Annotated in this window: 51 protein-coding genes (2 of these 51 cut by a window edge); 31 read left to right on the top strand and 20 right to left on the bottom strand. The window is 71.6% G+C overall.

Annotated features, from left to right (window positions below; genetic code table 11):
* The 7 genes from BT341_RS16970 to BT341_RS17000 form a co-directional block, all read left to right on the top strand.
* A protein-coding gene (locus BT341_RS16970; protein WP_072477238.1) for an acyl-CoA carboxylase subunit epsilon crosses the window boundary here: on the top strand, nt 1–65 show its 3' portion. The gene continues 130 nt to the left of window position 1, outside the view; the window shows 65 of its 195 coding nt (coding positions 131–195); its start codon lies off the left edge, out of view; the stop codon is at nt 63–65.
* 569 nt (nt 66–634) lie between these two features.
* Nucleotides 635–769, top strand: coding sequence for a hypothetical protein (locus tag BT341_RS47295; RefSeq protein WP_281255986.1), 135 nt, complete (start codon nt 635–637; stop codon nt 767–769).
* A 127-nt stretch (nt 770–896) separates the two neighbouring features.
* A complete protein-coding gene (locus BT341_RS16980; protein ID WP_425426369.1) occupies nt 897–1,247 on the top strand; it encodes a DUF6235 family protein in 351 nt (116 codons plus the stop codon).
* A 251-nt stretch (nt 1,248–1,498) separates the two neighbouring features.
* Entirely contained in the window at nt 1,499–1,975 is a 477-nt protein-coding gene (locus tag BT341_RS16985) for a DUF6423 family protein (protein WP_072481998.1), read from the top strand.
* A gap of 16 nt (nt 1,976–1,991) precedes the next feature.
* The gene (locus BT341_RS16990) at nt 1,992–3,311 is read left to right on the top strand and encodes an FAD/NAD(P)-binding protein (protein ID WP_072477239.1); all 1,320 of its coding nucleotides are present in this window, start codon (nt 1,992–1,994) and stop codon (nt 3,309–3,311) included.
* The gene (locus tag BT341_RS16995; protein WP_072481999.1) at nt 3,304–3,744 is read left to right on the top strand and encodes a DUF6187 family protein; all 441 of its coding nucleotides are present in this window, start codon (nt 3,304–3,306) and stop codon (nt 3,742–3,744) included. Before BT341_RS16990 ends, BT341_RS16995 begins: the two co-directional genes overlap by 8 nt.
* Entirely contained in the window at nt 3,716–4,255 is a 540-nt protein-coding gene (locus BT341_RS17000) for a carboxymuconolactone decarboxylase family protein (protein WP_072477240.1), read from the top strand. The genes BT341_RS16995 and BT341_RS17000 overlap by 29 nt, the downstream gene beginning before the upstream one ends.
* A 16-nt stretch (nt 4,256–4,271) precedes the next feature.
* On the opposite strand, the gene BT341_RS17005 is transcribed toward BT341_RS17000, so the two are convergent.
* From BT341_RS17005 to BT341_RS17020, 4 genes are all read right to left on the bottom strand, one after another.
* Entirely contained in the window at nt 4,272–4,877 is a 606-nt protein-coding gene (locus BT341_RS17005; protein WP_072477241.1) for a response regulator transcription factor, read from the bottom strand.
* Between the two features lie 300 nt (nt 4,878–5,177).
* Nucleotides 5,178–5,612 carry an SgcJ/EcaC family oxidoreductase gene (locus tag BT341_RS17010; protein ID WP_084742882.1) on the bottom strand — a complete coding sequence of 145 codons (435 nt, stop codon included), beginning with the start codon at nt 5,610–5,612 and terminating at the stop codon, nt 5,178–5,180.
* 10 nt (nt 5,613–5,622) lie between these two features.
* Complete coding sequence (locus BT341_RS17015; protein WP_072477242.1) at nt 5,623–6,792, bottom strand: acyl-CoA dehydrogenase family protein; 1,170 nt, start codon at nt 6,790–6,792, stop codon at nt 5,623–5,625.
* Between the two features lie 77 nt (nt 6,793–6,869).
* Complete coding sequence (locus BT341_RS17020; RefSeq protein WP_072477243.1) at nt 6,870–8,270, bottom strand: cation:proton antiporter domain-containing protein; 1,401 nt, start codon at nt 8,268–8,270, stop codon at nt 6,870–6,872.
* Between the two features lie 218 nt (nt 8,271–8,488).
* Here BT341_RS17020 and BT341_RS17025 point away from each other — a divergent pair, with 218 nt between their 5' ends.
* The 4 genes from BT341_RS17025 (at nt 8,489) to BT341_RS17040 (ending at nt 12,910) form a co-directional block, all read left to right on the top strand.
* Nucleotides 8,489–9,883: an NAD(P)/FAD-dependent oxidoreductase gene (locus BT341_RS17025; RefSeq protein ID WP_072477244.1), complete on the top strand. Its 1,395-nt coding sequence runs from the start codon at nt 8,489–8,491 to the stop codon at nt 9,881–9,883.
* 135 nt (nt 9,884–10,018) lie between these two features.
* A complete protein-coding gene (locus tag BT341_RS17030) occupies nt 10,019–11,416 on the top strand; it encodes an FAD-binding oxidoreductase (RefSeq protein WP_072477245.1) in 1,398 nt (465 codons plus the stop codon).
* 80 nt (nt 11,417–11,496) lie between these two features.
* A complete protein-coding gene (locus BT341_RS17035) occupies nt 11,497–12,159 on the top strand; it encodes a glutamate racemase (protein WP_072477246.1) in 663 nt (220 codons plus the stop codon).
* 244 nt (nt 12,160–12,403) lie between these two features.
* The gene (locus tag BT341_RS17040) at nt 12,404–12,910 is read left to right on the top strand and encodes a DDE-type integrase/transposase/recombinase (protein ID WP_218177735.1); all 507 of its coding nucleotides are present in this window, start codon (nt 12,404–12,406) and stop codon (nt 12,908–12,910) included.
* Between the two features lie 2 nt (nt 12,911–12,912).
* Here the strand turns inward: BT341_RS17040 and aroF are convergent, their stop codons facing one another.
* Together aroF and BT341_RS17050 are read right to left on the bottom strand one after the other, a co-directional pair.
* Nucleotides 12,913–13,959, bottom strand: a complete 1,047-nt coding sequence (aroF, locus tag BT341_RS17045; protein WP_072477248.1) for a 3-deoxy-7-phosphoheptulonate synthase — start codon at nt 13,957–13,959, stop codon at nt 12,913–12,915.
* 52 nt (nt 13,960–14,011) lie between these two features.
* Entirely contained in the window at nt 14,012–15,283 is a 1,272-nt protein-coding gene (locus BT341_RS17050; RefSeq protein ID WP_425426370.1) for an aminotransferase-like domain-containing protein, read from the bottom strand.
* Nucleotides 15,284–15,479: 196 nt separating this feature from the next.
* Here BT341_RS17050 and hppD point away from each other — a divergent pair, with 196 nt between their 5' ends.
* The 7 genes from hppD (at nt 15,480) to BT341_RS17085 (ending at nt 27,111) form a co-directional block, all read left to right on the top strand.
* Entirely contained in the window at nt 15,480–16,547 is a 1,068-nt protein-coding gene (hppD, locus tag BT341_RS17055; protein WP_245804999.1) for a 4-hydroxyphenylpyruvate dioxygenase, read from the top strand.
* Nucleotides 16,548–16,577: 30 nt separating this feature from the next.
* A complete protein-coding gene (locus BT341_RS17060; RefSeq protein WP_218177736.1) occupies nt 16,578–17,897 on the top strand; it encodes an MFS transporter in 1,320 nt (439 codons plus the stop codon).
* Nucleotides 17,894–19,276 carry a condensation domain-containing protein gene (locus BT341_RS17065; protein ID WP_072477249.1) on the top strand — a complete coding sequence of 461 codons (1,383 nt, stop codon included), beginning with the start codon at nt 17,894–17,896 and terminating at the stop codon, nt 19,274–19,276. Before BT341_RS17060 ends, BT341_RS17065 begins: the two co-directional genes overlap by 4 nt.
* A 121-nt stretch (nt 19,277–19,397) precedes the next feature.
* Nucleotides 19,398–19,607 carry an MbtH family protein gene (locus tag BT341_RS17070; RefSeq protein WP_072477250.1) on the top strand — a complete coding sequence of 70 codons (210 nt, stop codon included), beginning with the start codon at nt 19,398–19,400 and terminating at the stop codon, nt 19,605–19,607.
* Between the two features lie 65 nt (nt 19,608–19,672).
* Nucleotides 19,673–24,592 carry a non-ribosomal peptide synthetase gene (locus tag BT341_RS17075; protein ID WP_177328824.1) on the top strand — a complete coding sequence of 1,640 codons (4,920 nt, stop codon included), beginning with the start codon at nt 19,673–19,675 and terminating at the stop codon, nt 24,590–24,592.
* 29 nt (nt 24,593–24,621) lie between these two features.
* On the top strand, nt 24,622–25,674 hold the full coding sequence (locus BT341_RS17080) for an LLM class flavin-dependent oxidoreductase (RefSeq protein ID WP_072477252.1): 1,053 nt from the start codon (nt 24,622–24,624) through the stop codon (nt 25,672–25,674).
* Between the two features lie 3 nt (nt 25,675–25,677).
* Nucleotides 25,678–27,111: an FAD-dependent oxidoreductase gene (locus BT341_RS17085; protein ID WP_072477253.1), complete on the top strand. Its 1,434-nt coding sequence runs from the start codon at nt 25,678–25,680 to the stop codon at nt 27,109–27,111.
* 66 nt (nt 27,112–27,177) lie between these two features.
* Here BT341_RS17085 and BT341_RS17090 read toward each other — a convergent pair whose 3' ends face one another.
* Nucleotides 27,178–28,248, bottom strand: coding sequence for a DUF2855 family protein (locus BT341_RS17090; RefSeq protein WP_072477254.1), 1,071 nt, complete (start codon nt 28,246–28,248; stop codon nt 27,178–27,180).
* Between the two features lie 175 nt (nt 28,249–28,423).
* On the opposite strand from BT341_RS17090, the gene BT341_RS17095 reads away from it, so the two are divergent.
* A complete protein-coding gene (locus tag BT341_RS17095; protein ID WP_143168575.1) occupies nt 28,424–29,206 on the top strand; it encodes an alpha/beta fold hydrolase in 783 nt (260 codons plus the stop codon).
* A gap of 114 nt (nt 29,207–29,320) precedes the next feature.
* Here BT341_RS17095 and BT341_RS17100 read toward each other — a convergent pair whose 3' ends face one another.
* On the bottom strand, nt 29,321–29,878 hold the full coding sequence (locus tag BT341_RS17100; RefSeq protein WP_072482004.1) for a dihydrofolate reductase family protein: 558 nt from the start codon (nt 29,876–29,878) through the stop codon (nt 29,321–29,323).
* A 512-nt stretch (nt 29,879–30,390) separates the two neighbouring features.
* Here BT341_RS17100 and BT341_RS45325 point away from each other — a divergent pair.
* Nucleotides 30,391–30,606, top strand: coding sequence for a hypothetical protein (locus tag BT341_RS45325; RefSeq protein ID WP_072477256.1), 216 nt, complete (start codon nt 30,391–30,393; stop codon nt 30,604–30,606).
* Nucleotides 30,603–31,760 (top strand): acyltransferase family protein, encoded by a 1,158-nt coding sequence (locus BT341_RS17110; protein WP_072477257.1) that lies wholly within the window; start codon nt 30,603–30,605, stop codon nt 31,758–31,760. Before BT341_RS45325 ends, BT341_RS17110 begins: the two co-directional genes overlap by 4 nt.
* Nucleotides 31,761–31,833: 73 nt before the next feature.
* On the opposite strand, the gene BT341_RS17115 is transcribed toward BT341_RS17110, so the two are convergent.
* The 3 genes from BT341_RS17115 to BT341_RS17125 form a co-directional block, all read right to left on the bottom strand.
* Nucleotides 31,834–32,517: a DUF2306 domain-containing protein gene (locus BT341_RS17115; RefSeq protein WP_072477258.1), complete on the bottom strand. Its 684-nt coding sequence runs from the start codon at nt 32,515–32,517 to the stop codon at nt 31,834–31,836.
* 229 nt (nt 32,518–32,746) lie between these two features.
* Nucleotides 32,747–34,252: an alpha/beta hydrolase gene (locus BT341_RS17120; protein ID WP_072477259.1), complete on the bottom strand. Its 1,506-nt coding sequence runs from the start codon at nt 34,250–34,252 to the stop codon at nt 32,747–32,749.
* A gap of 103 nt (nt 34,253–34,355) precedes the next feature.
* A complete protein-coding gene (locus BT341_RS17125) occupies nt 34,356–35,207 on the bottom strand; it encodes a TylF/MycF/NovP-related O-methyltransferase (protein ID WP_084742885.1) in 852 nt (283 codons plus the stop codon).
* A 152-nt stretch (nt 35,208–35,359) separates the two neighbouring features.
* Between BT341_RS17125 and BT341_RS17130 the strand changes: the two genes are divergently transcribed.
* Both BT341_RS17130 and BT341_RS17135 read left to right on the top strand, forming a co-directional pair.
* A complete protein-coding gene (locus BT341_RS17130) occupies nt 35,360–37,210 on the top strand; it encodes an HAD-IIIC family phosphatase (RefSeq protein WP_072477260.1) in 1,851 nt (616 codons plus the stop codon).
* Nucleotides 37,207–37,446 carry an acyl carrier protein gene (locus BT341_RS17135; protein ID WP_143168576.1) on the top strand — a complete coding sequence of 80 codons (240 nt, stop codon included), beginning with the start codon at nt 37,207–37,209 and terminating at the stop codon, nt 37,444–37,446. The genes BT341_RS17130 and BT341_RS17135 overlap by 4 nt, the downstream gene beginning before the upstream one ends.
* A 123-nt stretch (nt 37,447–37,569) precedes the next feature.
* Here the strand turns inward: BT341_RS17135 and BT341_RS44310 are convergent, their stop codons facing one another.
* A complete protein-coding gene (locus BT341_RS44310; RefSeq protein WP_143168577.1) occupies nt 37,570–38,010 on the bottom strand; it encodes an enediyne antibiotic chromoprotein in 441 nt (146 codons plus the stop codon).
* Nucleotides 38,011–38,431: 421 nt separating this feature from the next.
* Here BT341_RS44310 and BT341_RS43545 point away from each other — a divergent pair, with 421 nt between their 5' ends.
* Nucleotides 38,432–39,463, top strand: a complete 1,032-nt coding sequence (locus BT341_RS43545; RefSeq protein WP_177328825.1) for a ketoacyl-ACP synthase III family protein — start codon at nt 38,432–38,434, stop codon at nt 39,461–39,463.
* Nucleotides 39,464–39,505: 42 nt separating this feature from the next.
* On the top strand, nt 39,506–40,540 hold the full coding sequence (locus BT341_RS17150) for a ketoacyl-ACP synthase III family protein (RefSeq protein WP_084742887.1): 1,035 nt from the start codon (nt 39,506–39,508) through the stop codon (nt 40,538–40,540).
* Between the two features lie 390 nt (nt 40,541–40,930).
* Here BT341_RS17150 and BT341_RS17155 read toward each other — a convergent pair whose 3' ends face one another.
* Together BT341_RS17155 and BT341_RS17160 are read right to left on the bottom strand one after the other, a co-directional pair.
* Nucleotides 40,931–42,817 carry a 3-oxoacyl-[acyl-carrier-protein] synthase III C-terminal domain-containing protein gene (locus BT341_RS17155; RefSeq protein WP_072477263.1) on the bottom strand — a complete coding sequence of 629 codons (1,887 nt, stop codon included), beginning with the start codon at nt 42,815–42,817 and terminating at the stop codon, nt 40,931–40,933.
* Between the two features lie 40 nt (nt 42,818–42,857).
* Nucleotides 42,858–43,598 (bottom strand): 3-oxoacyl-ACP reductase family protein, encoded by a 741-nt coding sequence (locus BT341_RS17160; RefSeq protein WP_072477264.1) that lies wholly within the window; start codon nt 43,596–43,598, stop codon nt 42,858–42,860.
* A gap of 173 nt (nt 43,599–43,771) precedes the next feature.
* Between BT341_RS17160 and BT341_RS17165 the strand changes: the two genes are divergently transcribed.
* Nucleotides 43,772–45,163 (top strand): condensation domain-containing protein, encoded by a 1,392-nt coding sequence (locus tag BT341_RS17165; protein WP_072477265.1) that lies wholly within the window; start codon nt 43,772–43,774, stop codon nt 45,161–45,163.
* 76 nt (nt 45,164–45,239) lie between these two features.
* Here the strand turns inward: BT341_RS17165 and BT341_RS17170 are convergent, their stop codons facing one another.
* The 5 genes from BT341_RS17170 to BT341_RS17190 form a co-directional block, all read right to left on the bottom strand.
* On the bottom strand, nt 45,240–46,649 hold the full coding sequence (locus BT341_RS17170; RefSeq protein WP_072477266.1) for an MATE family efflux transporter: 1,410 nt from the start codon (nt 46,647–46,649) through the stop codon (nt 45,240–45,242).
* Nucleotides 46,650–46,797: 148 nt separating this feature from the next.
* Nucleotides 46,798–48,162 carry an extracellular solute-binding protein gene (locus BT341_RS17175; protein ID WP_218177737.1) on the bottom strand — a complete coding sequence of 455 codons (1,365 nt, stop codon included), beginning with the start codon at nt 48,160–48,162 and terminating at the stop codon, nt 46,798–46,800.
* Between the two features lie 31 nt (nt 48,163–48,193).
* On the bottom strand, nt 48,194–49,546 hold the full coding sequence (locus tag BT341_RS17180; protein ID WP_084742888.1) for a condensation domain-containing protein: 1,353 nt from the start codon (nt 49,544–49,546) through the stop codon (nt 48,194–48,196).
* Nucleotides 49,547–49,577: 31 nt separating this feature from the next.
* A complete protein-coding gene (locus BT341_RS17185) occupies nt 49,578–51,101 on the bottom strand; it encodes a 4-hydroxyphenylacetate 3-hydroxylase family protein (protein WP_072477267.1) in 1,524 nt (507 codons plus the stop codon).
* The gene (locus BT341_RS17190) at nt 51,101–52,876 is read right to left on the bottom strand and encodes a non-ribosomal peptide synthetase (RefSeq protein ID WP_072477268.1); all 1,776 of its coding nucleotides are present in this window, start codon (nt 52,874–52,876) and stop codon (nt 51,101–51,103) included. Before BT341_RS17190 ends, BT341_RS17185 begins: the two co-directional genes overlap by 1 nt.
* A 258-nt stretch (nt 52,877–53,134) precedes the next feature.
* Here BT341_RS17190 and BT341_RS17195 point away from each other — a divergent pair, with 258 nt between their 5' ends.
* Genes BT341_RS17195 through BT341_RS17215 form a run of 5 tightly spaced genes read left to right on the top strand, consistent with a single transcriptional unit; the run spans nt 53,135 to nt 57,032 of the window.
* Entirely contained in the window at nt 53,135–53,806 is a 672-nt protein-coding gene (locus BT341_RS17195; RefSeq protein WP_072477269.1) for an O-methyltransferase, read from the top strand.
* A gap of 23 nt (nt 53,807–53,829) precedes the next feature.
* Nucleotides 53,830–54,741 (top strand): acetylating acetaldehyde dehydrogenase, encoded by a 912-nt coding sequence (locus tag BT341_RS17200; RefSeq protein WP_072477270.1) that lies wholly within the window; start codon nt 53,830–53,832, stop codon nt 54,739–54,741.
* Complete coding sequence (gene dmpG, locus BT341_RS17205; RefSeq protein WP_072477271.1) at nt 54,738–55,805, top strand: 4-hydroxy-2-oxovalerate aldolase; 1,068 nt, start codon at nt 54,738–54,740, stop codon at nt 55,803–55,805. Before BT341_RS17200 ends, dmpG begins: the two co-directional genes overlap by 4 nt.
* Nucleotides 55,798–56,067 carry an acyl carrier protein gene (locus BT341_RS17210; protein ID WP_072477272.1) on the top strand — a complete coding sequence of 90 codons (270 nt, stop codon included), beginning with the start codon at nt 55,798–55,800 and terminating at the stop codon, nt 56,065–56,067. Before dmpG ends, BT341_RS17210 begins: the two co-directional genes overlap by 8 nt.
* Nucleotides 56,067–57,032 carry an LnmK family bifunctional acyltransferase/decarboxylase gene (locus BT341_RS17215; protein WP_072477273.1) on the top strand — a complete coding sequence of 322 codons (966 nt, stop codon included), beginning with the start codon at nt 56,067–56,069 and terminating at the stop codon, nt 57,030–57,032. The genes BT341_RS17210 and BT341_RS17215 overlap by 1 nt, the downstream gene beginning before the upstream one ends.
* A 64-nt stretch (nt 57,033–57,096) precedes the next feature.
* Here the strand turns inward: BT341_RS17215 and BT341_RS17220 are convergent, their stop codons facing one another.
* On the bottom strand, nt 57,097–57,671 hold the 3' portion of the coding sequence (locus tag BT341_RS17220) for an SDR family NAD(P)-dependent oxidoreductase (RefSeq protein WP_072477274.1). 184 nt of this gene lie beyond the right edge of the window; 575 of the gene's 759 nt are visible here — the last part of the coding sequence; its start codon lies beyond the right edge, outside the window; its stop codon occupies nt 57,097–57,099.

The following is a 57,671-nucleotide window of genomic DNA, read 5'->3' on the forward strand; positions in this document are numbered from 1 at the left end:
CTTGGCGGTCTCCGTCCGTCGAGCCGCGGGCGGGGGCTTGGCGGATGTCGGGGTTGCCGCACTGACTCCCTCGCCGACTCCCGCTGACAGCTGTGAATGCACATTCACGGGACTTCCCGGCAGCCGGGCCGCAGGTACCCGGCGGCGGCCCGCGCCCGCCGGGGCGCCCGTGGCGGATCTGGCGTGGTGGTCCGCGGGGCGCCGTGCGGCGCGGTGGTCAGCGAGGTGGGGCCGCCAGCAGGCAACCCCCCCAGCGCGTCGTCAGGCGGCGTGGCCCGGCATCTTCCGCAACTTCCTCGCCGCCGCCTGTTCTCGGCCCGGTGAGTGCGTTGTGTGGCCCGGGTGGACCGCCACGTACCGCACCTCTCCGTCCGTGAACGCCTCCACCTCCGTGCGCTCGTCCGGCCTGAACTCCGCTCCGCACACGCCGCACGTGCGCTGGCGGTCCGCCGCGCCGCCCAGGGGCCTTCTGTCCTCCATCACGCGCCTCCCCGTCGATTTCCCTTCCCCTCCAGTGCACTCCTCCGCACCCGCCCGCGGCCACTCGCAGGCTGCGCACGCCAGTGGTTCCCATCCGATCCTCGACCCGCTTGGCGGATCGTCGTCCCGTACCCCGACACAGCGGAGGAACGTCATGACAGCAGCAGCGGTACCGGCCGACGACCGGACCCCGCCGCCCGCCGAGGAGCCCCGCGCGCTCCGGCTGGTGGAAACGCCCCAACCCGGCGGTGAGGAGCCCGGTGAGCACATCGTGCTCGGCTACAACTGACGCGGTGGCTCCGGCGCCGGACACGGACGGTGCCGGAGCGCACGCTCGGAGATGAGCGCCGCGCGGCCCGCCGAGCAGAATTGACGGTGTTCGGGCCGGAGTGTCACCGCAGCACGGTGGCCCATGCGTGCCGGCGATCGGCGACGTTCGGTTGGGAGGCCGGCGGATGGCAATGCGCCTCCAGCTCGTGGCGGGCCTCGAGGTCCTCGAAAGCTGGGCCGAGACGGCGTCGCAGGCCGAGCGGAACCTCGTCTACGAAGCCCTGTTCGCGGTCGGCGACGGTTCCGCCTTTCTCGTCTACGACATTTTCGGTGATCCCCGGGATCCCGGTAATTTCCTCATCATGGTGAAACCGGGACTGGTCTTGAAAGTAATGGTGCAACGCGCCGATTCCGCGTTCGAAATCCGTTATGTCGGCGCGGCCGGGGATGAGCTCGATGCCGCCACGGCGTCGCAGGAGACCTCCCGTCCCGAGTGAAACTGCTGGTCCGAACGGCGCAACGGGCGCACGCACCCGGGTGCCCGCGTTTCCGCTGATCGGCCGCCGGATTCCGGCTTCCGAACGTGCATTCCTCACCTTGACAGCGTCTCTCGCCGTGTGAAAGCCTTTGTGTGTTCGCTGGTCAGGCCGCTATTTCTGGGGTGGGTAACGTAGGAGGCTGCACCATGTCTTCACCCGAATTGCCAGGACTCGATGTTTCCAGCCGGGTGCGCGCCCGGGACGTCCAGATGACCGGGACCGCCGACGTCGGCCGCCGGGTGCTCATGATCACCGGGGCCATCGACACGACCGATCACGACGTTTCGGTCAGTGTGAGCCTCCCCGAGCCCGGCCGCTGGCAGGTCATCAAGGCCGAAACCAACCTGACCGACCAGACATGGGTCGCGATGCAGGCCGTGATGGACGAGGACTCGACGTTCCTCGACGACGAAATGCTGATGTCGCCGCAGTTCGCGAAGAGCTTCATGACGCCGGACCAGCGCCGCCTCACCTTCTACGACGGTGAGGTCCGCCCGGGCGAGACCGTCCTGAAGACGTACTCGATGGAGACCGGCGGCCGCAAGCCGACCTACTTCTACTCGCGCTACAGCCCGATCGCCACCGACAGCGCCGAGCAGTCCCGGCAGACCCTCGAAGAGCTGGTCACCAACGGGATGAGCCAGCGCCCGGTGGTGGAGCTGATCGTCCCCGTCACGGTGCTCTGAGCCGGCGGCGGGCCGAGTGGTCAGCACCTTCGTACCCGAGCCGCACCTGCTCGACTCGCCGCGTGGCCGGGAGTGGCCGCGCCTGCCCGCGCCACCGTCCCCGACGCGGGCGGCGTCGCCGGCACCCGGCGCCGACGTCGTGATCGTCGGCGCCGGCCCGGCCGGGCTGGCCGTCGCCTCGGCACTGTGGCACCACGGCGTCACCGACGTCGCCGTGGTGGACCGCACCGGGCGGCCGTGCGGGCGGTTCTTCGACCGGATCGACCGGCTGGGCCAGCGCGTGCTGCGCTCGCCCTACGAGCACCACCCCGGCGTCGAAGGCTTCCGCGACTGCGAGCTGCTCGACTTCGCGCGGCTGCACTGGGACCGGCTGACACCGACCGAGCGCCGCGAGATCCGGATGTCGCAGGCCGGGCACCGGTCGGTCGTCCCGGTCGACGTCTTCGACGCCTACTGCGCGCACCTGGTCGCCACCCACCACGTCGGCGAGAAGACGTGGCAGGCGGCCGTGCGCGAGGTCGAGCCGGAACCCGGCGCGGTGACCGTGCGCACCGAACGCTTCTCCGTCGCCGCCCGGCACGTCGTGCTGTGCCTCGGCGAGGAACGCCGTCCCGCGCCCGAATCCTGGTGGGGCGGCGGCCGTCCGCCGTCCGGAGTGTCCTATTGGGACGAACCGGTGCCGCGCGGCGGCGGGCGCCAGATCGTCGTCGGTGCCGGGCTGACCGCCGCCCACCTGATCGGCAACGCGCTGGCCGCCGGGCGGGAGGTGCACTGGGTGATCCGGGAGCCCGGAGAGCGCTTTCAGTGCGCGGACGTCAACTCCGCGTTCTTCCGGCCCGAGGGGCGCGCCCGGTTCGACCGCGTCGGCTGGGGCGAGCGGCTGCGGCTGATGGGGCAGTTCCGCCGGGCGTCCATCATGTTCGAGTTCCGCCCGATGCTCGAGCGGGCGGAAGCCGAAGGACGGCTGGTCGTGCACCGCGGCGAGACGGTCACCCGGGTGTCCGGCGGCGCCCGCGTGCACCTGGCGGGGGGCCGGGTCCTCGGCGGCGACCTCGCGGTGCTGGCGCTGGGAACGACCCCGTCGATCGGCACCGGGCTGCTGCCGCCGGAACTGGTCGGGGAACGCGACGGCTGGCCGTCGCTGGACGAGCGGACCCTGGCCTACGAGCGGGAGCCGCGGGTCTCCGTGGTCGGCGCCGCGGCCGGGATGGCGCTGGGCCCGGCGGCCCGCAACATCGACGGCCACCGCGTCGCCACCGCCCGCGTCGCGGCCGCGATCGCCGCGCAGCTGCGCCACGGAACCGTCGCGCCGCAACGGGTGGTGGCCCGTGTCTGACAACCGGTTCGCGCTGCCCGCGGTCGACGAGCCCGGCTCGACCGAGGCCGGGATCATCCTGCTGGGCCTGGACGTCGACCGGCTGCTGGCCGGCGTCGGCTTCGCCCGGCTCGCCGACGACCCCGCCCTGGTCACCCAGGCGGTCGACCAGGCGCGCCACGGCGTGTTCGCGATCGACCTGCCCGGGTTGGTCCGGCTCGGCCGGGAGCGCTGGCTGGGCGTGCGCTGCAGGCTGCCCGCGTCCCGCACCGGCGAGCCGGGAGCGTTGCGCCGGGAGTGGGAGCGGGCACGGGACCGCGTCGCCGACGCCGTCCCGGAGGCCGGCCCCGCGTCGGCCGGGTACTTGACGGCGTGCCTGCTGCGCCGCGCCGAAGTCGATCGGTTCGCCGAAAGGGAAGAGCCCCATGTCCTACCTGAAGTCCCTGCCCGCTGAGACCACGCTGCTGCAGGTGTTCCGGGCGAACCCCGATCCGGCGCGGCACCTGCTGGACCTCCACGAGGTGCTGATGCGCGGCGAGTCGCCGTTCACGCCGGGGGAGCGCGAGCTGATCGCGGCGTATGTGTCCGGGGTGAACAGCTGCGGCTACTGCCACGGGATCCACACCGTCACCGCGGAGGCGTTCGGCGTCCCGGAGGGGCTGCTCGCGGCCGCGGTCGCGGACCTGGACACCGCACCCGTCGACGACAAGATCCGGCCCGTGCTCGCGTATGTCGGCAAATTGACCCGGACGCCGTCCCGGATGACCGAGGACGACGCCGAAGCCGTGTTCGCCGCCGGCTGGGACGAGCGGGCCCTGCACGACGCGGTGCTGGTGTGCGCGCTGTTCAACTTCATGAACCGCATGGTCGAGGGCCTGGGCATCCGCGCGGACGAGGCGTACGCATCAACGTCCGGGCTGCGGTTGAAGGACGGCGGCTACGCGGGCTTGGCCGCCTTGCTGTGAGGAGCGGGGCGCGTCCTCAGAGCCAGTCGGAGTCGGTGGCGATGCGGATCGCGTCGACGCGGTTGCGGGCGTTGAGTTTCGTGACCACCGCCGCGAGGTAGTTGCGCACGGTGCCCGCGGAGAGGAACAGCTCCGCGGCGATGTCGGCGACCGTGCGCCCGCGCGCGGCCAGCCGCAGGATCTCGATCTCGCGCGGGGTCAGCGGGCAGTCTCCCGTCTCCCACGCCGAAAGTGCCAGCTCGCTGTCGATGACGCGGCGGCCGATCGCGACCGAGCGCAGGGCGTTGGCCAGCTTGTCCGACGGCGCGTCCTTGAGCAGGAACCCGTTCACCTTCGCGTCGAGCGCGCGTCGCACGGTGCCGGGACGGCCGAGGCTGGTCAGGATCAGCGTCCGGCAACCGGGCAGGTGCTCGTGCAGCTCGCCGGCCGCGGTGAGCCCGTCCTTCTCCGGCAGGTCGATGTCGATGATCGCGACGTCAGGACGGCACGCCGTGGCGGTCGGCAGGATGTCGGCGCCCGAGGCGACCTGCGCGACGACTTCGATGTCGCTTTCCAGGTTCAGCAGGGCGGCGAGCGCGCCACGCACCATGTGCATGTCCTCGGCCAACAGGACTCGGATCACTCCGGCCCTCCTTCCTCCCAGTAACCCTCAGTGTACAGATCCGGCGCGGAAGAGTGAGGGCCATTCGGTGACAGTTCTGCCCGGATTGTCAGTACAGCCTTAGTGAACTGCGGTAACGGTGCCCGCGTCGAACGTTGGCGCGTGGCGCAACTGTTACACAACGTAACTACCAGCAGGATAATTCACTCGAATGTCGGCATCGGATCGACCTCTCGGCTGCGGGCATTTCGACCCTGGAACGGGACGAAAAAGAACCCGGGCCGCGAGGGGCGGCCCGGGTTCCGGGGGTGGGGCGGAGGGTCAGACGGTGCCCGGCTTCGGCAGCTGCTGCTTGGCCGGGGTGTTCTGGTAGGACGCCAGCTGCCAGGAGCCGTCGCGCTTCACGACGGTCCAGGAGGCCCGGATCGACTGGGCGTCGGAGACCTCGGTCTCGCCCGGGCCGAGCACGCCGCCCTGGGTGATGAGGACACCGGAGTCCGCGGTGAAGAACCGGATCTCGATCGGCCGCCCGGTGACCTGGGTGTCCTTGTAGTTGCCGGCGAACGACTCCTTCAGGAACGCGCGGATCTCCTCGCGGCCTTTCTTGAAGATGCCGGGCAGGATCATGGTGCCGTCTTCGGTGAAGACGCCGGCGAAGCCGTCGGCGTCGCCGTAGGCCCACGCGGCGATGACCTTCTGGGTCAGCGCGGCGATCGCGGCCTGGTCGGCGGCGGTGCCGGTTGCGGTCGTGGTCATCAGAGTCTCCCTAGATGTAGAGCGTGTTGGGCTCGAGCCCGCAGAGCACACGGCCGTACAGCTCGGTGTTGGTGTTCGGGTGCATCAGCGCGTGGAGGTTGACCGCGGCGACGTCGCGGGCGATGCGCTGGATCGGGATGCCGTGGTAGATCGAGGAACCGCCCGACGCCGTGGCCAGGATGTCGATGGACTCCTTGGCCAGCCGGACCACCGCGCCGAGGTCGGCCCGCGCGATCGCGCGCTCCTCCAGCTTCCACGGGGTGCCTTCGGCGGTCTTCGTGTCGACCAGCGTGGCCAGCCGGTGCGCGTGGAACTGGGCCTCGTCGATCTTCAGCGCCGACTCGGCCACCTGGTGGTGCGTGATCGGGGCTTCGCGCTGGGATTCGTAAGCGGTGTAAGTGATCTTGCGGTCGGGCAGCCGCTTGAGGAAGCTGTCCTGCGCCGCCTTCGCCATGCCCACCAGTGTCCCGACCGACGACGCCGAGGCGACCGGCAGCAGCGGCGACCGGTAGATCGAGCCGGGCGCGCCGCCCTGTCCCTCCAGCACCGCCGGCAGCGGGAGCACGCGCTCGGCCGGGATGAACACGTCCTGCGCCACCGTCGAGACGCTGCCGGTGCCGCGCAGGCCCGCGGTGTCCCAGTCGTCCACGATCAGCAGGTCCGACAACGGGACCAGCGCCATGATCGGGTACGGCTCGCCTTCGGCCGGGACGAGGATCGCGATGATCTCCTGCCACTGCGCGTGCAGCGCCCCGCTGATGAAGCCCCACTTGCCGTTCACCACGACGCCGCCGTCGACCGGCGCGGCCATCGCGGACGGGCTGAGCGTGCCGCACACGCGCACGTCCGGGGTCGAGAACACCTCGTCCTGCACCGCTTCCGGGAAGTGGCACGCCATCCAGGTGGGGATCCAGTACACCGAAGCCACCCAGGACGTCGAGCCGTCGGCGCGGCCGATCTCGGTGGCGACGTCGACGAGGGTGCGGGTGTCGGCCTCGAACCCACCGTACCGCTTCGGGCGGCGCAGCTTGAACACGCCGGCGTCCGCGAGCGCCTCGATGGACTCCTCGTGCACCCGGCGGTTCTGCTCGGACCACGACGTGTGCTTCTTCAGTACGGGCGCCAGTTCGGCCACGCGGCGAACCAGTTCCTCCCGCGTCGGAACATCGGTGCTCGACACCTTGACCTCCTAGATTGTCGACCGTCCCAGCTTCGCAGCGGGGCCGGGGAAGCGCGTCTTCCTGCTTGCCGGCAGGCTCACGCGGCGGCACGCTCGGAGGTGTGCCGCGGGAGCCCGAAGACGTTCTGGCCGTCCCGGCGCGCGAACCAGGTCGCCAGCGGCGCGGCCATCGCGGTCGAGACCAGCGCCATGATCACCAGCATCGTGAACAGCGCCGGGGACAGCACGCCGAGGTCGAGCCCGATGTTGAGCACGACCAGCTCGGTCAGGCCGCGGCAGTTCATCAGCACGCCGACCTGCAGCGACCGGTTCCAGTTCTCGCCGACCGCCCGCGCGGCCAGCGCCGAGCCGCCGAGCTTGCCCGCGACCGCCGCCACGAGGATCGCCCCGCACCACAGCCATCCGCCGGCCGAGATCGATGCGATGTCGGTGCGCAGCCCGCTGTAGGCGAAGAACAGCGGCAGCATCAACGCGGTGGTCAGGCCCCCTGCCTTCTCCGTCAGCCAGGTCGCGACCGGGTTGTCGCGCGGGAAGATCAGGCCGAAGACGAACGCGCCGAACATCGCGTGCACGCCGATCCACTCGGTGGCCAGCGCGCACAGCAGCACGCCGACCACCGAGACCGGCGCGGCCTTCCGCAGCCGGGCCGCCGGGACCCGGGCCACCACCTTGTGCAGCAGCGGCCGCACGACCAGGCCGAGGAACGCGACGAACGCCAGGGTCAGCGCGACCGTGAGCACCACCCCGAACAGGGAGGACGCCGTCGTCAGCGCGACCACCAGCGCCAGCAGGCTCCACGCCGTGACATCGTCGACCACCGCGCAGGTCAGCGCGACCACGCCGACCTCGGTGCGGAACAGGCCGATCTCGTGCAGGATCCGGACCAGCACCGGCAGCGCCGTGATGCTCAGCGAAACACCGAAGAACAACGCGAAGGCGAGGAAGCCGACGCCGGCGGGCGCGAACCGCGTGTAGGCGAAGACCGCGAGCCCGACCCCGAGCAGGAACGGGAACGCGATGCTGACGTGGCTGACCACGACCGCGAGCCGTCCGCGTCCGCGCAGCAGTTTCGTGTTCAGCTCCAGTCCGGCGAGGAACACGAAGAAGATCACGCCGAGCTGGGCCACGACGTTCAGCTGCGGGATCGCGGCCTTGGGCAGCAGCACCGCCGCGCCGCCGGGCCACAGCGCCCCGAGCACGGACGGGCCCAGCAGGATGCCGGCGGTGATCTCGCCGATCACCGCCGGCTGCCCGATCCGGCCGCCGAGCCAGCCGACGACCTTGCAGGCCCCGACCACGACGGAGATCGCCAGCAGCAGCTGGGCCAGCGACGGGCCGGCCGCGGCCTTCGCCTCGGCGGCGCCGTCGCCGCCGGCGCCCTGGCCGAGCAGGACGATCGCGATCACGACGGGCACCACGACCAGTCCGAGGTAGACACCCAGGGCGCGGATCCCGGTCCGCGGCTTCGCGTCGGTCATGTGACTCCGATCAGGCTCGGTGACGTGCGCGGCGGGCGGGCGCGCTCGAGCGCCCGCCGATGGCCAGACGCTAACGACCGCGGATCGAGGCACGCTCGAAGAACGACCGGGCGGTGGTCCGAAGTGGACAGGACACCGCAGGCGAGAAGACGCGGCCGGGTCGCGGGCGGACGACGATTCTGGACGTGTCCGGCTGACTATCTATTGGAGGCGTCCGGATGGGCGAATACCTTGGCGAACGCGCCGTCGTGCTCGGCGGCGGCATGGCCGGCCTGCTCACTGCCCGCGTGCTCTCGGAGCGCTACCGGGCCGTCGTGCTCGTCGAGCGCGACACGATCCTCGGCGTGACCGAGACCCGGCGCGGGGTGCCGCAGGGCCACCACGCCCACGGGCTGCTCGCGCGCGGCCAGCAGATCCTCGAAGCCTTTTTCCCGGGGCTGCAGGCGGAACTGACCGCCGACGGCATCCCCAGCGGTGACCTGTCCGGCCGCCTGCGCTGGTACTTCAACGGGAAACGCCTGCAACAGCGGGATTCCGGCCTGCTGAGCGTGTCGGCGACGCGCCCGGAGCTGGAGGCGCACGTCCGCACGCGGGTCGCCGCGCTGGCGAACGTCGAGCTGCGCGAGCGGACGGTGATCCAGTCGCTGGTGGCGACCGCCGACCACGCCCGCGTCACCGGCGTGCGGGTGAGCGGGGACGGCGCCGAGCCGGAAACGATCCTCGCCGACCTCGTCGTCGACGCGACGGGCCGGGGCAGCCGGTCCTCGCTGTGGCTGGAGGAGCTCGGGTACGAGCGCCCGGCCGAGGAACGGATCAAGATCGACCTCGCCTACACCACCCGCCAGTTCGAGCTGGACACCGACCCGTTCGGCGACGACCTCGCGATCAACCCGGTCGCCTCGCCGGCCAACCCGCGCGGCGGGTTCTTCGTGAAGCTGCAGGGGAACGTCGCGCTGCTGTCGCAGACGGGGCTGCTCGGCGACCACCCGCCGCGCGACGCCGAAGGCTTCCTCGAGTTCGCGAAGACGCTGGACGCGCCCGAGGTGTACCGGGCCGTCCGCACCGCGAAGCCGATCACTGGGATCACCAGCTTCAAGGTGCCCGCGAGCGTGCGCCGCCGGTTCGACCGGCTGACCCGGTTCCCGGCGGGCCTGCTCGTCATCGGCGACGGCGTCTGCGCGTTCAACCCGGTGTACGGCCAGGGCATGACGGTCGCGGCGATGGAGGCCGACCAGCTCGCCCGCCACCTCGACGACGGCGGTGTCCGGCCGCTGCGGTTCTTCAAGGAGATCAGCCCGACCATCGACGTGCCGTGGGACATCTCGGCCGGCGGCGACCTCGCGTTCCCCGGGGTCGAGGGCCCGCGTCCGCTGAAGGTCAAGATGGGCAACGCCTACATGGCGAAGCTGCATTCGGCGGCGACGGTCGACGGCCGGTTCACCGAGGCGTTCTTCCGCTCCGCGGGCCTGGTGGACCCTCCGGCCGCGCTGATGCGGCCGAGCCTGGTGGTCGGCGTGCTTCGCGCCGCGCGCCGCGCGAAGGCGGCCGAGCGCGTGGCTCCGGTCGCGCCGATCGGGCAGAACCCGCCGTCCTCGGAGGATCTCGCCGCCTGACCGGCTGCGCGAAAGGCACCTTCCTCCCTCACCGGAGGAAGGTGCCTTTCGGCGTGTCCACGGCTGGGTCCTCGCGAGTGCCGTCTTCGGGCGGCGGGCTGGAGTCGCGCGGGCGGGCGGGTTACGTTGGCTCCCATGGGATCTCCGATCGAGGACCTGCTGGCGGTGCTGCCCGGCGACCGGGTGCGCACCGACCCCGCCGTGCTGGCCGCGCACTGCCGCGACGAAGCCGACCTGTGCGACGCGGGCACGCCGCTCGCCGTCGTGCGGCCGCGCAGCACCGCCGAGGTCGCCGCGGTCGTGCGGGTGGCCGCCGCGCACCGCGTGCCGGTCGTGCCGCAGGGCGCGCGCACCGGGCTGACCGGCGCGGCCAACGCGGTCGACGGCGCCCTCGTCGTCTCGCTGACCGGCCTGAACCGGATCCTCGAACTCGACGCCGGCGAGCGGATCGCCGTCGTGCAACCGGGTGTGGTCAACGCGCAGCTGCGCTGGGCGGCCGCCGAAGCCGGGCTCGCCTACCCGCCCGACCCCGGATCCTGGGAGTCGTCGACGATCGGCGGCAACGTCTCGACCGACGCGGGTGGCATGTGCTGCGTCAAGTACGGCGTCACCCGCGAGTACGTGCTCGGCCTGGAAGTCGTGCTCGCCGACGGCGAGATCCTGCGCTGCGGCCGCCGGACCGTGAAAGGTGTCGCCGGCTACGACCTGACCGGCCTGTTCGCCGGGTCGGAGGGCACGCTCGGGATCATCACCGAGATCACCGTCCGGCTCCGCCCGGCGCCCGGGGAGACCCGGACCGTCGTGGCGGTGTACCCGGCGATGGCGGCGGCCGGGCGGGCGGTTGCGGCGATCGTCGCCGCCGGGCACGTGCCCAGCATGCTCGAGCTGCTCGATCGGACGCACCTGCGGGCGATCGAGGCGTACCGGCCGATGGGCCTGGACACCTCGGCCGCGGCCATGCTCCTGGCCGCCACGGACACCGGAACCGGGACCGAGCTGGCGGCGATCGCCGAGTGCTGCCGGCAGGCCGGCGCGAGCGAGCTGTACGTCGCCGAGGACGCGGTCGAGGCCGAAGCGTTGACCAGTGCGCGCCGGCTGGCCCACCCGGCGATGGAACACCTGGCCCGTCAGGCGTTTCCGGGCGGCCGGGGCGGGCTCGTCGTGGACGACGTCGCGGTGCCGAGGGCCCGCGTCGCCGACCTGGTCGACGGCGTCGAGGAGATCTCGGCCCGGCACGGCGTCCTGGTCGGGGTGGTCGGCCACGCCGGCGACGGCAACCTGCACCCGGTCATCGTGGTCGACCGGGCCGACGAGTCCAGTGTGGACCGCGGACGGCTCGTGTTCGACGAGATCATGCGGCTGGGCCTCGCGCTCGGCGGCACGTGCACCGGCGAGCACGGCGTCGGACTGCTCAAGAAGGACTGGCTCGCCCGGGAAATCGGGCCCGTCGGCACGAAAGTCCACCGGGCGCTGAAGACCGCGCTCGACCCGGACGGGATCTTCAACCCGGGCAAGGTGATCGCGCTTCCCTGACGGCACTCCGGAGGAAGGCGGGCCGCCGTCCGCGCTGGAACCATCGGCAGGGACGGGACACTGCGCGGGACGGAGACGCGATGACGACGGACGAGGTGGCGGTCATCGCCGGCACGCCTTACGACTCCGGCCTCGGCGCCGAGCTGCTGAGGGCCGCGGGACTGGCGGCTGTCCCGCACGCCATGGCGGCCTCACCGGACGAGCAGGACTCGTTGCAGCACCAGGACCCCGGTGCGTTGGCGACGGCGTTCCACGCGCGGCTGGCCGAGCTGCGCGCCCGCGGCGGCGAGCTGGCGATGTTGTTCTGCAACTCGCTGTCCGCCGTGGTGGACCACGACAGCTCGGCGCTGCCGGTGGTTTCGCCGGTCACGGTCTACCGGGAAGCGTTCCCGAGGCTGCGTTCGTCGCTGGTGGTGACCGGTAACGCGCACGCCCTCGTCGGCGTCGAGCGGACGGCGTGGCAGGTCAGCCCCGGCCACCGGATGGTCGGGGTGTCGGATCCGGGCCTGGTCCGCGGAATCGAGGCGGGCGACCCGGCGGCGGCGTACGAGACGTCGCACCTGCCGGCGACCTTGCGCCTCGCCGAGCAGCTCGGCCTGGAAGCGGTGGTCCTGGCGTGCACGCACTTCACGGCGGTGCTCCCGTTCGTGACGGCGGCGTGCGCACTGCCGGTGGTCGACGTCGGCACCCGGCTCGTGGAGCTGACCGTCGAGGCGGTCACGAACCGGGCGGCCGCCGCCTAGGTCTAAAACTGACAGAGGTTGTTGACAGTCCGGGCTCCCGGTCAAGGGAAGCCCATGGCTGAGCGGGTGTGGAGTGCGAAGGGCCTGGCCAGGCGCGTGAACCGGGGCTTGGCCGTCCTTCGTCACGCCGAAGAAGTCAGCGGCAACGTCGCAGCGACCTGCCGCCCCCGCTACCACGACCAGGAGATCGGCCACTCGACGATCTACCGCATCCTCGGGGCGCCTGGGCATGAGCCGGCTACCGGTGTCTCAGCGCTACAAACGCCACCAGCAGCGGTGGAAGCGGTATGAGAAGCAGCGTCCCGGTCGTCAGCTGCAGATCGACGTCAAGTTCGTCGAGCCGACCACCGACGATGCTGGGCGGAAGAAGCGGTATTGCGAGTACACGGCGATCGACGACTGCAGCCGCCTGCGGATCTTGCGGATCTACCCTCGTTCCGATCAGAAGACCGCGATCCAGTTCACCGACTATGTGCTGTCCGGGCTGCCGTTCCAGGTCGAGAAGATCCAGACCGGCAACGGTGCGGAGTTCCAGTCAGCATTCCACTGGCACCTGCTCGACCACGGCATCGGCCATGTCTACATCCGGCCCGCAACGCCGCGGCTCAACGGCAAGGTCGAACGTTCCCATCGCATCGACGCCGAGGAGCCCTCACGGTGGCCCGGCAGGCCAGACCCGTATGAGGGGCTCCTACAGAAGACCCAACCCCCATCCCAGGGTGTCAACGACCAGAAACAGCAGCACACCTAGGCTCAGCCCGCCAGGAGAGGCCGGTTCCACCACGTCGAAGCCTGCCGCCCGACCACCCCGGTCAGCGCGTCCAGCTCTTTCGCCAGCCGGCTGAGGTCCGCCGCCACGAGTGCCTGGGGGCCGTCGCACTTGGCCTGCTCCGGCTGTGGGTGCACGTCGACCAGTACGCCGTCCGCGCCGATCGCGATGGCCGCGCGGGAGAGCGGGAGGACCAGGTCTCGGCGGCCGCCCGAATGGGAGGGGTCGATCATCACCGGCAGGTGTGAGAGCCCCTGGACGACCGGGACCGCCGAGATGTCCAGCGTGTTGCGGGTCGCCGTCTCGAACGTGCGGATCCCGCGCTCGCACAGGACGATGTCGAGGTTGCCGCGTTGCGCGATGTACTCGGCGGCCATCAGCCACTCCTCGATGGTGGCGCTCATGCCGCGCTTGAGCAGCACCGGCTTGCCCGCTTCGCCGACCGCCTGCAGCAGCCCGAAGTTCTGCATGTTCCGGGTGCCGACCTGCAGCATGTCGGCGTACCCTGCGACCATCTCGACGTCGTCGGCCGCGACGACCTCGGTGACCACCGGCAGGCCCGTCTCCGCGCGGACGTCGGCCAGGATCCGCAGGCCGAGCTCGCCGAGACCCTGGAACGCGTACGGCGAAGTGCGCGGCTTGAACGCGCCACCGCGCAGCAGCGTCGCGCCCGCCGCCTGGGCCATCCGGGCCGCCGCCAGGGTCTGCTCCGGTGTCTCCACCGCGCACGGCCCGGCGATCAGGGTGACCGTGTCCGGGCCGATCGGCACGCCGCGGACGTACACCGTGGACCGTTCCGGGTGGTGTTCGCGGCTCACCAGCTTGTACTTGGCGGAGATGCGCGTGACGCTCTGCACGCCCCGCAGCCCGGCGAGGTTGAGCGTCTCGAACCGGTCGACGTCGCCGACCAGCCCGATGATGACCCGGCTCACGCCGCGGCTGACGAAGGCCTCGCCGCCCGCCGCCGTCACCCGGTCGACGACCGCTTCGACCTCCGCGGTCCCCGCGTCCGTTGCCATGACGATGACCATGTTCTCCGCACCTTCCAGCGCTGTGGGCTCGACCGCCGGCGGGCGCCGGAGATCAGGGGAGACGTCCGGTGACGAGGGCGGCGAGCCGGGCGACGCCTTCTTCGATCAGCTCCGGGGTGAGCAGGCTGATCGACAGGCGCAGCTGGGTGAAGCCGCCCTTGCCGCCGTAGAAGTGGTGCATCGGGGTGAACAGCACGCCGTGGTCGCGGGCCGCGTGTTCCAGCAGGGCGTCGTCGACGGTGAAGGGCACCGTGACGGTGATGAAGAACCCGCCCGTCGGGGTGTTCCAGCCGACGCCGGGGCAGGCGCCCAGCGCGCGGTCGAGCGCGTCCAGCGTCAGGCGGAGATTGCGCTGGTAGACGGCCGTCTCGCGGACGTTCGCGGCGGTGAGGCTGTAGTCGTTGAGCAGGAGCTTCCCGGCGATCACCGCCTGGGCGATCGGGGAGGTGTTCACCGTCAGCATGCCCTTGAGCTTCGACAGCTGGTCGGCGAGCACGCCGCCGCCGGCCACGGGCTGGTCGGCCACGACGTAGCCGACGCGGGCGCCGGGCATGCCGGTCTTGGCGAACGAGCCGAGGTAGACGACGGCCGCCGAGTCGTCGAGGGCTTTCAGCGAAGGCAGGCGATCCGCGCCGAAGAGGCCGTACGCGTTGTCCTCGAGGAGCAGGATGTCGTGCGCGGCGGCGATCTCGAGGAGACGGCGGCGGGCGCGCACGTCCATGCTGGTGCCGGTGGGGTTGGCGAAATCCGGCGTCACGTAGCAGGCCCGGACCCGCTCGCCCGCTTCACCGGCCAGCTTCAGCTGGTGCACCAGGTCGTCGAGGTCGATTCCGTCCACTGTGGACCTGACGGGCCGGACGGGCGTGTCGGTGATCAGCGCAGCCCCGGTCAGGCCGACGTAGGTCGGCGCGGGGGCGAGCACCACGTCCCGGTCGTCCGCCCGCAGCGCCCGCAGCACCAGGAACAGGGCCTCCTGGCAGCCGACGGTGACGACCACGGACTCCGCGGGGACGTCGATGTTCTCGTCCACGGCAAGGTTCCGGGCGACGAGGCCCGCGATGACGCCTTTCGTGGCGCCGTACTGGAAGAGCGTGCGGGTGATTTCCGCTTCGGTGAGCTTCCGGTCGCGCCGGAGGTGGTCGCAGTAGGCGTCGAGGTACCGGTGCACCAGGCCGACGTCGAAGAACTCTTCGTACGGCCGGCCCGCCGCCATGGAAATGGCCCGCGGGTACCGCTCGATCAGCTCGTTGAGCAGGTTCATGGACGAGATGGCCGGATCGGCGAGGGATCCGTGCAGTGTCTCCGTGCTCAGTTGAGTGGGCAAAACCGCGCTCCTTCGGCCGATCACCTGGTTTTCAGTATGCGTTCCGGGTGCGGCCGGGCTTCTCCGGCGCTGCGGTCGGCGTGCGGCCGACGCCGGCAACGCAAGAGAGGACATCGCGGACGCCGCTTTGCGATTCTCGGCAACGGGTAGCGCGAGACGTCGGCACCGAACACTCGCCCAGTGGAGGTTGGAGATCGTGCAGAACGCACTCCGGGACATGGCCATCGACTATGTCGAGCTGTACGTGGACGACATCGAACGGAATCTCGCCTGGCTCGTCGGCGGATGCGGATTCGTCGTGCGTGCGCAGTCGGCTCCGGCGGGCGGCCCGACGCGGTCGGTCAACGTGGGCCAGGGCGAAATCGACCTGCTGCTGACCGAGTCGAGCGGCGACCACCCCGCGCACGCCTACGTGGAGCGGCACGGGGACGGCATCGGCGACATCGGCATCCGGGTGCCGGACGCCGCCGCGGCGTTCACCGAAGCCGTGCGGCGCGGCGCGCGCCCGGTCATGGCACCGGTCACCGAAGGCGGGGTGACCACCGCGACGATCACCGGCTTCGGCGACGTGACGCACACGTTCGTCCAGCGGCCGGACGGTTCGACCGTGGCCGGGGTCCGCGGCCTGACCGCCGTGCCGGGCCCGGTGGCCGAGCCGGCCACCGGACTGCGCAAGGTGGACCACTTCGCGATTCCCGTCGAAGCGGGCCAGCTCGACGAAACCGTCGAGTACTACCAGCGGACGCTGGATTTCGAGCTCATCCTCACCGAGCGGATCGTCACCGGCGAGCAGGGCATGTTCATCAAGGTGATCCAGAGCCGGTCGCGGGCGGTGACGTTCACCCTCGTCCAGTCCGACACGAGCCTGGCGGTCGGCCAGGTCGACCGGTTCCTCAAGGACAACGACGGCCCCGGCGTGCAGCACATGGCCTTCAGCACCACGGACATCCTCGGCACCGTGCGCCGGCTCTCGGCCGACGGCATCGAGCTGCTGAGCACCCCGGACGCCTACTACACCGCGCTCGCCAACCGGGTCCGGCCGGAGAAGTACTCCGTCGAGCAGCTGCGGGAGCTGAACGTGCTGGTCGACGAGGACCACGACGGCCAGCTGTACCAGATCTTCGCCAAGTCCGTGCACCCGCGGGACACGCTCTTCCTGGAGATCATCGAGCGGGCCGGGGCGACCTCGTTCGGCAGCTCGAACATCAAGCACCTGTACGACAGCGTCGAAGCGCACCAGGTCCCGGGTCCGGCCGCGGACTGACCGGCCCGGCTGTCCACAGAGAGCGAGTTCATGATGGGATTCAGTCCGGTGGCGTACGCCAAGTCGTACCTCCCGCCGTCGGGACACCAGCGCACCTACATCCTGGGCTACACCATCGGCATGATCGCCAACGGCGTCTTCCTGCCGATCTACGTCCTCTACCTCACCCAGATCGTGAAGATCTCGGACTCGAAGACCGCGCTCGCGATCGCGATCGCCGCGCTGGTCGGCCTGCCGCTCACCTTGGTGGCGGGCGACCTGGCCGACCGGCTCGGGCCGCGGCGGGTGGTGCTGTTCGGGCTCGCCGGGCAGTTCCTCGGGATGGGCAGCTACGTGTTCATCCAGGGCTTCTGGTCGCTGCTGATCGTCGTCATGAGCATGAACGTGTTCGCCTACACGTACTTCGCGTCCGAAGGCGCGCTGATGCGGCGGATCGCCAGCGACGACACGGTGACCTTCCGCAACCAGGTCCAGGCGCTCGGCAGCGTCGGCGTCACCATCGGGGCGCTGTTCGCCGGTGTCGGCATCTCGATCGGCACGCCGTGGGCCTACCGCGGCATGTTCCTGGGCATCGCGGCCGCTTACATCGTGGTCATCGCCATCACCCTGCGGATCCCGGACTACGAGCCGCTGCCGAAGCCGGCGAGCACCGCGGAGGCCAAGCCACGGCGCTGGGTCGTGCTGCGCGACAAGCCGTTCATCGTCTACGCGCTGGTTTCCGGCCTGCTGACCATTTCCACCTTCGTCGAGAACCAGCTGCTCCCGGTCTGGATCGTGGTCCACACCAGTGCGCCGCGCTGGACCGTCGCGCTCGCCTTCGTGCTCAACACCGGTGTCGCCATCCTGCTGCAGATGCGCCTCAGCCGGAACATCCGGTCGGCGCGCCAGGCCGGGCGGGCCCTGCTGCGCTGCGGCATCGGCCTGCTGGCCGGCTACCTGCTCCTGGCCCTGATGCCCGGGCACGCGCCCTGGCTGGCCACCGTCCTCGTCGTCGCCGGGGTCGTGGTGGTCGCGATCGCCCAGATCTGGATGGTCTCCGGCCGCTTCGTCCTCGAGTTCTCCCTGCCGCCGGCCCACGCCCAGGGCCAGTACGACGGCTTCCTGAACACGGTGATGACGCTGAGCATCACCGCGGCGCCCCTGGTGCTGCTCGGGGTCGTGGTCGGCCACGGGTTCGCCGGCTGGCTGGGCCTCGGCGGGTTCTTCCTGCTGCTCGGGCTTCTCAGCCCGGCCATCGCGGGCTGGGGCGAGCGCACGCGTCCGCCGGCGGAAGCCGCCGCCGGGACCGCGGCCGAGCCGGATCCCGCGGAGGGCGTCCTGGCCGGCGCCGGAACGGACGAAAGCCGATGACGGTCGAGCAGCGGCCCCCCGAGCTCGCCGGTGGGGTGGTCAGCCGCCCGCTTTCGGCCAACGAAAAGTTCCTGTGCTCGCTGGACCGGGGCGACGACTTCGGGGTGTTCGGCGTGCGGGGCATCGTCATGGGCGGCTGGCGCCTGCGCGGCCCGCTGGACGTGCCAAGCGTGCAGCTGGCGTTGAACGACGTCGTCGCGCGGCACGAGGTGCTGCGCACCGCCATCGTCCGGGACGCCGGCACGCCGTACGCCCGCGTGCACCCGCCCTGCCCGGCGGAGCTGACCGTCGTCGACCTGCCGCCGGAGGGCGGCGACGCCGAGCGTGAACAGCGGGCGCACGAATTCCTCAACGAGGTCGACGACCGGGGCAGCTGCGATCCCGCGGGGATGCCGTTGCTGCGTGCCACGCTGGGCCGCTTCGACGACGGCGACGCGGTGCTCGCGCTCGTCACCCACCATTCGGTCAGTGACGGCTGGTCGATCCACCTGCTCATGCGTGACTTCGCCGTCTGCTACGCGAAACGGCGTGGCCTGCCCGCGCCCGAACTGCCCGAGGTCCGCCAGTACGGGGAGTACGCCGAGTGGCAGCAGCGGGCCCGCGAAACCGCGTCGGCGGCCGCCGCGCGCCAGTACTGGCAGGACAAGCTGGCCGGCGGCCGGTTTCTCACCCTGCCCACCGACCGGCCCCGGCGGGACGTGCCCCCGGTCTATTCGGTGTACCGGTTCGTCTACGAGGAGGAGCTCGTCAGCGCCACCACGTCGCTGGCCAAGTCGTTGCACAGCTCGCCGTTCATGGTGCTCTTCGCCTGCTTCGCCCTCTTCCTGCACCGCCGGACGGGAGTGCGGGACATCCTGACGCCGATCTTCACCTCCGGCCGCACCGAGCCCGAGTTCGAGCAGACGGTGGGTCCGTTGTTCAACTTCGTGCCGATCCGGATCGACCTGACCGGCTGCGCGACCTTCGCCGAGCTGGTGCACCGGGCGCGGGCCACGTTGCTGGAGGCCTACACCCACGAGCTGCCGTTCAGCGAAATCGCGACACAGGCCGCGCCGGAGCTGATGGAGCCGATCATGCGCATGAACGGCGTGACCACCGGGTTCGAGACGTTCCAGTACCCGCAGGAACTGGCGGCGAAGGTCATCGGCGGCGTGCGCTACACCGGGCTCAGCCGCCGCCTGATCTCCTCCACCGACACCTCGGAAATCCCGGACGGCAACCTGTGGGACTTCGCCCTGGACCCGGCGGGCGACCTGGTGGGTGCCGTCCGGTTCAACGGGCTGGACTTCGACCAGCAGACGATCGTCGCGATGATCGACGAATACCGGGAACTGCTGCGCGCGGCGCTGAAGTCCCCGGACGCGGCTTTGCCGCGGTGAAAGAACAATCGCGGAGACGTGCCGGGGTGCACCGCCCGGGCAGACTGTCCGTGAGCCGCCTGCCGTGGCGGCCGTGACCGAGAAACGCCAGCCAGATCGTCCTAAGTGGAGTGAGGTAGCCGTGTCTAATCCGTTCGAGGACGCCGACGCCCTGTATCTGGTCCTCGTCAACGACGAAGGGCAGTACAGCCTGTGGCCCGCCGGCATCGCGGTCCCGGCCGGCTGGGACACGGCGCACGAGGCGGACTCCCGCGCGAACTGCCTCGAGTACGTCGAGGCGCAGTGGACCGACATGCGGCCCGAGAGCCTTGTCCGCGCCGAACGGGCGTGACCGGGATGGACCTCCAGCCGGGCCCGGGTTTCCCCGGGTGGGATGACACGACGCGGGACGTTCCCGTGACGGTGCTGCCGGAGCTGTTCGCCGCGCAGGCCGCGCGGACCCCGGACGCGGTCGCGGTGGAGTCCGGCGGGGTGTCGTGGTCGTACGCGGAGCTGGACGCGCGGTCGAGCCGGCTGGCGCGCCACCTGGTCGAGCTGGGTGTGGGCCCGGAGCGGCTGGTGGCCGTGGCGCTGCCGCGGTCGCTGCGCATGGTCGCCGCGGTGCTGGCGGTGGCGAAGGCCGGCGCGGCCTACCTGCCGATAGACCCCGGCTACCCGGCGGACCGGATCGGGTTCATGCTCGCCGACGCGGCCCCGGGCCTGCTGATCACCGACGAGGCCACCTCGGCGCGGCTGCCGGAGGCGCCGGGCGTGGCCGTGCTCGACCTCGACGACCCCGCGGTGACCGCGGCGGTCGCCGGCCGGCCCGCCATCCCGGTCACCGACGCGGACCGGCTCGCGCCGCTGCTGGCCGCGCACCCGGCCTACCTGATCTACACGTCCGGCTCCACCGGGCGGCCCAAGGGCGTGGTGGTCACCCACCAGGGCCTGGCGAGCCTGTCGGCGTACCTGATCTCGACCTTCGCGATCGGGCCGGAGTCACGCGTGGGGCAGGTGGCGTCGCTGAGCTTCGACGCGGCCGTCATGGAACTGATGATGTCGTTGCCCGCCGGAGCGGCGCTGGTGCTGCCCGAGCCGCGGCAGCTGGCCGGGGAGGTGCTGGCCGAGGCCCTGCACGAGCTGCGCGTCAGCCACGCGCTCGTCGGGCCGGCGTCACTGGCCGGCGCGGCACCGGAGCAGCTGCCCCTGCTCGAATGCATGATGGTCGGCGGCGAGGCGTGCCCCGGCGAGGTCTGCGCCGAGTGGTCGCCGGGCAGGCGGATGTTCAACGCCTACGGCCCGACCGAGGCCACGGTGGCCGTGACGATGAGCGGGCCACTGTCCGGATCGGACGCGCCGCCGATCGGGAAGCCGATCTGGAACGCCCGCGTGTACGTGCTGAACGAGCGCCTCGAAGCGGTGCCGCCGGGTGTGCCGGGCGAGCTGTATCTCGCCGGTCCGGGCCTGGCCCGTGGCTACCTGAACCAGGCCGGGCTGACCGCGCAGCGGTTCGTGGCCTGCCCGTTCGGGTCCGGCGAGCGCATGTACCGGACCGGGGACCTCGCGCAGTGGCGCGAAGACGGCGAGCTGGAGTACCTGGGCCGGGTGGACCAGCAGGTCCAGGTCCGCGGGTTCCGGATCGAGCCCGGCGAGATCGAGGCCGTGCTGGCCGCGCAGCCCGGGGTGGCCCAGGCCGTCGTCGTGGCCCGCGAGGACCGGCCGGGCGACCAGCGCCTCGCCGGCTACGTCGTGCCGACGCCGGGCAGCCGGGTGGACCCGGCCGCGATCCGGGTCGCGGCGGCCGAGGTGCTGCCGGTCTACATGGTGCCCGCCGCGGTGGTGGTGCTGGACGCGCTTCCCTTGACGGTCAACGGAAAGCTGGACCGCAAGGCCCTGCCCGCGCCTCGGTACGCGGCCGGGACCGGGCGGGAGCCGTCCACCCCGGCCGAAGAGATCCTGTGCGAGCTGTTCGCCGAGGTCCTGGGCGTGGACCGGGTCGGCGTCGACGACAGCTTCTTCGACCTCGGCGGCCACTCGCTGCTCGTGGCCCGGCTGATCAGCCGGGTGCGCTCGGTGCTGGGCGTGGAGCTGGAGATCCGGACGGTGTTCGACCACCCGACGGTCGAGGTGCTGGCGAAGTCGCTGGACGCGGCGGGCGAGGCGTGGCCGGCCCTGGAGCGGGCCGAGCGGCCCGAGCGGCTGCCGTTGTCGTTCGCGCAGCAGCGGTTGTGGTTCCTGGACCAGCTGGAGGGCCCGAGCACGACGTACAACGTGCCGTTCGCCTGGCGGCTGCACGGGCCGGTGGACGCGGACGCGCTGGGCGCGGCCCTGCGCGACGTCGCCGGGCGGCACGAGACGTTGCGGACGGTCTTCCCGATCGTGGACGGGCAGCCGTACCAGCAAGTGGTCCCGGCCGAGCAGGCGGTGCCGGAGTTCACGGTGGTGCCGGCGGAGGAAGCCGGCCTGGCCGAGCTGACCGGGCAGGCGGCCCGGCACGTGTTCGACCTGGCCCGTGAGCTGCCGGTGCGGGCCTGGCTGTTCCAGCTGGGCGCCGAGGAGTGCGTACTGGTGCTGCTGATGCACCACATCGCCAGTGACGGCTGGTCACTCGGCGTCCTGCTGCGGGACCTGGGGCAGGCGTACCAGGCGCGGCTGGCCGGTCACCGTCCCGAGTGGACGGACCTGCCGGTGCAGTACGCCGACTACACGCTCTGGCAGCGCCGGCTGCTGGGCGGGGACCAGGACCACGACAGCGTGCTGGCCCGGCAGGTGGCGTACTGGGAGTCGGCGCTGGCCGGCCTGCCCGAGCAGCTGGAGCTGCCGTTCGACCGGTCGCGCCCGGCGTACCCCACCTACCGCGGCGGACACGTCGCCCTCGACGTCGACGCCGGGCTGCACCGCGAGCTGGTGCAGCTGGCACGTGAACACCAGGTGACGTTGTTCATGGTGCTGCAGGCCGGGCTCGCGGTCCTGCTGTCGCGGTCGGGGGCCGGCACCGACATCCCGATCGGCGTGCCGGTGGCCGGCCGCGGCGGGGACGAGGGACTGCACCACCTGGTCGGGTTCTTCGTCAACACGCTGGTGCTGCGGGCCGACCTCTCGGGCGACCCGAGCTTCGCGGAGCTGCTCCGCCGGGTCCGCGACCAGGACCTGGCCGCCTACGCGCACCAGGACGTCCCGTTCGAGCGCCTGGTGGAAGTGCTCAACCCGGTCCGGTCGGCCGCGCACCACCCGCTGTTCCAGGTGATGCTGGCCTCCGACGAGGACACCAGCCGGGACTGGGAAGTGCCCGGCCTGCGGGCCGAGGACCTGGCACTGGCCGGGAACTCGGCCAAGTTCGACCTCTCGCTGACGTTCAAGTCACGGCACGAGCCGGACGGCTCCCCGGGCGGGATCAGCGTCGCGCTGGAGTACGCGGCGGACCTGTTCGACCACGGCACCGCGCAGGCGCTGGCCGGGCGGCTGGTCGCGCTGCTGGGTCAGGTCACGGCCGACCCCGGGCGGCGCCTCGGCGACGTCGACCTGCTGACGGCGGCCGAGCGGGACCTGGTCGTCTCGCGGTGGAACGACACCGCGCGGGACGTGCCGGTCACGGTGCTGCCGGAGCTGTTCGCCGCCCAGGCGGCGCGGACCCCGGACGCCGTCGCGGTCGAGTCCGCGGGCGTGTCGTGGTCCTACGCCGAGCTGGACACGCGGTCGACCCGGCTGGCGCGCTATCTCGTCGGCCTGGGTGTCGGCCCGGAACGGCTGGTGGCGGTGGCGTTGCCGCGGTCGCCGGAGCTGGTGGCGGCGGTGCTCGCGGTGGCCAAGGCCGGCGCGGCCTACCTGCCGATCGACCCCGGGTACCCGGCCGACCGGATCGGGTACATGCTCGCCGACGCCGACCCCGTCGCGGTGCTCACGAACCGGCGGTGCGCAGCGGATCTTCCCGGCCGGGAGCGGCTGGTCGTCCTCGACGACCCGGGCGTGGCCGCGGTGGTGGCGGACCTTCCCGGCGGCACGGTCGCCGACCAGGACCGGCTCGCGCCCCTGCTGCCCGCGCACCCCGCGTACGTGATCTACACGTCCGGCTCCACCGGGCGGCCCAAGGGCGTCGTGGTCAGCCACCAGGGCCTGGCCAACCTGGCCGCGTTCGCGGTCGAGACCCTGGCCGTCACCCCCGCGTCCCGGGTGGCCCAGCTGCTGTCGCTCAGCTTCGACATGTCCATGCTGGAGCTGCTGTCGGCGTTGACGTCCGGGGCGGCGCTGGTGCTGCCCGAGCCGGGACAGCTGTCCGGCGACGTCCTGGCCGAGACCCTGCGCGAGCTGCGGGTCAGCCACGCCGTGGTGGCGCCGGCCGCCCTGGCCGGGGCGGCACCCGAGCGCCTGCCCGGCCTGGAGTGCCTGGTCGTCGGCGGCGAAGCTCTGCCGGGCGAGGTCGTCACCGAGTGGTCGCCGGGCCGCCGGCTGTTCAACGGCTACGGCCCGACCGAGGCGACGGTGTGCGCGACGATCGGCGGTCCGCTGTCCGGCGGCGGCACCCCGCCGATCGGCGGCCCGAACTGGAACGTGCGGACCTACGTGCTGGACGGCAGGCTGAACCCGGTGCCGCCGGGCGTGGCGGGCGAGCTGTACCTCGCCGGTCCCGGCCTGGCCCGCGGCTACCTGAACCAGGCCGGGCTGACCGCGCAGCGGTTCGTGGCCTGCCCGTTCGGGTCCGGCGAGCGCATGTACCGGACCGGGGACCTGGTGCGCTGGCGCGACGACGGCGAGCTGGAGTACCTGGGCCGGGTGGACCAGCAGGTCAAGGTCCGCGGGTTCCGGATCGAGCCGGGCGAGATCGAGGCCGTGCTGGCCGGGCAGCCGGGCGTGGACCAGGCCGTCGTCGTGGTCCGGGAGGACCGGCCGGGCGACCGGCGCCTGGTGGGGTACGTGCAGCCCGAGGCGGGGTGCGCCCCGGACCCGGCGCAGCTGCGCGCCGCGGCCGCACGGGTCCTGCCCGGGCACATGGTGCCCAACGCGGTGGTCGTGCTGGACGCGCTGCCGTTGTCGCTCAACGGGAAGCTGGACCGCAAGGCCCTGCCCGCGCCGACGTTCACGGCCACCGCGGGCCGGGCGCCCGCCACGCCGCTCGAAGAGCGCCTGTGCGAGCTGTTCGCCGAGGTGCTCGGCGTGGAGCGGGTCGGGGTCGACGACAGCTTCTTCGACCTGGGCGGCCACTCGCTGCTTTCGGCCGTGCTCGTCGCCCGGCTCGAAGAGCAGTTCGGCATCACGATCGGCCTGCGCGAGTTCCTGGCCGACCCGTCCGTCGGCGGCATCACCGGCCGGGGCTCGTCGCCCGCGGCCGGGCAGCCCTGACCACCCCACGCCCGAAGGAGGGAGGAACGATGACGGACCTGGCCGCCAGCGGCGTCACCGTCTACTCGACCGCTCGTTCCAGCATCCGGCGCGACGAGCAGTACCACCTGCGCCGGCTGCTGGAGGTCGCCCGGTGGGCCGAGGAAGCCGGCTACCGCGGTGCGCTGATCTACAGCGACAACACCTCGATCGATTCCCTGATGTCGGCGCAGGCGGCGATCGCGCACACCGAGAGCTTCGTCCCGCTCGTCGCCGTCCAGCCGATCGACCTGAGCCCGTTCGCGCTGGCCAGGTCGGTGTCGTCGCTGGCGCACCTGTACGGCAGGCGGATCGACGTCAACTTCGTCAGCGGCGGGTTCAGCCGCGATCTCGCCGTGCAGGGCGACACCGCGTCGCACGACGAACGGTACGACCGGCTCACCGAGTACGCGACGATCGTCAAGAAGCTGCTCACCGGCGGCATGGTGAACTTCGCGGGGGAGTACTACAACTTCCGCCGCGCCCGGCTCACCGCGCCGGTGCCCCACGACCTGCTGCCGACGGCGTACGTGTCCGGCTCGTCGCCGGCCAGCCTGCAGGCGGGCGAGGCGCTGGGCGTCGGCCAGCTGTCGTTCCCCTTGCTGCCGGAGGACTTCGCCGGCCCGGACGTCCGCAAGAACAAGTTCGGCTCGGGCATCAGCGTCGGGATCATCGCGCGGGAGGACTCGGCCGAGGCGTGGCGGATCGCGCACAAGCGGTTCCCGGCGACCCCGGAAGGGGCCGACCGGATGAAGCTGCTGCTGTCCACCGCCGTGTCGTCCTGGCAGCCGCAGCTGGCCGCCGTGCCCATTCCCGACGAAGCGCCGGGACAGACCTACTGGCTGGTCCCGTTCCGGTACCACCACACGTTCTGCCCCTACCTGGTCGGCAACTACGACGAGGTGGCGCAGGCGGTCTCGACGTACCTCGACGGCGGCATCCGCACGTTCGTGCTCGACATCCCCGAGGAGCCGGACGACCTGTGGCACGCGCGGACCGCGATCGAGCGGGCCGTCACGGCCAGGGCAGCCCGGCAGCAGCAATCCCCGCTGAGCGAAGGATGAACGATGACAGAAACCATTGAAACCGACGTCGTGGTCGTCGGCGGCGGCCCGAGCGGTTCGACGGTGGCGACCCTGGTGGCCCAGCAGGGCCACCGGGTCGTGCAGCTGGAGAAGGAGCGGTTCCCCCGCTACCAGATCGGCGAGTCGCTGCTGCCGTCCACCGTGCAGGGCATCTGCCGGCTGCTCGGGGCGTCCGACGAGCTCGAGGCGGCCGGGTTCCCGCTCAAGCGCGGCGGGACGTTCCGCTGGGGCGCCAACCCCGAGCCGTGGACCTTCGCCTTCGGGATCTCGCCGAAGTTCGCCGGGACGGCGTCGACCGCCTACCAGGTCGAGCGGATGAAGTTCGACCAGATCCTGCTCGAGAACGCCCGGAAGCACGGCGTCGACGTCCGCGAGGAGCACGCGGTCACCGACGTCATCGAGGAGGACGGCCGGGTCGTCGGGGTCAGGTGCACCGACGACGCCGGCGTGCGCCGCGAGTTCCGCGCCCGGTACGTGGTGGACGCGTCGGGCAACACGAGCCGCATCCACGGCCGGGTCGGCGGCAAGCGGCAGTACTCGGAGTTCTTCCGCAACATCGCGCTGTTCGGCTACTTCACCGGCGGCAAGCGGATGCCGGCCCCGACCGAGGGCAACATCCTGGCCGTCGCGTTCAACGCGGGCTGGTTCTGGTACATCCCGCTGTCCGACGAGCTCACCAGCGTCGGGGTGGTGCTGCACCCGGACGAGCTGAAGCGGATCCAGGGCGACCGCGCGAGCGCCCTGCTCGAGCTGATCGCGGACTGCCCGATGATCGCCGACTACCTGTCCGAGGCCGAGCGGGTCACCAGCGGCCCCTACGGCGAAGTCCGGGTGCGCAAGGACTACTCCTACATCCAGGAGAAGTTCTGGCGGCCGGGCCTGGTCCTCGCCGGCGACGCCGCCTGCTTCATCGACCCGGTGTTCTCTTCCGGCGTGCACCTGGCCACCTACAGCGGGCTGCTCGCCGCGCGTTCGCTCAACACCGCGCTGGGTACCACGGCCGACGTCGACGAGACCGCGCTGTTCGAGGAGTACGAGCTGCGGTACCGGCAGGAGTACGCGCGCTTCCACGACTTCCTCGTCGCCTTCTACGACAAGCACTCGGACGAGAAGTCGTACTTCTGGAAGGCCAAGCGGGTCACCGGCAGCGCGGCGTCGTCGGTGGAGTCCTTCGTGGACCTGGTGGGCGGCGGCTCGTCGGAGGAGCGCGCGCTCATCGACGCCGGCTCCTACCTCGACCGGCGCGACGGCGAGATCGACGACATGATCTGGTCGGTCGCCGAGGCCGGAGCCCGCATCCAGGTGCAGGCCGCCACCGGCAGCACCGAGGACGAGCAGGTCCCGATCCGGGCCGGCGGGCTGGTGCCCTCGCCCGACGGGCTGCACTGGTCGCTGCCGAAACAGACGGCAGCCTGAAAAGGGGCCGGCGCCGCCCAGAAGGCGGCGCCGGCCCCTTTTTCTTCGGCTTGCCGGGGATGACGGTCACGGCAGCAGGACGCGGCCCTCGTCCGGCGCCTGGTCCCCGGCGAGCACGGACCGGAAGGCGCCGGCCAGCTCGGCCGGTCCCCGGCCGCCGCGGATGGCCAGCCGGGACGCCAGCCGCCGCAGGAACCGGGTTTCCGCCTCGTGGTAGCGGGCGTAGTAGGCGTCCGCGCCCTCGGCCGCGATGGCCTGGTCTTCGATCACCGGCGTGAAGAAGAACTCCGGCTGCGGGTCGGGCAGCCCGGGCGGCGCCTTGTCGTCGGGGTTCGGGTGCGTGAGGCCGATGAGCACGCCGTGGGACAGCGAAGGCGCGAAGTGCTGGTACACCACGCCCAGCCACTTGGCCGAGCCGGTGAAGTCGACGAGGACCGCCGGCGCCGTCACGCCGGCCGATTCGATGGCGTCGTAGGTGACCACTTCGTCGTAGGTGCCCAGGCTCTCGACGAACGCCCGGTTGCCCGCGGACGTGACGCCGACGGCCCGGATACCGGCGCCGCGCGCGGCCAGCTCGTCGGCCAGGCCGATCGCCGTCTTGCAGGAGGCGCTGGTGATCAGCACCGACTGCGCGCCGAGCGCGATCTGCCGCTCGACGAGGTCGGCGAGGTTGAACGACGCCGGGAACACCGGACGCACGAGGGCGCGGACGTCGTCCAGGTCGTCCGGCTCGCCGGCGCGCTGGAACGTCAGGTACCACGGATGCAGGAAAGCCCGCTGCGGCGCCGTTTCCACGAAACCCCGCGGCGTGGCTTCCGCCTGCACGGTGTGGTGGCTGGCCATCGGCACGAAACCGAAGTAGCGGCCGCCGGCCGGGACGTCGGCGTTGCGCGACTCGGTGACCCGCACGAAACTCCAGAGCGGCACCCGGCCGAGCTCGCCCGGCGCCGGGAAGGCGTTCCAGAAGGGAACGTTCCCGTCGCCGAACCGGGCGTAGCTGACGTTGTTGGCCGTGAGCCCGAACTTCTCGATCTCGAGCCGGACCTCACCGGGCCGCAGCTCGTCCAGGACCGGGGTCCGGATCTCGGTCGCGGCGAAGTCGTCCCGCCGGACCAGCACTTCCCATTTCTCTGCCATGGAGCCATGGTTCGCGGCGGGTCGCCGCCGCGGCAACTTCGTCGATGCGAACCCCCTTGCGGCGCGCGCGAAACCGTGCCCGAGCACGCCGCGAGACGTCCGGCGGCGGGCGCCGCTGGGACGATGCAAGGAAGTCTTCCGCCTTCGGCGAAGGGAAACAGCGATGCAGGCCGTCGTGGGTACCCGACCACTGTTCAGCCCGCTCAGCCCCGGCGACGGAGCGGCCATCCTGGTGGCCGACTTCCAGCCGCTCACCGCGGCGCCACGGCTCAGCCGGCTGGTCGCCGACGCGGCCGCCGGCCATCCGGTGTACCAGGTGGACCCGCGCGGCGCGCTGTCCGGCGACCGGCGCTTCGCCGCGTTGCCGGAACTGGCCGAGGAGACCGCCGATCTCTTCCGTGCGGCCGCGGCCCCCGACCGGCCGGTGTTCGTCGTGGGGCACTGCAGCGCCGCCGCGCTGACCCTGCGGATCGCGGGAGCGCTCGCCGGCGAGCGCGAGGTCACCGCGATCCTGGTGCAGCCGACCTGGCCCGGCACCGACCACGTCACCGAGCGTTTCGCCGAGTTCCAGGGAAAGCTGGGCCTTGGCGACCTGCCGTGTCCCGATCTGGACGGTGATCCGGGGTCCTGCATCGCGGAGATGGAACAGCTGATGAGCGAGGGGCTCGCGGGGCTGGCGGCCCGGCTCGGCCTCAGCAAGCCGCCGCTGGCCTTCTCCGAGCTGCTGGTGTCGTACCGCAGCTGGCTGGCCTTCCTGCTCGCGTGCCGCAACGACCGGCCGGTGCCGGTGCCTCCCGGCGAGGTCGCGATCTCGGTGCTGACCGACGAGCCCGGGTTCGTGCTGCCCGGGAGCGCTCCGGGCCGCTGCCGGATCACGCCGCCGCCGCCCGCGGACCGGCCCGACGCCGTGACGCCGGAGCTGGCCAAGCACGTGCTCGACCGGGTCCACGGGCACTGAGCCGGACACGACGAAACCGGGGACGGGCGAACTGCCCGTCCCCGGTTTTCGTGCGCGAGCCTGGGGGACTCGGGTGGCGGACCGGCCGACGTGCGTGCCGGCCCGCCGTCGGTCTTACTTGCCTTCCGGCACGTAGACCAGCTCGAGGATGCCGAGCGGGAACGCCGTGCTCTTCACCAGGCGCAGCTTCACCGCCTCGTCCAGCTCGGGGACCAGCGGCGCGCCCTTGCCCGTGATGGCCGGGAGCACCCACAGCCGGTACTCGTCGACCAGGCCGAGCTTGATGAGCGACTGCGAGAACTGCGTGCCGCCCGCGGCGACGAGGTCCTTGCCCGGCTCGGCCTTGAGCTTGGCGATCTCTTCCGCGGTGTCACCGCTGGCGATGCGGGTCTCGGCCCACTCGTCGGCGTTCTTGAGGGTGCGGGAGAACACGACCTTGGGGATCTCGTTCATGGCCTTGGCCGACGGGTGGTCGGAGGTGGGCCAGTAGCTGGCCATGATCTCCCAGGTGTTGCGGCCCATCAGGAAGGCACCGGCCTCCCACAGGCGCTTGACGAAGTACTTCTCCTGCTCCTCGTCGTCGATACTCATCATGATGTCGCGGATTCCGTTGTCGCCGTCGGCGCTCTTGCCGTCGACCGAAACGTAGAATCCCAGAATCAGCTTCCGCATCAGGTTCTCCAGATCTTCTTCCCGCACCGGGTCGTTTCCCAGTGCCGGACGGCACCCGTTCGTGGGCGCCCGGATGATTTGCCGTGGTTTTTGTCAGGCACTCGCCGGATAGGCTGCCTTCTCGTCCTAGGTGCTGCTGGTCCTCCCTCGGGAAACGGCACGCCCTGGTGCCTTGTCCGGCCCGGACGGCTTCGGGCCGCGGCGTTCGCGCGTGCGCGTGCTGCGGCCGGTCACGGCGGCTTCCCCGACCGGCCCGCGACGGGGGGCCGGTCCAGGTGCCGCGGCGCGGATCCGCGCCCTGTCCGGTAGCGCGGGTCGCCGGCCGCGGCTGCTTTCGCCGAGGCGGCATCGGGGCGCTAACGGGCTGTGCATGGTCCCGAGGATGGCACAGAGCACCCGGTCCGGGCTTACTCGAACGTGCTCTCCTCGCCGCCGGGCCGGGATCGCCGTGGCGTGGTTTCCGGCAAAGCGGAAGACGTGGGCCGGCCCCCGCCGGTGTGAAACTCACGCCTATGGACACCTTCGGCCGCCCGGTCACGAGCGGAATCCGGGCCGGCGGCCGCGCCCGGCCCGGCGGTCGCGGACCGGACGGTTCCGCCGCCCCCGCGCGGCACCGCAGTCCCGGTTTTCCGGAACGGTTCCGGACGGCCGATCCCGCGACCGGATTCGAGGTCACGGGCAGCCTGGTCGCCGACGCGACCAGCACCACCGAAAGCGAGGAAGCATGACCGAGCCCCGGGCCGGTGCCTTTTCCCGGCTCCCGTCACTGACCGGAATGCGGTTCTTGGCCGCCTTCCTGGTTTTCGCCTGCCACGCCTGCCTGCTCGGGTACTTCACCGAGACCACGGCCGCGCACTTCACCAATTTCGCCTACTCGGCCGGCTGGATCGGCGTCGAGTTCTTCTTCCTGCTCAGCGGGTTCGTGCTGACCTGGTCGGCGGTCGACGGGGAACCGAAGCGTCACTTCTGGCGCCGCCGGTTCTTCAAGATCTACCCCAACTACCTCGTGGTGTGGGTGGCCGCCCTTCTGCTGTCGCTCTGGGCCGGCATGTTCACCGGCTTCTCGGACATCCTGCCCAGCCTGTTCGTGGTCCACAGCTGGTCGCCCGACATCCAGGTGATCGTCTCGAACAACCCGGTGACCTGGTCGCTGGCCTGTGAGGCGCTCTTCTACCTACTGTTCCCGTTCCTGTACCGGGGCATCAAGCGGATCCCGGCCAACGGGCTCTGGTGGGCGGTCGGCGCCGTCACCGCGGCCATCGTCGCGCTGCCCGCCATCTCGACGCTCCTGCCGAGCGCCGAGGCCATGCCCGGCATGGACTTCTCGGTCACCCAGAACTGGTTCCTCGAGTGGTTCCCGCCGGCCCGGTGCCTCGACTTCGTCCTCGGCATCCTGATGGTCCGCGTCGTGCGCGAGAAGCGCTGGATCGGGCTGCGCATCCTGCCGAGCCTGGGCATCGTGGCCCTCGGCGTCGTCCTGCAGCAGATCGTGTTCCCGACCGCGTACAGCCTGGAAGCGACGGTGGCGCTGCCGCTCGCCCTGCTCATCACCTCGGTGGCGGTCGCGGACGCGTCCGGCAGGCGCTCGGTGTTCCGCGCCCGGTGGCTGGTGTGGCTCGGCGTCGTGTCCTACGCGTTCTACCTGGTCCACTTCCTGGTCCTCAGCTACGGGCACGTCGTCCTCGGCGCCACCGAGAGCTGGTCGCTCCCCGCCGCGCTCGGGATCCTCGCCGGTGTGCTCGCGGTGGTGGTCCTGGTGGCGTGGGCGCTGACCCGGCTGGTGGAGGAGCCGGTCATGCGGCGCTGGGCGCGGCGCAAGGTCCGGCCTGTCGTCGCCGTCCCCGAGGAACCGCTGGTCAGCGTGCCCGAGTCGATCAACTGACACCGCCGGCACCGCCTGCCCCGGCCGCACCCCACGGTGCGGCCGGGGCAGTGGCGTTCCCGGGACGGGCAGCTCACCCGCGCACCGGCCGGCGTGCGGTGCGGTGGAGCCACCACTGCACCAGCATCAGGTCGCCGACCCAGGGAATCCACCGGGCGGCTTCCCCGAAGTACGCGGGGTCGACGGAGATCCCGAGCAGCTCCAGCACCATCAGGCCGTAGGCGCCGCCCATGTTGCTCGCGGCGATCGCGAAGCTGTACAGCATGTACCGGCGGTGCTTCTCGTAGTCTTCGCGCCGGCCCGTCCAGTATCCGGCAGCGGTCGTGGCCAGCCAGAAGACCGTCAGGCACAGCGCGCCGACCTTGCCGGGCTGCGGCGCCCACCAGACGACCACGAGTGCCGCGGATCCGGCGACCAGCACGGCGAGGAGATAGACCTGGCCCGTCACGCGGTGCACTTTCGGGTGGTGCCGGTGCAGCCACGGCCACACCTGCGGCACCATCGTCAGCATCGCCACCGTGCCGGCCCCGATGTGGACCATCAGCAACGGGTAGTAGAGCCCGAAACCCGGGTGCGGCTGCAGCGGCGCCTGCGCCTCCGGGACGCCGACGAACGGCTCGGCCGCCGTGTAGGTGTAGAAGACCACGGCGACGGCCAGCGGGACGATCCACGGCCGCCGCCAGAACGGGGTGCGTGCGGGAGCCTCCGCACGCTCGGGCGACGTCCGTTCGGCCTCGTCTTCCAGGGTCGACGTCACGGCTGGTGCTCCTCTCGGCTTCGGGACGTTCGGCTTGACCGGCGCCGGCCGGTTGAGGTCGGAACGCGACGGTCTGTGCCGAGGCTCTCACCGAGAGTCCGCCAGTGTCTTCTCGCGGTGTTGCGTGGTCGCGCGATGCCTTTGCCTGTGCGCAAATGACTTTCCGGAAACGGCGAGAAGGGCGGCCCGCGTGGGCCGCCCTTCTCGTGCTCGCGTTCAGCCGTGCCGATCAGCTCGCTCCCGGATCCGGCAGCGGCAGTGGCGCGCAGTCCACATCGGACCGCTTGCCGGGCTGACGCGCGGGCAACGTGCCGTCCGTCAGGTACTTCGCGATCTTGTCGTCCACGCAGGCGTTGCCGCGCAACGTGTTCGCGTGGCTCGTGCCACCGGGCACCGCGATCAGGGCACTGTTCGGGAACCGGCCACGGGTTTCGAGGCTGCCTTCGTACGGCGTGGCGGCGTCGAGCGTCTCGTCGATCAGCAGCAGGCTGCCGAGACCGCGGCTGCCGACGTCCACCGGCTTGCCCGCGCCGGTGCCCCAGAACGCGCACGGTGCGTTGTACCACGTGTTCTGCCAGGCGAAGTACGGTGCCTTCGGGAACGCCTGCCAGGTGTCGGCCCGCCACTTGTTCCAGTTGACCGGCGACTGCGTGTCCGTGCACTCCACGGCCAGGTACGCCGCGTAGGCGTTGTCGTCGCCGCGTCCCCCGACCTCCTCGAACAACGCCTTGAGCGTCTCGCCGTCACCGGCGTTGACCCAGCCGGCGAACACGCTGCCGAGCAACGTCCAGTTCGGCTGGCCGTAGCTGGCCTGCTGGAAGATGTCCAGCCATTCGTCCGGTCCGACCATGCCGGCGGCCGGGTGCCGCGCCAGCTTCGCCAGCTGCGCGTCGAAGACGGCCTGCACCGCGGCCAGCGTCCGGCCCAGGTGGTAGACGTCGTCGTGCGAAGCGACCCAGCCGAGGAAGAGGTTCAGGTTCCGGTCGAAGCCGGGGCTTTCGTCCAGGTTGAGCCGGTAGTAGACGTCGCGGGCCGCCACGTTGCTGTCCAGGACCATCCGGCGCACCCGCTCCGGGTGCAGGGTCGCGTAGACCTGGCCGACGTAGGTGCCGTAGGAGTAGCCGTAGAAACTCATCGTGCTCACGCCCAGCGCGACGCGGAGGCTTTCCAGGTCCGCCACCGTGTCGGTGGTCTTCATGTTCGCCAGCAGGTCCGGGTCGTTGCGCGCGGCGCAGGCGGCGGCGTAGCCGCGGACGCGGCCGAGCCACGCCTGTTCGAGCTGCGGGGTCGACGGCACGTAGCTCGGCCGGTCGTAGTCCATGTAGCCGGGATCGCAGGTCAGCGCGGGCTTGCTGGTCCCGACGCCGCGCGGGGCGAAGCCGATCCAGTCGTAGGTGTCCCCGGCGTGGCCGGGCAGCAGCGGGCCCAGCGCGGACATGCCCAGCCCGGACTGGCCGGGCCCGCCCGGCAGGGTCGTGATGACACCCTGGAAAGCGCTGTCCGGAGACGTGTGCCGCACCCGCGACACCGCGAGCTGGATCCGCTTGCCGTCCGGCCTGCGGTAGTCCATCGGCACGTCGAGCATGCCGCACTGGGCGCCCGCGGCCACCAGCCACGGCACGTCGCACGGGCCCCACGTGATGGCGCCGGGCGGCGCCGCGGTCGCGGCCGGAGCGTTGACCGCTGTGAACGCCATGGCCACGCCGGTGACCGCGGTGACGATCAGACGTTTCACCAGTCCACCTCCATTCGAACCGGAACCGGTCTGGCGAGATTAATCGCGAAAGCGCTCCGTTCACGTCTTGGCGATTGCCCTGGTGACCGGGCGGAAAGGCGGGCTAGTCCTCGCGCCGCCAGTAGTAGCACTTGGAATCGACCCGCGTCAGCTCGCCGGTCAGGCCGCGGTCGCGGCGGAAGTCGTCGACCGCCTTGCGGCAGTAGGTCCACAGGTCTTCGCCGTAGTCGTCGACCACCACGTACCCGCCGGGCGACAGCTTGTCGTAGAGACTGGTGAGCGCGTCCATAGTGGATTCGTAGTAGTCGCCGTCGAGGCGGATCACGGCCAGGCGCTCGACCGGCGCGGTGGGCAGGGTGTCCTTGAACCAGCCCTCGAGGAACCGCACCTGCGCGTCGAGCAGGCCGAACGCCGCGAAGTTGGCTTCGACGTCGGCGCGCGAGACCGCGAAGTGCTGGTAGGCGTCGGTCATGGTGCTGCTCGCGTGCGCCTTGGCCTCGGCGGGGAACTTCTCGGCGTCGGGCTCGGGCAGCCCCTGGAACGAGTCGGCCACCCACACCCGCCGGTCGGTGCAGCCGAGCGCGGCCAGCATGCCGCGCATGAAGATCGTGGTGCCGCCGCGCCAGACACCGGTCTCGATGAAGTCGCCGGGGACCCGCCGCTCGACCACGTCCGCGATGCAGGCCTGGATGTTGTCCAGGCGCACGCGCGGCACCATCGTGTACGCGTTGCCGGTGATGTAGTGGTCGATGAAGTCCCGCAGGAACCGCGCGTCGTCGATGTCGGGCTCGTCGCTCGCGAGAGTGCCGGTGAGCACCTTCTTCAGCAGCTCCAGGTACAGACCGCCGGCGGCCCCGAGGCGCGGCCCGGCCGCCGGTTCGGGGACGCGCGCGTCCCGCCCGGGAAACGTGGGGTCGTCCTGCCATTCTCGGTACAGCTTGGCCTTCACATTCATCGCTCAACGATGCCCGCGGGCGCGGGCGCGGGTCACCTCCATCGTTGCGGGCCGATCCCGTTCGCGCGCTGTCCCTTTCCGCAACCGCGGAGATGCCCGCCGGCGTCCGGTGCGACGAAGGTGGACGGTGAGCCAGGCGGAAGGAAACAGACATGACGTCGACAGTCGCCCAGCCCGGCGTCGCGGCCCCGTTCGGCCCGCACGACGCGGCCGAGCTGGTCGCCGCGCTGCGGTCCACTGTGGACCTGGGGACGTGGCGGCGCGCGGTGGCCGAGCTCGCGCGGCATCCCGGCGCGTTCGCCCCCCACCTCCGCCGCACCCTGAAAATCCGGGTGCTGGCCACGTCGACCGGTGACCTGCTCGCGGAACTGCTGCCGGCGGCCGGCCTGGCCGCGGGGCTCGGGCTCGAGGTCACGCAGGCGCCGTACGGCCAGCTCGAGCAGGAACTGCTCGACCCGCGTTCGGCGACCTGCCGCGAGCGTCCCGACTACGTGCTGCTCGTCCCCACGACGGACGACCTGGCCCTCGGCGAACTCGCCGGCCGGGCACCGGACGACGTGGCCGGCGACGCCGTCCGGCGGTGGACACGGCTGCACGAGGCCGCGCGCGGCGCCGGGATCGGTGTCTGCCAGTTCCTCTTCACCCCGCCCGCGGCCGACCCGTTCGGCTCCGCCGCGCTGCGGTTCCCGGAGAGCCCGTCGGCGGTCGTCGCGCGGGTCAACGCCGAGCTGCGCGCCGGCAGTGACGCCGTGCTGGTGGACTGCGAGCGGCTCGCCGCCGAACACGGCCTGCGGGACTGGCGCGACGACCGGTTCTGGTTCGCCGCCCGCCAAGCGGTGTCCCTCGCCGCCTTGCCGGCGGTGGCCCGCGCCACCGCGGCCGCGCTCGCCGCGGACCAGGGACTGAGCCGGCGGTGCGTCGTCGTCGACCTGGACAACACGCTCTGGGACGGTGTCGTCGGCGAGGAAGGCATCGACGGCGTGGGGCTGACCGCCTCACCGCGCGGCGAGGCGTTCGCGGCCTTCCAGGAGCACCTGCTGACGCTGCACCGGCGCGGTGTCGCGCTCGCCGTGGCCACGAAGAACGACGCGGACCTCGCCCGCCGCGCGATCGCCGGGGTGCCGGGCATGCGCCTGCGGCCCGAGCACCTGGCGGCCGTGGTGGCCGACTGGCGGCCCAAGTCCGAGCAGCTGCGCGAACTCGCGTCCCGGCTTTCGCTCGGCTTGGACAGCTTCGCTTTCGCCGACGACAACCCCGCGGAACGTCTCGAGGTCCGCCGCGCGCTGCCGCAGGTCGACGTCATCGACCTCCCGGCGAACCCGTCCGACTACGTCGCCGCGCTGGCGGGACGGCCCACGTTGGAGCCCGGGCGGCTCACCGCGGCGGACCGGCAGCGCAACGCGTCCTACGCCGGCCTGCGTGCCGCCGCGGAACTGCGCGAGCGGACGGGGTCGCTGGAAGACTTCCTCGACGACCTGGCCATGGAAGGCGTCGTGCGTCCCGTCGACGACGCGCTGCTGCCCCGGGTCGCGCAGCTGCTGGGCAAGACGAACCAGTTCAACCTCACCACGCGGCGGCGTTCGGAGCAGGAGGTCGCGGCGCTGGCCGCCGATCCGCGCTGGATCTGCCTGGCGCTGGCGCTGCGGGACCGGCTGGCCGACCACGGGGTCGTGGGTGTCGCCTTCGCCGAGCTGCAGGGCGAAGAGGCGGTGGTGGACACGCTGCTGCTGAGCTGCCGGGTGATCGGCCGCACCGCCGAACGGCTGCTGCTGGGTCAGCTGGGCCGCGCGGCCGCCGCCCGGGGCTGCACGACGCTCGTCGGCTGCTATCGGGCGACCGACCGCAACGCGCTGGTGGCGGATCTGTATCCGCAGCTCGGGTTCGCGCCCCGGGAGGCGGCAGCGGGCGAGCAGCGCTACAGCCTGCCGCTCGCGGCCCTCGACGACCTCGCGACGCGGCACATCGCCGGCGGGGAATCCGACGAAAGGACGGTACAGCGGTGAGTGGGATTGTCACGGTGGTCACGGAGGCGTTCACCCGGGTCGTCGGGGAGCCGCCGAACCGGGGGGCCGAAACGACGCCCGAGGACGTCGGCTCGTGGGGCTCGCTCGCCCACGTGCAGCTCGTCTTCGAGATCGAGCGGGTGCTCGGGATCCGGATGGCCGAGAGCGTGCTGACCAACCGGACGACGGTCGGCGCGTTGATCGAGGCGGCGCAGGCGGCCCAGCGGGCGGCCTGACCGACGACTGTTCCTCTGCAGTAGACGGTCTTTTGTGGACGTTCTGTGATCCGCGCTCCGCGGGGAGGTGCGGCCGGGCCGGTGCTGGGGCACCGGCCCGGCCGCCCGCTCCGCGTCCGGCGGCTACTGGAAGCTGACCGCCACCGGGACCGAGATGCCCGTGTCGGTGCCGACGTAGACCGTGCACCCGGCGGCCGAGCAGTCGACCGCGCCGGCCGGCTGGCCGCCGTTGGCCGGGTTGACGCCGCTGAACGACGACACGACCGTCAGCTGCAGGGTGAAGCTGCCGCTCGCGTCGGCCGTGGTGGTGCGGGAGTCGGTCACGTCGCAGCTCGCCGTGGCCGGGTCCGTGAAGGTGTTGCACTCGACGGCGCCGATGGTCGCGCCGCCGGGGAAGCCCGACCCGGAAACCGTGACGGACTGGCCGGAAGCGAGACCGGACGCCGGGGAAACGGTGGCGCTCGGTCCCGCGGCCAGCGCGGCCGTCGCGGACAGGGCGATGACACCCGAGCTGACCGCCAGCACGGTGGCGGCCCGGCGTGCGATTCCGAGGTTGCTGAACATCACTGTTGTACCGACCTTTCGGAATGGGTTACCAGTAAGGCTCCGGCCGCGTGCGCCGACAAAACGTGGTGACGGGCGCGGTTCGACGAATACGTCGGAAACGGGATTCCGGAGTGGAGCGCATCCGGGTAGTGACCGGATGCTCACTTACGAGAGTAGCGACGGAAAGTCGGCTCGGCAAGAACTTAACCAACTGCCGGGCGGCTCGCCGGACCGTCTCCGCAATTGCGGAGAACCGTTCGCAAAAGCATCCTCGAATAACTGGCGCCGCGGTATTCCGTGGTGCGCAATCGGCAAGGCGCGGGGCGGCCGGGCCCGGTGCCACTGTCGGTGGGAGTGTCAAAAACCGAGAAGGATGCTCGTGCCATTTCCGGACGTCCGGCATGGGTACCGGGGGACAGCGGCGGAGGATTCAGTGAGAGTGAACGACATTTACCTGGCCGGGGTGGCGAGCTGGCTCCCGCCGCGGGAACCGATCGGGGAGGGCCGGTACGCGCCGGGGTTGCAGGACGAATACGCGTGGGAATCGGCGACCGTGGCCGGCGAGGACGAAACGGTCGTCGGCATGGCGGTGCGGGCCGGCGCGGCGGCGCTGACGCGGTCGGGTGTCGATCCCGCCGAGATTTCGCTGCTGCTGCACGCCTATACGTGGTTCCAGGGGCTCGACCTGTGGACGGCGTCCTCCTACATCCATCGTGAGCTGCTGGCGGAGAACCGGCACGCGCGGGCGCTGGACGTCAACCAGCAGAGCGCGGGCGGCGTTTCGGCGCTGCAGCTCGCCGTCGACCACCTGGTCGCCGACCCGGACCGCCGCGCGGCGATCGTCACCACCGCGGACCGGTTCTCGCTGCCCGGCCTGGACCGCTGGCACACCGAGGGCCCGCGGTTCATCTTCGGGGACGGCGGCGCGGCGGCGGTGCTGGCCCGTGGCCGCGGGTTCGCGCGGGTGCTGGGGGTCGGGTGCGTCTCGGACACGACGCTCGAGCCGATGTACCGCGGCGACAGCGAGTTCACGTTGTTCAGCCCGGCCGCGCACGGCCCGATCGACCTGCACGCGCGCAAGCTTTCGTTCCTGCGCAACCGCGGTGACGTCCGCGACGTGGCCGAGCGGCTCAACCGGGGCCACGTCGAAGCGGTGCAGGAGCTGCTCGACGAGCTGGGGCTGACCATCGGCGAGGTCGACCGGTTCATCTTCCCCAACTTCGGCCTCAGCATGCTCACCGACCTGGCGAAGTCGCTCGGCATCCAGGTTTCCCAGACCGCGTGGGAGCTGGGGCGGACCACCGGGCACGTGGGCGCGGCGGACCCGTTCACCGGGCTGACGCACATGCTCGAGCAGGGCGAGCTTTCCGTCGGGGACCGCGTGATGCTGGTGGGCATCGGCTCCGGCTTCTTCTGGTCCACCGCGCTCGTGGAGTGCGTCGAGGTGCCGGACTGGCCGTCCGCCGCCTGAACGCCCGTTGCCGGCAGACATCCGAAAGCCACGGAGGATCCAGTGCAGTTGAACGACATCTACCTGGCCGGGATGGCCAGCTGGCTCCCGCCGCGGGAGCCGATCGGCACCGGCCGGTACGAGCCCGGGGTGCAGGACGAGTACGAGTGGGAGTCGGCGACCGTCGCGCCCGACGGCGAAACGGTCGTCGGCATGGCGGTGCGGGCCGGCGAGGCGGCGCTGACGCGGTCGGGCGTCGATCCCGCCGACGTCTCGCTGCTGCTGCACGCGCACACCTGGTTCCAGGGGCTCGACCTGTGGACGGCCGCCTCCTACATCCACCGCGAGCTGCTGGGGGAGAACCGGCGGGCGCAGGCACTGGACGTCAACCAGCAGTGCCCGGGCGGTGTTTCGGCGCTGCAGCTCGCGGTGGACCACCTGGTGGCGGACCCGGGACGGCGCGCGGCGGTCGTCACCACCGCGGACCGGTTCTCGCTGCCCGGCCTGGACCGCTGGCACGCCGAAGGCCCGGAGTTCATCCTCGGCGACGGCGCGGCCGCGGTGGTGCTGGCCCGTGGCCGCGGGTTCGCCCGGCTGCTCGGCGTCCGGTCCGTCGCGGACACGGCGCTGGAGCCGATGTACCGGACCGGGGTCGAGTTCACGCCGGTCAGCCCGGCGTGGCAGGGCCCGATCTCCGCGCACGAGCGCGCCGCCGGGTTCAAGGACCGGATGGACGTCGAAGAGGTGATCGCCCGGCTCAACCGCGGCCACGCCGACGCGGTGCACGGGCTGCTCGACGACGCCGGCCTGACCCTCGACGACGTCAGCCGGTTCATCTTCCCGAACGTCGGGCTGAGCATGCTCGTCGACCTGGTGAAGCCGCTGGGCATCGACGTGTCCCGGACGGGCTGGGAGCTGGGCCGCACGACCGGGCACGTGGGGGCGGCGGACCCGTTCAACGGGCTGACGCACCTGCTCGAACAGGGTGAGCTGTCCGTCGGTGACCGCGTGATGCTGGTCGGGATCGGCTCCGGGTTCTTCTGGTCGAGCGCGCTCGTGGAGTGCGTCGAGATCCCGGAATGGGCTCCGCCCGGCTGACGCCGGAACGACGAAATCGCCATCCGCTCCGGCCTGAGCCGGGACGGATGGCGATTTCCGTTGCGGTGCCTAGTTGTGCTGCTGTTTCTGGTCGTTGACACCCTGGGCTGGGGAGTGGGTCTTCGCCGGGCGGATGTAAACATCCCCGATGCCTTGATCCAGCAGGTGCCAGTGGAACGCTGGTGGGAACTCCGCGCCGTTGTCGGTCCGGATCTTCTCGACCTGGAACGGCAGCCGGGTCGAAGTGGTAGTGCTGCCGCAATTCTTCGGCGTGAGGCAGGACGGTCAGGCGCCGGTTCGCGCGCCTGACCAGGTCCTTCTCACTCCACACTTTCTCAGCCATGGGCCCCTTTTGGTCAGGAACCCAGACTGTCAACAACCTCTCTCGGTTCAGAACTGGTCGTCCAGGACGACCTCGTCGGCGACGATCGCCGGGTCGATGCGCAGGACCGCGTAGCCGCCGACCGCACCGGCTCCGAAAGCCGGGGTGAAGACGCGGGTGGGGCGGGTGAGCACGCCGTCGCGGACCGCGTCGTGGATCGCGATCGGGATGCTCGCCGAAGACACGTTGCCCATCGTCTCGATGTTGAAGTACGCGTTCTCGACCGGCAGCCCCGCTTCGGTGGCCAGGTTGTCGAACATCGTCTTGTTGGCCTGGTGCGGCACGATCAGCTCGACGCTGTCCAGCAGCGTCCGCCCGGGGTCGCCCGGATCGGCCTGGGCACGCAGCTCGCCCAGCATCTGGATCAGGTAGCGGCGCACGAGGGATTCGACGTCCGGGCCGTACATCGTGAGGTCGCCGTCGAACCGCGGGTTCGGCCCGATGATCGAGTTGACCTCGTGCTGCGGGCCGCTCGCGTACGTCTGCACGACGTCGATGTCGCCGTCCCCGCCGGCGGCGGGCCGGATCACCAGCGCCGCGGCGGCGTCACCGAAGATCATCCGCGAGGTCCGGACGCTGCCGATCTTGTCGGAGAACTTCTCCACGCACACCAGCAGGACCGGCCGCCGGACCTCCTGCAGCTGGCGGATGGCCTCGGTCAGCCCGTAGGGCAGCCCCGCGCAGGCGGCGATCAGGTCCGCCGAGGCGTGCGTCTGCAGCAGCCCCAGCTCGCCGGACAGCCGGCACGCCATCGGCGGGACCAGCCGGCTGCTGGAGCTGGTGCAGACCAGGACCGCACCGATCTCCGCAGGCACGCAACCGGCCTTCGCCAGCGCGGCCCGCGCCGCCCGCAGCGCCAGTTCCTCCGGATCCCGGCTGGTGTAGCGGCGTTCCCGGATCCCGGTCTTCGCGGTGATCTGCTCGGCGCTCATCGGCGACCAGGAAGGACTCGCGTTGCGGACGACGTCGGCGTTACCGCAGACGTGCTCGCCGCGCACGACCGCCAGCGCGGCGAGCACCGGCTGGACCGCGAACGTCTCCCGCACCCGGATCGGCTCGTACGGCGCGACGGGCGCGACCACCTCGGCGGCGGGCGCGGCCGTGCGCCGGCGAGGCGTGCCGGAGCGCCGGGCGCGGTCGACGAAGTCCAGCACGTCCCGGTCACGCGGGTGCAGCGCGATCACGAAGTCGTCGTCCCCGATCCGGTCCGGACGGCGCAGCTCGGTGCCGGCCCGGTTCCACGGGTACTGGTTGTGCAGCACCATCGCCCACCGCGTCAGCGCTTCCAGCTCGGGCACCTCGTCGTGGACGTCGACGATGTCCTCGGCCGGGAACACCGGGTAGTCCGGGTCGTAGCCGGGGCAGACGAGGGTCAGTGCGTCGGGCTGCTTGACGAACTCGGCCACCGTCGGCTTGATCGCGCTCAGCCCGGCACCGCTGTGGCGCTTGGTCCGGAACACGTCGAACAGCAGCGCGAAGACCTCGTCCTCGGTCGTGCTGTCCCCGCCGCGCGGCAGCCGGTGGAACGCCGCCTCGACCGCCGCGATCTTCCGTTCGCGCTCCGGCCACGGCGTCACCAGGGGCAGGAACACGTCGTCGCGGTGCTTGGGCAGGTCACGCCAGCGCGTCGGGCGCTTCTCGTACATGGTGATGTCGTAGCGGTCGACCCAGAACAGGTGCTGGGCCAGGTCGCGCAGCAGCTCCGGCCGCCGCGAATACGCTCCCGCGCCGATCCGCGCCAGCAGCTCGGTGCTCGTCGGGGCCTTCGCGTCGAAGTCCCGGCCGATCACCGCGGTCAGCTCCGCCGGCGTGTCCAGGAGCGAGAAGTCCAGGTCGTAACGGAAGTTCGTCGGGAAGACCAGCCGGCCGTGCCGGTTGATCACGAATGGCTTCATGCGTGCCCCTCGTCGATGCTCGTGGTTCGGCGGCGCGGCGTCACATGTACATGCCGCCGTTGACGGCGTAGACCTGGCCGGTGATGTAGGACGACTCCGGGTCGGCGAGGAACTCCACCACCCGGGCGACCTCGTCGGGGGCGCCGGGCCGGCCGGCCGGGATGCGGGCGAGGATCTGCTCCAGCGCCGCGGCCGGGATGGCCGCGCTCATGTCCGTGCTGATGAGCCCGGGCGTGACCGTGTTGACGGTGATGTTCTTCCGCGCGGTCTCCAGCGCCAGGCTCATGGTCAGCCCGAACAGCCCGGCTTTGGCGGCGGCGTAGTTGGCCTGGCCGAACCCGCCGGTCGACCCGATGACCGAGGAGATGTTGACGATCCGCCCGTAACCCCGTTCGAGCATCTGCGGCAGCAGGGCCCGCGAGAGGTGGAACGCGCCGGACAGGTTCACCCCGATCACCCGCTCCCACTCGGCCGGGGCCATCTTCCGCACGGTCCGGTCCAGGGTGGTGGCGGCGTTGTTGACGAGGATGTCCAGCCGCCCGTGCCGCGCCACGACCTCGCCGGCGACCCGGGCGCAGTCGTCGGCGGAGCCGATGTCGCCCTGGTGCACGGTGGCCCCGTAGTCGGCGTAGTCGTCACCGAACCGGCGGGCGGCTTCGGCGTTCGCCGAGTAGCCGGCCGCGACGGTGACGCCGCGGGAGATCAGCCGTTTGCTGATCGCCAGGCCGACGCCGCGGGTCCCGCCGGTGACCAGCGCGACCTGCCCGCTCATGTCCCCCATGACGATTACCTCCGTAGCAAAAGGTGTGGCCAGGCCTCCAGCGTCCCGGTTGCCCGGCCCCGGCTGCTTCTTCCGGGTTGCCGGCCGGTGGCGCATTCCATGAGACGCCGGCGCACCGCAGCTGGGAGACGGTGGAGGGAGCTTGTGGGCCGACGCGGAATGGATGGCAGCCGATGACGATCGAAGAGCGCCCCTTGGCAGCCGGTGACGCGGTGACCAGGCGTCCGCTTTCGCTCAACGAGGAAGTGTGGTGCGCCCTGGACCAGGGCGACGTTCTCGGCGTGTTCGGCCTGCGGAAGATCGTCGCGAGCGGCTGGCGCCTGCGCGGGCCGCTGGACGTGCCGACCATGCGGCTGGCCTTGGCCGACGTCGTCGCCCGGCACGAGGCGTTGCGGACGGTCATCGTCCGGGACCCCGAGGAACCGCACGTCCGCGTGCACGCGGCGGGTTCGGCGGAGCTGGACGTCGTCGACCTCCCGGCCCCCGCGGACGAGGCAGGCCGGGACCGCCGCGCGCACGAGTTCCTCAACGCGATCGACGACGCCGGCCGGTGCGACCCGGCGCGGGTTCCCTTGCTGCAGGCGACGCTGGGGCGGTTCGACGACGAGGACGCGGTGCTGGTGCTCGTCACGCACCACGCGGTCAGCGACGCCTGGTCGATCCACCTGATCATGCGCGACTTCGCCATCTCGTACGCGAAGCGCCGCGGGTTGCCCGCGCCCGAGCTGCCGCGGGCGCGCCAGTACGGCGAGTACGCCGGATGGCAGCGGCAGTCCTGCCAGGGCCCGCTCGCCGACGAAGCGCGGGAATACTGGCGCACCAGGCTGGCGGGCGGCAAGTTCCTCACCCTGCCCACCGACCGGCCGCGTCAGCCGGATTCGCCGCCGGTCTATTCGGTGTACCGGTTCGTGTTCGACGAGGAGCTGGTCAGTGCCACGACGGCGCTGGCCAGGTCGGTGCACAGCTCGCCGTTCATGGTGCTCTACGCGTGTTTCAACCTGTTCCTGCACAACCGGACGGGCGCGCGGGACATCGTCGCGCCGATCTTCACCTCCGGCCGCACCGAGCCGGAGTTCGAGCAGACAGTGGGCCCGTTGTTCAACCTGCTGCCGATCCGCACGGACCTGTCGGGGTGCGAGACCTTCGCCGACCTGGTGCGGCGGACCCGGACGGCGTTGCTGGAGGCGTACTCCTACGAGCTGCCGTTCAGTGAGATCGCGGCCGTCGCCGACCCGGAGCTGATGCACGAATCGATGACGGACGTCAACGGCGCCGCGACGGGGTTCGAGAGCTTCCAGTACCCGCAGGAGCTGGAAGCGGGCATGATCGGCGACGTGCACTACGCGGGCTTGCACCGCCGCCTGATCTCATCCGACGACACATCGGAGATCCTGGACGGCAACCTGTGGGACTTCGCGCTGGACCCGTCGGGGGACATGGTCGGCGCGGTGAAGTTCAACGGGCTCGACTTCGACCAGGCGACGATCGTGGCGATGATCGACGAGTACCGGGAGCTGCTGCGCGTATCGGTGAACGCCCCCGATTCGCCGCTCGCACGACCGTGATCCACGCGGGCCTCCGGGCTCCGGTGCGGATGCCTTCATCCACATCGGACACCCGGTGGCCCGTTCGCGTGCGGGTTCAGACCTGCTCGAGCACCTCGTCCGCCGGCTCCCGGCCGGCGTCGGCGAGGCCGCGCTCGATGGCGCCGCGATTCGCCAGCCACAGCACGAGCCCGACGGCCAGCAGCGTCACCTCGGTGGCGGTCAGCGCCCAGATGATGCCGGGCAGCCCGAACCACGTGTCGGCCAGCAGCACGACCGGGATGAACAGCAGGCCCTGCGTCGTCGACATCACCGTGGCCGCCAGCCCGCGTCCCGCCGCCTGGAACAGCGTCGTGAAGAGGCCGGTGAACCCGTTGGCGATCATCGCCACCAGCTGCGCGGTCAGGATCGTGACACCCACCGAAAGCACCGACGGGTCCGCCACGAACGCGGTGATCACCTGTTCGCGGAACAGCAGCACCACCGCGGAGAACACCACCGAGACGCTGCCGACCGCGACCGCGGCGCCGCGCAGCGCCGCGGTGAGCCGCGTCCGGTCGCCCTTGCCGTAGGCGAACGCCAGCAGCGGCAGCACCCCGAACGCGATGCCCATGACCAGGAACTCCGGCACCTGCGCGATCCGGACCGCGACCCCCATGGCCGCGAGCGGGCCGTCGCCGTAGGCCGCGGCGAGGTTGTTGAGCACGAGCAGCGTGACGATGATGAAGCCCACCTGCAGCAGCTGGCTCACGCCGACACCCAGCACGGGCCCGGTGACCGAGCGCCGCAGGGTGAACCAGCGCGGCGCGAGGCGCATGTGCTCGCTGTGCCGCCGGATCCAGCCGGCGTAGTAGCCGATGACGACGGCGTTCGCGATCCCGACCGACGCGGCGGCGCCCGCGACGCCCCAATGCAGGACGAGGATGAACAGCACGTCGAAGCCGAGGTTCGCGAGCGTCGACACGATCAGCCCGGTCATCGCCGTCCGCGCCGCGCCTTCGGCCCGGACGAGCTGCTGCAGGCACACGGACGCGCCGAGCACCGGCGCGACCGCCAGCAACACGGCGACGTACGCACTCGTGGCGGGCACCGAAGGCGCGTCGGCGCCCAGCAGCCCCACGAGCGGGCGCAGCAGGAGCAGCCCGGCGCCGCCCACGACGAACCCGGTCAGCGCCGAGCCCCACGTGGCGAACGCCGAGGCGTACCGGATCTCGCCGGCCTTCGCCGGGTCGTTCCCGGCCGCGCCGAGCAGCCTCGAGACGAGCGCGCCGCCGCCCGTGCCGAACATGCTGCCGACGGTCATCACCAGCGTGAGCACCGGGACGCCGAACGTGATCGCGGCGAGCAGTGTCGTTTGGTGCAGCGAGCCGACGAAGCCCGCGTTGACGACGTTGTAGACCGCGGTGACGATCAGGGCGGCGGCCATCGGCACGCAGAGGTGCACGAGGGCGGGCACGATCGGCGCGGACGCGAGGTACCAGCCGTTGTCACGTTTCGTCGTGCTCATGGCCGTCCTTCTCGAGAAGCCTGCACAGGGCCGGAACCTACCGCCGTTCCCGTGACTTTCCGTACTTCAAAATGCGCAATCCGTGATACGGCGACGCCGCCGGTGTCCCAGGGGACACCGGCGGCGTGACGGCGCTCGGCTGCGCGGATCAGCCGGCCCTCAGCTCGGCCGGGGTCACCGGCGGGTCGGCGAGGGCCGCCGCGTTGTGGCGGTCCAGCGCCGCCTGGGCCTGCTCGGTCGCCGCGCGGAACCGCTCCGCCGGGTCGGCACCGCGGAGCACCACGTCCGCGATCGCCTCGTGGATGGCGGTGTAGATGCCGTTGAAGTTGCCGAGCACCGGACCGGCCGCCGCGGGGGTCGGCTCGGCCGAGGCGACCTGCTCCGCCGCGCGGCGGAAGCCGGAGAACGGCTCGGCCCAGTCCGCCGCCATGGCCTGCCGGTACGCGGCCCGGGTGATCGGCAGCGAGGTCAGCGGCGTCGACGGCGCGGACATGCGCGCCGCCGCGTGCTCGGGGTTGAGCTGGTGCTGGAGGAAGGCGAGCGCGCCGTCCTCCTTCTCCTTCGGCAGTCCGGCGGTCACGAAGAACGAGCTGCCGCCGGGGACCCCGCCGGGCGAGTGCCGCGCGTCGTACCGCGGCAGCTGGCCGACGGTCAGCTCGATGCCGGCCTCGGCCGCCGCGTCGCTCACGACCTTGCCGACGGCCGACGACGAGACCACGAACGCGATCTCCCCGGCCAGGAACGCCTGCATGGCCGTGACGTAGTGGAGTTCCTCGGTGGCGAGGTAGTAGCCGTCGTCCTGCAGCTGCTTCCACCGGCGCACGTAGTCGAGCACCTCGGGGGTGTCGAGGCGGACGCGGGTGGCGCGGCCGAGCCGCCCGTTGCCGTTGTCGCCGATCAGCCCGCCCCGCCCGGCGATCTCCATGTGGAACAGCCAGCCGTAGTTGGGCCAGCTGACGCAGTGGGCGGGCCCGTCCGGCAGTGCGGCGACGGCGGCGCACGCGGCCGTGAGCTCGTCCCAGGTCGCGGGCAGCCGCTCGACGCCGGCACGGTCGAGCAGGTCCTGGTTCGCGCACAGGACGTTGGTCGAGACGAAGCTCGGCACGGACACCAGCTCACCGCCGACGCTGTAGTGCGCGCGCAGGGCCGGCACCAGGTCGTCGACGACCACCGGCTCCCCGAGGATCTTGTCCCGCCCCGCGATCGCACGCTCGACCGGGACGAACAGCGGCGAGCCATCGGCGGCGCGGGTGTCCAGCGCCGTCTGGGTCGACATCGCGTAGTACTCCGCGACGTCCGGCGGGTTGCCCTGCGCGACCGCTTCCGCGACCACCTCGGGCATCAGGTGCGCCTCGACCTTGCGGATCCGCACCTCGTAGCCCGGGTGGGCCCGGGTGAAGGACTCGGCGGCGTGCACCAGCGGGTCCCCGTGGCCTTCCAGGACGTTGCCGGGGCTCACCGCGAGCCACGCCTCGATGACGGCCGGCTCGGCGGGTTCGTTCGAAGAAGCCACGAGAATCCCTTTCGTGGGTGTGCGGTCTCGGCTACAGGGTTTTCCAGTCCCGGTCCGGCTCGGCGGCGATCGCCGTGACCAGGGCGGTGAAGTCCGTGCCCCAGCGGTCGATCGTGCTCGCGTCGAGCGCGTCCGGTTCGTACTCGACGATGCTCCGGAACTCACCCGGCGGAGCCACCCGGAAGTTCCACTTGAACGCGCCGCGCAGGAAGTAGCCCGGCGGTTCCTCCGGCGGGATCACCTGGTCGAAGCTGATGGCGGACTTGGCCTCGTCGTGCGCCCACGACGAGCTGACGTAGTTGAAGCCGGGTACCACCAGCCGCGGATCCTGCACGGTGCTCAGCAGATCCGGGAACATCCCGGCGATTTCCCCGAACGGGATCTGGTGCTGCTGCGCGTCGGTGCTGGCCCGGCGCGCCGCGAGGAGGAGGTCACGGACGCTGCGGCAGCCGCCGGACCGCAGCCGGATGGGCACGAGGTCGGCGAAGAGCCCGACGGTGTTGTGGAACCGCCCGTTCGACCGGCCGCTGTTGATGGTCAGCAGGGTGATGTCGGACTGCCCGGACACCCGGTCGGCGAGCACCATGAGCGCCGCCAGGACGACGTGCCAGGCACTGCACCGGGCGCGGGCCGCGCTCGCGACGACGTCGTCGAAATCCGCGGGAGCGAGCGAGAAGTTCGCGACGGCGGGCCGGGGCAGCAGCGTGTCGGGACCGTGCGGCCGGTCGGCGGGCATCGCCAGCAACCGGGCGCCGGCCAGGTTGTCCTGCCAGAAGCGGCGGGCCGCGACGCCTTTTTCGCTCTGCAGGAACTCCTGTTCCCAAGCCGCGTACTCGCGATAGGGGACCGGCGTGGGCAGCTCGTGCGGGACGCCGGTCACCCTGGCCCGGTAGCAGGCGGCGATTTCGCGGCGGAGGATGCCGCCCGACCAGCCATCGCTGTAGAGGTGGTGGGTGATGAGGGTCAGCACCGCGTCCCGGTCGTCGAACCGGTGGAGCGCGGCCCGCAGCGACGGCGCGTCGTCGAACGGCAGGCCCTCGTCGTTCAGCGCGTTGAGCAAGTCCACGGCGATGTCGTCGCGGGACCGGCCGGGCGGGACCACGAGGTCGTGCACGGGCAGCGGGACCGGCAGCGGCGCCAGCACCTCCTGGACCCCGAGGCTGCCGTCCGCCTCGTCGTAGACCACCCGCGTGCGCAGCGACTCGTGCCGGGCCACGACGTCCTCGAGCGCGCCCCGCAGCGCATCGACGTGCAGCTCGCCCGTGATGCGGAAGGTCAGCGCCACGACGTGCTCGGGCACCCGCGCCGCGTGGTGCGGGTCCTGCTGCCGGGAGCTCAGCGGGAACCGGCCTGCGGTTTCGCCGAGGACCTGTGATGGGCTCATGGTGAAGGCTCCAAATCTCCGCCGGGACGGGCTAGAACGCGGGATCCTGGACCCGGGCGAGGTCGGGGGCCCGCCACCCGTCCAGGTCGTACTCGGCGAGGCAGCGGTCGACGAAGTCGCGGTAGCCGTCCAGTTTCCCGTCGCCGATCTGGCCGCGCAGCAACTCGATCCTCGTGTTCTCGTGGTTTCCGGAGTAGTTCAGCTCGTAGAGCTCGTGCCTGCCGCCGAATTCGGTGCCGACCGCGTCCCAGAGCAGCTTCATCACCTTCACCCGCTCGACCGCGTCGACGCCGTGCGAGCCGCGCAGGTAGGTGTCCAGGTGCGGCCGGATGTCGGCGTTGTGGAAGTCCTCCGCGCTCGAGGGCAGGTAGATCAGCCCGCTCGCGACGTCCTGGAGCACGATCTCCTTGACCCGGGCGTAGCCGACCTGGGAGAACCACCGGTACGCCATGATGTAGTCCGGGTTGGGCAGGACGGCGTCACCCCGCCACGCCACCGGGTTGCGTGCCGCGGCGTCGGACAGGCCCCAGAACAGGTTCCGCCAGGCGAGCACCTCGCCGAGCCGGGCCTGCACGCCGTGGAAGTCGCCGGCGCCGGTGATGTCGAGGGCCTTGGCCAGCAGGCCGGCCAGGAACTCCAGCTTCACCGCCAGCCGGGTGCAGCCGTGGAACATGGCCCGCTCGAAGAAGCCGGAGTGCCCGCTGAACATGCCCACCTTGGCGGCGTCGCCGTAGATGAACACGTTCTCCCACGGGATCAGGACCTTGTCCAGCACCAGGATCGCGTCGTTTTCGTCCATCCGGGACGACAGCGGGTAGTCGAACGGGCTGCCGGTCGCCTCCGCCGCGGCCGAGTACGACTGGCGGCAGAGCAGCTTCAGCCCGGCCGCGTCCATCGGCACGGTGGCCACGATGGCGAACTTGCGGTCCTTGATCGGCAGGCCGGTGTGGGCGACGAAGTTGTAGTGCGTGAGCGCGGAGCCGGTCGCCACGACCTTCGCCCCGCTGACGACCACGCCGCTGTCGGTCTCCCGCTCGACGTGCACGAACACGTCGCCGACCTGGTCCGGCGGCCGGTGCCGGTCCACCGGCGGGTTCACGATCGCGTGGTTCCAGTACAGGACCTTCTCCTGCGACTCCCGGTACCAGCGCCGCGCGTTGGCGGCGAACGGGTTGTAGAACTCCGCGTTCGCGCCGAGCGTGCCCAGCAGCGACGCCTTGTAGTCCGGGCTGCGGCCCATCCAGCCGTAGGTCAGCCTCGACCACGCGGCGATGGCTCGCTGGTCGGCGACCAGGTCCTCGGCGCTGTGCGGCGTGGTGAAGAAGCGGTGGGTGTAGCCGCCGGGGCCGCCGGCGTCGGTGGCGGTGGTGAGCACGTCCCGGTGTTGCGGGTCGTGCAGCGCGTCGTAGAGCCGGGCGATCATCCGGGCCGGGTTGCGGAACGCCGGATGCCGGGTGACGTCGTCGACGCGCTTGCCGTGGAAGTAGATCTCGCGGTCGTCGCGGATGCTCTCGAGGTACTCGGCACCGGTCAGCGGCCGCGTCGGCCCAGGCATCAGGAGGCCGCCCGGGTCTGGTACGCCGCCCGCTTGGTCTCGATGTACGCGGCCAGCTCGGCCACGGTCGGGGTGTCGAACAGCGTGTTCACCGAGACCCCGACGCCGACCGCCGCGCCGATCCGGCTGCACAGCCGCATCGCCTGCAGCGACTGGCCGCCGAGCTCGAAGAAGCTGTCGTCGATGCCTACCTCGGGCACCTCGAGCAGGGCGCTGAACATCGCACACAGTTCCTGCTGCAACGGGGTTTCCGGGCCGCGGGAGGCGAGCACCTGGTCGAAGTCCGGCTCCGGCATCGCGTCGCGGTCCAGCTTGCCGTTCGCGGTCAGCGGCAGCGAGTCCAGCCGGACGAACACTTCGGGCGTCATGTAGCCGGGCAGCTTCGTCTTGGCGTGGGCGCGCAGCGCGGCGAGGTCGAGCTCGCCCGATTCCGGCACGACGTAGCCGACCAGTTGCTTGTTGCCGTCTTCGCGCTCGCGCGCCAGGACGACGACCTGGGCCAGGCCGGGGTGCTCGGCCAGCGCCGCCTCCACCTCGGCCAGGTCGACGAGGAAGCCGAGGATCTTCACCTGGCTGTCTTCCCGGCCGACGAACTCGACGGCGCCGCCGGCGGTGCGGCGGGCCAGGTCGCCGGTCCGGTACATGCGGGTCCCCGGCTCGCCGAACGGGTCGGCCACGAAGCGGGCGGCGGTCAGGCCGGCCTCGCCGAGGTAGCCGCGGGCGACGCCTTCGCTCGCGAGGTAGATCTCGCCGACGGCGCCGGCGGCCGCGGGCGCGAGGTCTTCGTCGAGGATGTGCAGCGTGATCCCGGTGAACGCGTCGCCGATCGGGACGACCTTGCCGAGCTCCGAGCCGCTCGTGAGCACGTGGTGCGCCGAGAACACCGTGCCTTCCGTCGCGCCGTACAGCGCGCGGATGACCAGGCCCGGGCAGGCGTCGAGCACCCGGCGGACCGCCGCGGGCGCGATCACGTCGCCGCCGGTGAGGACCTCGCTCACCCCGGTCAGCGTCGAGGGCGCCTCCTCGGCGAGCACGCGGAACAGGCCGGCGGTCAGGTGCAGCCCGGTGATGTCGTACCGGGTGATCAGCTCGCGCAGGACCGGGGGCTCCAGCCGTCCCGGGGGCGCGACGACCACCTGGCCGCCGTGCAGCAGCGGCATCCAGATCTCGAACGCGGACACGTCGAAGGCGTACGGCGCCAGCAGCAGGACCCGCGCGTGCCGCTCGGCCGTCCACTGTGGATCGGTCAGGAGGCGCACGACGTCCTGCTGGGTCACCGCGACGCCCTTGGGCTGGCCGGTGGAGCCCGACGTGTGGATGACGTAGGCCAGCTGGCCGGGGTGGACCCGCGTCCCGGGGTCGGTGCCCGGCTGCCCGGCGACGGCCGGGTCGGTCACGGCGACCACCGGCACGCCGGCGGGCACGCCGGCCGCGCGCGCGGCGTCGTCCACGAGCAGCAGTGCGGGCCGGGACCGGTCGACGATCGACTGCTGCCGGTCGGCCGGGTCGGCCTCGTGCACCGGCAGGTACGCGCCGCCGGCCTTGAGGATCGCCAGCAGGGTCACCACCAGCTCGGCCGAGCGTTCCATCAGGACCGCGACCCGGTCCTCGTGGCCGACCCCGAGCCCGATCAGGTGGTGCGCCAGCCGGTTCGCCCGCTGGTCCAGCTCCCGGTAGGTCAGCGCGGTCCCGCTCGCGGCGTCGGACACGGCTGTCGCTTCCGGCGTCCGCGCGACCTGATCGGCGAACCGGGCGGGAATCGAAAAGGCTGTCATGTCATTCTCTCCGGTCGGCTCGGGCACATTCGGCTGGTGTCATGAAAGAACCATGCGCAGCATCGTTCACGCGGTCCGTGCGCTCAGTCGAAAGTAGGCTCGGCTTCCGGCTCCGGTCATCTTCACGGTTGCTCGCCCGCCGCCGGCCCCGCCGCGCAACCGGGGAGACGTTGGCACGCCGGGGTTCCGGCCATCATGGTGCGATCGGGTCCCCGGGCCCGCACGACGATTTCCGACATCGCATTGCGGGAGGAACCGGTGCTCGTTCATCTGGTGCTGGACGACGAGATCCAGCAGTACGTGCAGGACGTCTCGCTGCGCGAAGACGCGATCGCGCGCGAGCTGCGGGAGGCCACCACCGCGCAGGTGTTCGAGCACAACATGTGCGCCTCGCCGGAGCAGGGGCAGCTGCTCGCCTTCCTTGTCGGGCTGATGTCGGCCAAGACCGTCGTCGAGGTCGGGATCTTCACCGGGTACAGCACGCTGGCCATGGCCCGCGCCCTGCCACCCGGCGGCCGCGTCATCGCCTGCGACTTCAACGAGGAGTGGGCCGAGATCGGGCGCCCGTTCTGGGAGCGGGCCGGTGTCGCCGACCGCGTCCAGCTCGAGCTGGGCCCCGCGGTCCGCACGCTGGACGCGCTGCTGGCCGGCGGCGCGGCGGGCACGGTGGACTTCGCCTTCATCGACGCCGACAAGGAAGGCTATCCGCTCTACTTCGAGCGGTGCCTCGAGCTGCTGCGGCCGGGCGGCCTGATCGCCATCGACAACGTCCTCCTGACCGGGAACGTCGCGCGCCCGGGCATCAGCGACCCGGAGACGGATTCGATGCGCGCGCTGAACGCCGCGTTGCGCGACGACGAGCGGGTCGAGCTGAGCATGCTCCCCGTCTTCGACGGCATCACGCTGGCGTACAAGCGGGCCCGCGACTGATCCCCGACGTCAGGAGTGACGAAATGACGCACAACGACGATCCGGCGGCGTCCGGCCGGCTGTCCGTGGCCGTGCTCGGCGCGGGTCTCATCGGCCTCGACCTGGTGGCCAAGGTCATCCGTTCCGAGCACCTGGACCTGGGCCTGGTCGCGGGCCGGGACGAAGCCACCGCCGGGCTGCGGCAGGCCGCCCGGCTCGGGGTGCCGGTCGCGGCGGGCGGCGTCCAGTCCCTCGTGGACGCCGAGCGTCCGTTCGACGTGGTGTTCGACGCCACCAACGCGGCGGCCCACGCCGAGCACGTGGCGAAGCTCGCGCCGTTCGGCACGCTCGTCGTCGACCTGACGCCCAGCCGCAGCGGGCCGATGATCTTCCCGACCGTCAACCGGGCGGACATCTCGGCGCACCGCGACCTCAGCATGGTCAGCTGCGGCGGCCAGGCGGCGGTGCCGATCCTGCACGCGATCGCGCAGTCCCACGAGATCGACTACGTCGAGGTCGTGACGACGGCCGCCAGCCTGAGCATCGGCCGCGGCACGCGCATGAACCTCGACGAGTACGTGGACACCACCCAGGAAGCGGTCCGCACCTTCACCGGGGTCTCGGACGTCAAGGCGATCCTCAACGTCAGCCCGGCGCGGCCGCCGGCGACCTTCCGGGTCGCCATGTCCTTGCTGGGCAAGGACCTGACGACGGAGTCGGTCCGGCCGGTGGTGACGGCGGCCGCGGCCGAAGTCCGCTCCTTCGCCCGGGGTTACGAGGTGAAGGCGTGCAGCGCCGACGACGGCAAGGCGTTCATCGCCGTGGAGGTCACCTCGCACGGCGACCGCATTCCCCGGTACGCGGGGAACCTCGACATCATCAACTCCGCCGCGCTGCTGGTCGCGGAGAGCTACGCGGCGGACCGGCTCCCGATGGCAGGCGTGGTGAACTCATGACCGAGGCAACGAGCCCGGACGTCGCGGCGGGCAAGCCGATCCTGATCCACGACCCGAGCCTGCGCGACGGCCACCACGCCGTCCGGCACAGCCTCGGCGCGGAGCAGCTGCGCGCCTACGCGCTGGCGGCCGACGCCGCGGGCATCCCGGTGGTCGAGGTCGGCCACGGCAACGGCCTGGGCGCATCTTCGCTCCAGGTCGGCCGCGCCCGGCTCAGCGACGACGAGATGCTGTCGATCACCAGGGAAGCACTGACCACCAGCAAGCTCGGCGTGTTCATGCTGCCCGGCTGGGGTTCGATCGCCGACCTGGACAACGCCATTTCCCGCGGCGTCGACCTGGTGCGCATCGGCACCCACTGCACGGAGTCGAGCCTGGCCGAACGGCACCTCGGGTACCTGCGCGAGCGGGATGTCGAGGCGCACGCCGTGCTCCTGATGAGCCACATGGCGAGCGCAGAGCAGCTCGCCGAGCACTGCGCGCGCCTGGCCGGGTTCGGCGCGACCGGGGTGGGCATCATGGACTCGGCGGGGCACTACCTGCCCGCCGACGTCACCGAGCGCGTCACGGCCATGTGCGCCGCGGTCGACGTGCCCGTGATGTTCCACGGGCACAACAACCTCGGCATGGCGGTGGCGAACTCGATCGCGGCGGCCGACGCCGGAGCGTCCATTTTGGACGCCTGTGCACGCGGTTTCGGCGCCGGCGCGGGCAACACCCAGCTCGAGGTCCTCGTGCCGGTGCTCGAACGCGTGGGGTACCGCACCGGCATCGACCTGTACCGGCTGCTGGACGCGGCCGACGTCGCCGAGCGCGAGCTGATGCCCGCGCCGCCCACCGTCGACTCCCTGTCCATCGTCAGCGGCCTGGCCGGCGTGTTCTCCGGTTTCAAGACCCGGGTGCTCGACATCTCCGCCCGCGAAGGCGTCGACCCGCGCGACGTCTTCTTCGAGCTCGGCCGGCGCCAGGCGGTCGCCGGCCAGGAGGACCTCATCGTGGACGTGGCGCTCGCCCTGCGCGGATCCGCCACGGGCACCGCCGACAGGAGGGCAAGCCGTGTATGAAGTGCTCAAGCGCATCCTGGTGGATGACCTCTACCTGCGGACGGAGGACATCACCCCGGCGGCGGGCTGCGCCGAGGTGGGGCTGGACTCCCTGACCGCGGCGGAGCTTTCGGGCGTGCTGAGCGACCGGCTCGGCATCGAGATCCACGACTACGAGCTGCTGGAGCTGGCCACGGTCGGGGACGTCGCGCGGCTGATGGCCCAACGTCACCCCGCCGCCGGTCCCGCCGGAGCCGCGGCCCGGCCGACGGTGGTGAACTGATGCCGGAGAACAGCACGACGGACGCCGTCCGCATGCCGGACGAAAGCTCCCTGTCCCGGCGGGTCGTGGTGTCCCCGGGCATGTGCAGCGGCGGGTCGCTCGTCTTCGGCCGTATCGGGGACTGGACGTGGGAGGCGGTGGCCGCGGCCTGCCGCACCAACGTGCACGCGGCGCGCACGGCGGACGGGCAGCCCGCCTACCTGTCCTTCTACTACTACCGGGTGCGCGGCGGGAAGACCATCCACCCGCACGGCCTGACGTTCGGCGACGAGCTCCGGGTGAGCTCGCGGGTGTTCCAGTTCGGCAGCCAGTCGGTGCTCACGCTGCACCGGCTCGCGCCGGCCGACCTCGGGCTGGCCGACACGCCGCTGGATCCGGCGGAGGTGTACGACGACCCGCACCCGGACTGCATGTACGCCGAGAACTTCAACCGCTGGATCGCGCGCAGCCGACCGGACAGCAACCGCAGCCTCGCCCGGACCTCGCCCCCCGACTTCGCGTTCGCCGACCTGCCGCGCCTGCCGAACCAGTACTCGCCGCGCACGCTCGTCGGCCGGGCCCGCGAGGCGGAGGGGTTCTGCGCTCCCGCCCCGCCGGGTTTCGCCGTGGCCGGTCCCGAGCACACCTTCGAGTACACATTGGACGTCACACGGGACATCAACGGCGCGGGCCTGGTGTACTTCGCCTCCTACTTCTCCATCTTCGACACCGCGCTGCTGCGCCTGTGGCGCTCGTTCGGCCGCACCGACGAGCAGTTCCTGCGCCGCCGGGTCATCGACCAGAAGGTGGGCTACTTCGGCAACGCCGACCCCGGCGCGGTGTTCACCATCACGGTCCGGAACTGGCGGAACGCGACCCGGCCGGAAACCGAGATCGCCGACATGGCGCTGCGCGACGCCACCACCGGCCGGCTGCTCGCCGTCACCGCCATCGAGATCGAGGCGGGCAAGGCGCCGTCGGCTTAGGCCGTCCGGCACACGCGGCAACGGGCCGCCCGGCGATCGCCGGGCGGCCCGTTCGCTTCGGTCACTACCGCAGGTAGGAAGCGCCGTTCAGGTCGAGGATCGTGCCACTGGCCCACTCGGCCTGCGCGGAGGCCAGGTAGAACACGCCCGCGGCGATCTCGGCCGGCTCGGCGACCCGGCCGAACGGGCTCTGTGCCCGGATCGCGTCGCCGGACGGCGGCTTGAGGTGCTCGGTGGTCATGTCCGTCGCGACGAACCCGGGGGCCACCGCCGAAACCGAGATCCGGTACGGCGCGAGCGCGAGCGCCAGCGACTGGGTCAGCGAGTTCAGTCCCGCCTTGCTGGCTCCGTAGGCCGGCACGTCCGGCTCGCCGCGGAAGGCGCCCCGCGACGTGACGTTGACGATCCGGCCGCCGCGCTCCTTCAGGTGCCGGACCGCACACCAGGTCACGTTGGCCGCGCCGATCAGGTTGACCCCCAGCGTGGTCCGCCACTGCTCCTGCCAGACCGCGTAGCCGACCTCGGTGATCGGGTGCGCGGTGAAGACGCCGGCGTTGTTGACGAGGACGTCGAGACCGCCCAGCTGCCCGGCGGCCGAGTCCACCGCCGCCGGCAAGGCCTCGCTGTCCAGCAGGTCGG

The organism is Amycolatopsis australiensis (assembly GCF_900119165.1).
Classification (GTDB): domain Bacteria; phylum Actinomycetota; class Actinomycetes; order Mycobacteriales; family Pseudonocardiaceae; genus Amycolatopsis; species Amycolatopsis australiensis.

Bases quoted from the DNA above. Each gene is read 5' to 3' on its own strand.
- BT341_RS47295 (WP_281255986.1), top strand. From the start codon at position 635: ATGACAGCAGCAGCGGTACCGGCCGACGACCGGACCCCGCCGCCCGCC.
- BT341_RS16985 (WP_072481998.1), top strand. From the start codon at position 1,499: ATGACCGGGACCGCCGACGTCGGCCGCCGGGTGCTCATGATCACCGGG.
- BT341_RS17000 (WP_072477240.1), top strand. From the start codon at position 3,716: ATGTCCTACCTGAAGTCCCTGCCCGCTGAGACCACGCTGCTGCAGGTG.
- BT341_RS17010 (WP_084742882.1), bottom strand. From the start codon at position 5,612: ATGACCACGACCGCAACCGGCACCGCCGCCGACCAGGCCGCGATCGCC.
- BT341_RS17020 (WP_072477243.1), bottom strand. From the start codon at position 8,270: ATGACCGACGCGAAGCCGCGGACCGGGATCCGCGCCCTGGGTGTCTAC.
- BT341_RS17025 (WP_072477244.1), top strand. From the start codon at position 8,489: ATGGGCGAATACCTTGGCGAACGCGCCGTCGTGCTCGGCGGCGGCATG.
- BT341_RS17030 (WP_072477245.1), top strand. From the start codon at position 10,019: ATGGGATCTCCGATCGAGGACCTGCTGGCGGTGCTGCCCGGCGACCGG.
- BT341_RS17035 (WP_072477246.1), top strand. From the start codon at position 11,497: ATGACGACGGACGAGGTGGCGGTCATCGCCGGCACGCCTTACGACTCC.
- aroF (WP_072477248.1), bottom strand. From the start codon at position 13,959: ATGGTCATCGTCATGGCAACGGACGCGGGGACCGCGGAGGTCGAAGCG.
- BT341_RS17060 (WP_218177736.1), top strand. From the start codon at position 16,578: ATGATGGGATTCAGTCCGGTGGCGTACGCCAAGTCGTACCTCCCGCCG.
- BT341_RS17065 (WP_072477249.1), top strand. From the start codon at position 17,894: ATGACGGTCGAGCAGCGGCCCCCCGAGCTCGCCGGTGGGGTGGTCAGC.
- BT341_RS17080 (WP_072477252.1), top strand. From the start codon at position 24,622: ATGACGGACCTGGCCGCCAGCGGCGTCACCGTCTACTCGACCGCTCGT.
- BT341_RS17085 (WP_072477253.1), top strand. From the start codon at position 25,678: ATGACAGAAACCATTGAAACCGACGTCGTGGTCGTCGGCGGCGGCCCG.
- BT341_RS17090 (WP_072477254.1), bottom strand. From the start codon at position 28,248: ATGGCAGAGAAATGGGAAGTGCTGGTCCGGCGGGACGACTTCGCCGCG.
- BT341_RS17100 (WP_072482004.1), bottom strand. From the start codon at position 29,878: ATGCGGAAGCTGATTCTGGGATTCTACGTTTCGGTCGACGGCAAGAGC.
- BT341_RS45325 (WP_072477256.1), top strand. From the start codon at position 30,391: ATGGACACCTTCGGCCGCCCGGTCACGAGCGGAATCCGGGCCGGCGGC.
- BT341_RS17110 (WP_072477257.1), top strand. From the start codon at position 30,603: ATGACCGAGCCCCGGGCCGGTGCCTTTTCCCGGCTCCCGTCACTGACC.
- BT341_RS17125 (WP_084742885.1), bottom strand. From the start codon at position 35,207: ATGAATGTGAAGGCCAAGCTGTACCGAGAATGGCAGGACGACCCCACG.
- BT341_RS17130 (WP_072477260.1), top strand. From the start codon at position 35,360: ATGACGTCGACAGTCGCCCAGCCCGGCGTCGCGGCCCCGTTCGGCCCG.
- BT341_RS44310 (WP_143168577.1), bottom strand. From the start codon at position 38,010: ATGTTCAGCAACCTCGGAATCGCACGCCGGGCCGCCACCGTGCTGGCG.
- BT341_RS17155 (WP_072477263.1), bottom strand. From the start codon at position 42,817: ATGAAGCCATTCGTGATCAACCGGCACGGCCGGCTGGTCTTCCCGACG.
- BT341_RS17160 (WP_072477264.1), bottom strand. From the start codon at position 43,598: ATGGGGGACATGAGCGGGCAGGTCGCGCTGGTCACCGGCGGGACCCGC.
- BT341_RS17165 (WP_072477265.1), top strand. From the start codon at position 43,772: ATGACGATCGAAGAGCGCCCCTTGGCAGCCGGTGACGCGGTGACCAGG.
- BT341_RS17170 (WP_072477266.1), bottom strand. From the start codon at position 46,649: ATGAGCACGACGAAACGTGACAACGGCTGGTACCTCGCGTCCGCGCCG.
- BT341_RS17180 (WP_084742888.1), bottom strand. From the start codon at position 49,546: ATGAGCCCATCACAGGTCCTCGGCGAAACCGCAGGCCGGTTCCCGCTG.
- BT341_RS17185 (WP_072477267.1), bottom strand. From the start codon at position 51,101: ATGCCTGGGCCGACGCGGCCGCTGACCGGTGCCGAGTACCTCGAGAGC.
- BT341_RS17190 (WP_072477268.1), bottom strand. From the start codon at position 52,876: ATGACAGCCTTTTCGATTCCCGCCCGGTTCGCCGATCAGGTCGCGCGG.
- BT341_RS17200 (WP_072477270.1), top strand. From the start codon at position 53,830: ATGACGCACAACGACGATCCGGCGGCGTCCGGCCGGCTGTCCGTGGCC.
- dmpG (WP_072477271.1), top strand. From the start codon at position 54,738: ATGACCGAGGCAACGAGCCCGGACGTCGCGGCGGGCAAGCCGATCCTG.
- BT341_RS17215 (WP_072477273.1), top strand. From the start codon at position 56,067: ATGCCGGAGAACAGCACGACGGACGCCGTCCGCATGCCGGACGAAAGC.